The organism is Allobosea sp. 117 (assembly GCF_000702305.1).
Classification (GTDB): domain Bacteria; phylum Pseudomonadota; class Alphaproteobacteria; order Rhizobiales; family Xanthobacteraceae; genus Ancylobacter.
This window is the reverse complement of record NZ_JNLC01000011.1, coordinates 446,765-503,136: the sequence shown is the minus strand read 5'-3', so window position 1 is coordinate 503,136 and position 56,372 is coordinate 446,765. Positions and strand designations below refer to the sequence as shown.

The 56,372-nt window shown below is 68.5% G+C and carries 52 protein-coding genes and 1 pseudogene (1 of these 53 cut by a window edge); 21 read left to right on the top strand and 32 right to left on the bottom strand.

Features of this window, described 5'->3' with window-relative positions:
• Positions 1–209, top strand: partial view of a 2,3-dihydro-2,3-dihydroxybenzoate dehydrogenase gene (locus U742_RS0109080; protein ID WP_029352211.1) — the 3' end only. It extends 565 nt beyond the left edge of the window; 209 of the gene's 774 nt are visible here — the last part of the coding sequence; the start codon falls outside the window, past its left edge; its stop codon occupies positions 207–209.
• 6 nt (positions 210–215) lie between these two features.
• On the opposite strand, the gene U742_RS0109075 is transcribed toward U742_RS0109080, so the two are convergent.
• Complete coding sequence (locus U742_RS0109075) at positions 216–992, bottom strand: ABC transporter ATP-binding protein (RefSeq protein ID WP_029352210.1); 777 nt, start codon at positions 990–992, stop codon at positions 216–218.
• Complete coding sequence (locus U742_RS0109070) at positions 989–2,047, bottom strand: FecCD family ABC transporter permease (protein WP_029352209.1); 1,059 nt, start codon at positions 2,045–2,047, stop codon at positions 989–991. Before U742_RS0109070 ends, U742_RS0109075 begins: the two co-directional genes overlap by 4 nt.
• Before the next feature lie 193 nt (positions 2,048–2,240).
• On the opposite strand from U742_RS0109070, the gene U742_RS0109065 reads away from it, so the two are divergent.
• Positions 2,241–3,104, top strand: coding sequence for an alpha/beta hydrolase (locus tag U742_RS0109065; protein ID WP_029352207.1), 864 nt, complete (start codon positions 2,241–2,243; stop codon positions 3,102–3,104).
• Here U742_RS0109065 and U742_RS0109060 read toward each other — a convergent pair.
• On the bottom strand, positions 3,095–3,580 hold the full coding sequence (locus U742_RS0109060; protein WP_029352206.1) for a cytochrome b: 486 nt from the start codon (positions 3,578–3,580) through the stop codon (positions 3,095–3,097). The genes U742_RS0109065 and U742_RS0109060 overlap by 10 nt on opposite strands.
• Before the next feature lie 193 nt (positions 3,581–3,773).
• Between U742_RS0109060 and U742_RS0109055 the strand changes: the two genes are divergently transcribed.
• Entirely contained in the window at positions 3,774–4,073 is a 300-nt protein-coding gene (locus U742_RS0109055) for an antibiotic biosynthesis monooxygenase family protein (RefSeq protein WP_029352205.1), read from the top strand.
• Between the two features lie 244 nt (positions 4,074–4,317).
• Entirely contained in the window at positions 4,318–5,247 is a 930-nt protein-coding gene (locus U742_RS0109050) for an alpha/beta fold hydrolase (RefSeq protein WP_029352204.1), read from the top strand.
• Positions 5,248–5,444: 197 nt separating this feature from the next.
• Here the strand turns inward: U742_RS0109050 and U742_RS0109045 are convergent, their stop codons facing one another.
• From U742_RS0109045 to U742_RS0109035, 3 genes are all read right to left on the bottom strand, one after another.
• A complete protein-coding gene (locus U742_RS0109045; RefSeq protein ID WP_029352202.1) occupies positions 5,445–7,001 on the bottom strand; it encodes a tripartite tricarboxylate transporter permease in 1,557 nt (518 codons plus the stop codon).
• Between the two features lie 10 nt (positions 7,002–7,011).
• Positions 7,012–7,521, bottom strand: a complete 510-nt coding sequence (locus U742_RS0109040) for a tripartite tricarboxylate transporter TctB family protein (RefSeq protein WP_029352201.1) — start codon at positions 7,519–7,521, stop codon at positions 7,012–7,014.
• Between the two features lie 73 nt (positions 7,522–7,594).
• On the bottom strand, positions 7,595–8,590 hold the full coding sequence (locus U742_RS0109035) for a Bug family tripartite tricarboxylate transporter substrate binding protein (protein ID WP_029352200.1): 996 nt from the start codon (positions 8,588–8,590) through the stop codon (positions 7,595–7,597).
• A 480-nt stretch (positions 8,591–9,070) separates the two neighbouring features.
• Between U742_RS0109035 and U742_RS0109030 the strand changes: the two genes are divergently transcribed.
• From U742_RS0109030 to U742_RS0109010, 5 genes are all read left to right on the top strand, one after another.
• Entirely contained in the window at positions 9,071–10,177 is a 1,107-nt protein-coding gene (locus U742_RS0109030) for an AbrB family transcriptional regulator (RefSeq protein WP_081852911.1), read from the top strand.
• A 10-nt stretch (positions 10,178–10,187) separates the two neighbouring features.
• The gene (locus tag U742_RS0109025) at positions 10,188–10,955 is read left to right on the top strand and encodes an SDR family oxidoreductase (RefSeq protein ID WP_248310311.1); all 768 of its coding nucleotides are present in this window, start codon (positions 10,188–10,190) and stop codon (positions 10,953–10,955) included.
• Between the two features lie 14 nt (positions 10,956–10,969).
• Positions 10,970–12,337 (top strand): MmgE/PrpD family protein, encoded by a 1,368-nt coding sequence (locus U742_RS0109020; protein ID WP_029352197.1) that lies wholly within the window; start codon positions 10,970–10,972, stop codon positions 12,335–12,337.
• An 11-nt stretch (positions 12,338–12,348) separates the two neighbouring features.
• A complete protein-coding gene (locus U742_RS0109015) occupies positions 12,349–13,446 on the top strand; it encodes an isocitrate/isopropylmalate dehydrogenase family protein (protein WP_029352196.1) in 1,098 nt (365 codons plus the stop codon).
• 192 nt (positions 13,447–13,638) lie between these two features.
• Positions 13,639–14,334 carry an FCD domain-containing protein gene (locus tag U742_RS0109010; protein WP_029352195.1) on the top strand — a complete coding sequence of 232 codons (696 nt, stop codon included), beginning with the start codon at positions 13,639–13,641 and terminating at the stop codon, positions 14,332–14,334.
• A 25-nt stretch (positions 14,335–14,359) separates the two neighbouring features.
• Here the strand turns inward: U742_RS0109010 and U742_RS0109005 are convergent, their stop codons facing one another.
• Together U742_RS0109005 and U742_RS0109000 are read right to left on the bottom strand one after the other, a co-directional pair.
• Positions 14,360–15,406 carry a PdxA family dehydrogenase gene (locus U742_RS0109005; protein ID WP_029352194.1) on the bottom strand — a complete coding sequence of 349 codons (1,047 nt, stop codon included), beginning with the start codon at positions 15,404–15,406 and terminating at the stop codon, positions 14,360–14,362.
• Positions 15,403–16,167 carry an FCD domain-containing protein gene (locus U742_RS0109000; protein WP_029352193.1) on the bottom strand — a complete coding sequence of 255 codons (765 nt, stop codon included), beginning with the start codon at positions 16,165–16,167 and terminating at the stop codon, positions 15,403–15,405. The genes U742_RS0109005 and U742_RS0109000 overlap by 4 nt, the downstream gene beginning before the upstream one ends.
• Before the next feature lie 345 nt (positions 16,168–16,512).
• Here U742_RS0109000 and U742_RS0108995 point away from each other — a divergent pair, with 345 nt between their 5' ends.
• Both U742_RS0108995 and U742_RS0108990 read left to right on the top strand, forming a co-directional pair.
• Positions 16,513–17,601, top strand: a complete 1,089-nt coding sequence (locus U742_RS0108995; RefSeq protein WP_029352191.1) for a tartrate dehydrogenase — start codon at positions 16,513–16,515, stop codon at positions 17,599–17,601.
• Positions 17,602–17,642: 41 nt separating this feature from the next.
• Positions 17,643–19,070, top strand: coding sequence for an MmgE/PrpD family protein (locus U742_RS0108990; protein WP_029352190.1), 1,428 nt, complete (start codon positions 17,643–17,645; stop codon positions 19,068–19,070).
• Positions 19,071–19,243: 173 nt separating this feature from the next.
• Here the strand turns inward: U742_RS0108990 and U742_RS0108985 are convergent, their stop codons facing one another.
• The 8 genes from U742_RS0108985 to U742_RS0108950 all read right to left on the bottom strand — a co-directional run bounded on the left by U742_RS0108985 (position 19,244) and on the right by U742_RS0108950 (position 27,690).
• Positions 19,244–20,011: an SDR family NAD(P)-dependent oxidoreductase gene (locus U742_RS0108985; protein WP_051660974.1), complete on the bottom strand. Its 768-nt coding sequence runs from the start codon at positions 20,009–20,011 to the stop codon at positions 19,244–19,246.
• Positions 20,011–21,384, bottom strand: a complete 1,374-nt coding sequence (locus U742_RS0108980) for an MmgE/PrpD family protein (protein ID WP_029352188.1) — start codon at positions 21,382–21,384, stop codon at positions 20,011–20,013. Before U742_RS0108980 ends, U742_RS0108985 begins: the two co-directional genes overlap by 1 nt.
• Positions 21,381–22,877 (bottom strand): tripartite tricarboxylate transporter permease, encoded by a 1,497-nt coding sequence (locus U742_RS0108975; RefSeq protein WP_029352187.1) that lies wholly within the window; start codon positions 22,875–22,877, stop codon positions 21,381–21,383. The genes U742_RS0108980 and U742_RS0108975 overlap by 4 nt, the downstream gene beginning before the upstream one ends.
• A complete protein-coding gene (locus tag U742_RS0108970; protein ID WP_029352186.1) occupies positions 22,877–23,356 on the bottom strand; it encodes a tripartite tricarboxylate transporter TctB family protein in 480 nt (159 codons plus the stop codon). The genes U742_RS0108975 and U742_RS0108970 overlap by 1 nt, the downstream gene beginning before the upstream one ends.
• A gap of 85 nt (positions 23,357–23,441) precedes the next feature.
• Positions 23,442–24,407, bottom strand: coding sequence for a tripartite tricarboxylate transporter substrate binding protein (locus tag U742_RS0108965; RefSeq protein ID WP_051660973.1), 966 nt, complete (start codon positions 24,405–24,407; stop codon positions 23,442–23,444).
• 90 nt (positions 24,408–24,497) lie between these two features.
• Positions 24,498–25,940: an MmgE/PrpD family protein gene (locus U742_RS0108960; protein WP_038360926.1), complete on the bottom strand. Its 1,443-nt coding sequence runs from the start codon at positions 25,938–25,940 to the stop codon at positions 24,498–24,500.
• A 26-nt stretch (positions 25,941–25,966) separates the two neighbouring features.
• Positions 25,967–26,635, bottom strand: a complete 669-nt coding sequence (locus U742_RS0108955; protein WP_029352183.1) for an FCD domain-containing protein — start codon at positions 26,633–26,635, stop codon at positions 25,967–25,969.
• A gap of 209 nt (positions 26,636–26,844) precedes the next feature.
• Entirely contained in the window at positions 26,845–27,690 is an 846-nt protein-coding gene (locus tag U742_RS0108950; protein WP_029352182.1) for an aldo/keto reductase, read from the bottom strand.
• Positions 27,691–27,795: 105 nt separating this feature from the next.
• Here U742_RS0108950 and U742_RS0108945 point away from each other — a divergent pair, with 105 nt between their 5' ends.
• From U742_RS0108945 to U742_RS0108905, 9 genes are read left to right on the top strand one after another with little or no spacing between them, the layout of a single operon-like run.
• Positions 27,796–28,086 carry a hypothetical protein gene (locus U742_RS0108945; RefSeq protein ID WP_029352181.1) on the top strand — a complete coding sequence of 97 codons (291 nt, stop codon included), beginning with the start codon at positions 27,796–27,798 and terminating at the stop codon, positions 28,084–28,086.
• On the top strand, positions 28,067–29,515 hold the full coding sequence (locus U742_RS0108940; protein WP_197028216.1) for an aldehyde dehydrogenase family protein: 1,449 nt from the start codon (positions 28,067–28,069) through the stop codon (positions 29,513–29,515). The genes U742_RS0108945 and U742_RS0108940 overlap by 20 nt, the downstream gene beginning before the upstream one ends.
• Before the next feature lie 56 nt (positions 29,516–29,571).
• The gene (locus tag U742_RS0108935) at positions 29,572–30,576 is read left to right on the top strand and encodes a TRAP transporter substrate-binding protein (protein ID WP_029352179.1); all 1,005 of its coding nucleotides are present in this window, start codon (positions 29,572–29,574) and stop codon (positions 30,574–30,576) included.
• Positions 30,577–30,583: 7 nt separating this feature from the next.
• The gene (locus tag U742_RS0108930) at positions 30,584–31,165 is read left to right on the top strand and encodes a TRAP transporter small permease (RefSeq protein WP_051660972.1); all 582 of its coding nucleotides are present in this window, start codon (positions 30,584–30,586) and stop codon (positions 31,163–31,165) included.
• Positions 31,156–32,439 carry a TRAP transporter large permease gene (locus U742_RS0108925; protein ID WP_029352177.1) on the top strand — a complete coding sequence of 428 codons (1,284 nt, stop codon included), beginning with the start codon at positions 31,156–31,158 and terminating at the stop codon, positions 32,437–32,439. Before U742_RS0108930 ends, U742_RS0108925 begins: the two co-directional genes overlap by 10 nt.
• Positions 32,440–32,459: 20 nt before the next feature.
• The gene (locus tag U742_RS0108920; protein WP_038361072.1) at positions 32,460–33,584 is read left to right on the top strand and encodes a zinc-binding dehydrogenase; all 1,125 of its coding nucleotides are present in this window, start codon (positions 32,460–32,462) and stop codon (positions 33,582–33,584) included.
• 10 nt (positions 33,585–33,594) lie between these two features.
• Positions 33,595–34,794, top strand: coding sequence for a CaiB/BaiF CoA transferase family protein (locus tag U742_RS0108915; protein ID WP_029352175.1), 1,200 nt, complete (start codon positions 33,595–33,597; stop codon positions 34,792–34,794).
• The gene (locus tag U742_RS0108910; RefSeq protein WP_051660971.1) at positions 34,794–35,708 is read left to right on the top strand and encodes an HpcH/HpaI aldolase/citrate lyase family protein; all 915 of its coding nucleotides are present in this window, start codon (positions 34,794–34,796) and stop codon (positions 35,706–35,708) included. The genes U742_RS0108915 and U742_RS0108910 overlap by 1 nt, the downstream gene beginning before the upstream one ends.
• Before the next feature lie 6 nt (positions 35,709–35,714).
• Positions 35,715–36,674, top strand: a complete 960-nt coding sequence (locus U742_RS0108905) for a LysR family transcriptional regulator (RefSeq protein WP_051660970.1) — start codon at positions 35,715–35,717, stop codon at positions 36,672–36,674.
• A gap of 85 nt (positions 36,675–36,759) precedes the next feature.
• Here the strand turns inward: U742_RS0108905 and U742_RS23535 are convergent.
• From U742_RS23535 to U742_RS0108865, 9 genes and pseudogenes are all read right to left on the bottom strand, one after another.
• Positions 36,760–36,896 (bottom strand): annotated as a pseudogene (locus tag U742_RS23535) (DNA-binding response regulator); the annotation flags it as partial.
• 170 nt (positions 36,897–37,066) lie between these two features.
• Positions 37,067–38,566, bottom strand: a complete 1,500-nt coding sequence (locus U742_RS0108900; RefSeq protein WP_029352170.1) for an aldehyde dehydrogenase — start codon at positions 38,564–38,566, stop codon at positions 37,067–37,069.
• A 19-nt stretch (positions 38,567–38,585) separates the two neighbouring features.
• Complete coding sequence (locus tag U742_RS0108895) at positions 38,586–39,644, bottom strand: Ldh family oxidoreductase (protein WP_029352169.1); 1,059 nt, start codon at positions 39,642–39,644, stop codon at positions 38,586–38,588.
• Between the two features lie 23 nt (positions 39,645–39,667).
• Complete coding sequence (locus U742_RS0108890; RefSeq protein WP_051660969.1) at positions 39,668–40,474, bottom strand: ABC transporter permease; 807 nt, start codon at positions 40,472–40,474, stop codon at positions 39,668–39,670.
• A gap of 1 nt (position 40,475) precedes the next feature.
• Positions 40,476–41,243, bottom strand: coding sequence for an ABC transporter ATP-binding protein (locus U742_RS0108885; RefSeq protein ID WP_029352166.1), 768 nt, complete (start codon positions 41,241–41,243; stop codon positions 40,476–40,478).
• Positions 41,244–41,320: 77 nt separating this feature from the next.
• Complete coding sequence (locus tag U742_RS0108880; protein ID WP_029352164.1) at positions 41,321–42,337, bottom strand: ABC transporter substrate-binding protein; 1,017 nt, start codon at positions 42,335–42,337, stop codon at positions 41,321–41,323.
• A 45-nt stretch (positions 42,338–42,382) separates the two neighbouring features.
• Positions 42,383–43,627 (bottom strand): UxaA family hydrolase, encoded by a 1,245-nt coding sequence (locus tag U742_RS0108875; RefSeq protein WP_248310310.1) that lies wholly within the window; start codon positions 43,625–43,627, stop codon positions 42,383–42,385.
• Positions 43,620–43,916: a UxaA family hydrolase gene (locus U742_RS0108870; protein WP_029352161.1), complete on the bottom strand. Its 297-nt coding sequence runs from the start codon at positions 43,914–43,916 to the stop codon at positions 43,620–43,622. The genes U742_RS0108875 and U742_RS0108870 overlap by 8 nt, the downstream gene beginning before the upstream one ends.
• Positions 43,916–44,887, bottom strand: a complete 972-nt coding sequence (locus U742_RS0108865) for a dihydrodipicolinate synthase family protein (protein WP_029352160.1) — start codon at positions 44,885–44,887, stop codon at positions 43,916–43,918. Before U742_RS0108865 ends, U742_RS0108870 begins: the two co-directional genes overlap by 1 nt.
• 256 nt (positions 44,888–45,143) lie before the next feature.
• Here U742_RS0108865 and U742_RS0108860 point away from each other — a divergent pair, with 256 nt between their 5' ends.
• On the top strand, positions 45,144–46,190 hold the full coding sequence (locus U742_RS0108860; RefSeq protein ID WP_029352159.1) for a GlxA family transcriptional regulator: 1,047 nt from the start codon (positions 45,144–45,146) through the stop codon (positions 46,188–46,190).
• Between the two features lie 378 nt (positions 46,191–46,568).
• Here the strand turns inward: U742_RS0108860 and U742_RS0108855 are convergent, their stop codons facing one another.
• From U742_RS0108855 to xylB, 7 genes are all read right to left on the bottom strand, one after another.
• Positions 46,569–48,341: a thiamine pyrophosphate-binding protein gene (locus U742_RS0108855; RefSeq protein ID WP_029352157.1), complete on the bottom strand. Its 1,773-nt coding sequence runs from the start codon at positions 48,339–48,341 to the stop codon at positions 46,569–46,571.
• Positions 48,342–48,431: 90 nt separating this feature from the next.
• A complete protein-coding gene (locus U742_RS0108850; RefSeq protein ID WP_051660968.1) occupies positions 48,432–49,982 on the bottom strand; it encodes an FGGY-family carbohydrate kinase in 1,551 nt (516 codons plus the stop codon).
• Positions 49,979–50,971 (bottom strand): ABC transporter permease, encoded by a 993-nt coding sequence (locus U742_RS0108845; RefSeq protein ID WP_051660996.1) that lies wholly within the window; start codon positions 50,969–50,971, stop codon positions 49,979–49,981. The genes U742_RS0108850 and U742_RS0108845 overlap by 4 nt, the downstream gene beginning before the upstream one ends.
• A gap of 5 nt (positions 50,972–50,976) precedes the next feature.
• Positions 50,977–51,981 (bottom strand): ABC transporter permease, encoded by a 1,005-nt coding sequence (locus U742_RS0108840; protein WP_081852909.1) that lies wholly within the window; start codon positions 51,979–51,981, stop codon positions 50,977–50,979.
• Positions 51,981–53,495: a sugar ABC transporter ATP-binding protein gene (locus U742_RS0108835; RefSeq protein WP_029352148.1), complete on the bottom strand. Its 1,515-nt coding sequence runs from the start codon at positions 53,493–53,495 to the stop codon at positions 51,981–51,983. Before U742_RS0108835 ends, U742_RS0108840 begins: the two co-directional genes overlap by 1 nt.
• Before the next feature lie 78 nt (positions 53,496–53,573).
• On the bottom strand, positions 53,574–54,617 hold the full coding sequence (locus U742_RS0108830; protein ID WP_081852908.1) for a sugar ABC transporter substrate-binding protein: 1,044 nt from the start codon (positions 54,615–54,617) through the stop codon (positions 53,574–53,576).
• Positions 54,618–54,736: 119 nt separating this feature from the next.
• Complete coding sequence (xylB, locus tag U742_RS0108825) at positions 54,737–56,215, bottom strand: xylulokinase (protein WP_029352145.1); 1,479 nt, start codon at positions 56,213–56,215, stop codon at positions 54,737–54,739.
• Between the last annotated feature and the right edge of the window lie 157 nt (positions 56,216–56,372).

Below are 56,372 nucleotides of genomic sequence, written 5' to 3'. Positions count from 1 at the left end.
CGATGCAGACCGGCATGTGGGCGGACAAGCACGGCGCGGCACGCGTGATCGAGGGCTCGCCCGAGACCTTCAAGGCCGGCATCCCGCTGCGCAAGCTGGCGACACCGGAAGACGTTGCGAATGCCGCAGTTTTCCTGCTGTCGGACCAGGCCGGACACATCACCATGGCCGATCTCTATGTCGACGGCGGCGCCACGCTGCGCGCCTGAGCGACGCTACAGGGCGCGGTCGACCATCACCTGGACATGGCCGCGCGTATCGGCTTCGACCCGCGCCTCGACGCCGTAGACGTCGGCGAGCAGCGCGGGCGTCACCGCCTCTTCGGGCGGCCCGTCGGCGGCGACCGCGCCCTCCGCCAGCACGATCAGCCGCCGGCACCAGCGCGCCGCCAGCGTGATGTCGTGCAGAACCACCATCGCGATGATGTCGCGGTCGCGCGCGATCTCGTCGACGAGCTGCATCACCCGGAGCTGGTGGCGCAGGTCGAGCGCTGAGGTCGGCTCGTCGAGCAGCAGCACCTTCGGCTCGCGCACGAGGCATTGCGCGAGGCTCGCGAGCTGGCGCTGGCCGCCGGAGAGCTCGTCGAGCCCGCGCGAGGCGAGAGAGGCGATGCCGAGCCGGTCGAGCGCCTCCATCGCGCGCCGCCGCGCGGCGGCGCCGGCTGGCGCCGTCGGGGCACTCATCAGCGCGGTGAGCACGGCTTCCAGCACGGTGAGCGCGACACGCTGGGGCAGCGCCTGCGGCATGTAGGTGACATGCCCGGCATGGGCGGCGGGGCCGAGGCCGGCCAGCTCGATCTCGCCGAGCCGGACCGAGCCCTCGGCCGGCAGCAGCCCGGCCAGCGCGCGGAGCAGGGTCGTCTTGCCGGCGGCGTTGGGGCCGATGAGACCGGTGACGGTACCGGGCACGACCGGCGGCAGGGTCAGGCGGTCGATGATCCGTCGTGCCCCATAGCCGACCCCAAGATTTCGGACCTCCAGTGCGGCGCTCATCCGATCCGCTCCCGGCGGGAGAGGATCAGCGCGAGGAAGAAAGGCACGCCGATCAGCGCGGTGACGATGCCGACCGGCAGCAGCACGCCGGGCACGATCAGCTTGGCGGCCACCGAGGCGAGCGACATCACCAGCGCGCCGGCCAGCACGCTCGCCGGCAGGAAGAAGCGGTGGTCCTCGCCGACCAGAAGCCGGCCGATATGCGGGCCGACGAGACCGATGAAGCCGATGGTGCCGACAAAGGCCACGGCGGTCGCCGCCAGCAGGCTCACCCGCAGCAGCGAGGCGAAACGCAGCCGGCCGACGGAGATGCCGAAGCTGCGCGCGCGATCCTCACCCAGCCGGAGCGCCGTCAGCCGCCAGGAGGCGGCGAGCGAGAAGGGCATCACCAGAGCGACCACCAGCGCCAGCACGCCGAGCGTGCTCCAGTTCGCGCGCCCGAGGCTGCCCATGGTCCAGAAGACGAGCTGCTGCAGCGCTTCCTGGCTGGCGACGAACTGCACCAGCGCGGTGAGCGCGTTGAAGGTGAACACCATGGCGATGCCGAACAGCACCAGCGTCTCGACCCCGGTGCCGCGCAGCCGCGCCATGGCCTGCAGCAGCAGCACCGAGGCGAAGGCGAACAGGAAGGCATTGCCCGGCACCAGCCAGCTCGCCGGGATGCCGGGCAGGCCGACGCCGAGCACCAGCGCCAGCGCCGCGCCGAAGGCGGCAGCGGAGGAGACGCCGAGCGTGAAGGGACTGGCCAGCGGATTGTTGAGGATGGTCTGCATCTCCGCGCCCGCGAGCGCCAGCCCGGCCCCGACCAGCACCGCCATCAGCGCGGCCGGCAGCCGGACCTCCCAGAGGATCACGCGCGTCGGCACGTCGAGCCCCGATGGATCGAGGAGGCCGTGCACAACCGTGGCGATCGGAAGATTCGACGGCCCGGTGGCGACGTCGGCGAGCACCGCGAGCACCATCAGCCCGCCGAGGCCGAGGAGGATGGCGAGGCGCCGGCGCACCAGCCGGGCATAGGCGGCAAGTTCCACCGCGTGGCTTGGGACGTCGGTCATCGCGGCTCCCCGTCGGGTGCGCGCGACCGGCGGGTCCGCGCGGCCGGTTCATGCCCGAGCCTTGGGGGTCGGTCAAGTTATCGAGCATATTCAATAGTTTAGAATGATTTCAGGTTGATGCGCCGAGGCGGGATCGGACTTGCGCCGGGCCTCCGATGCCGTAGAGGGTGAGCCTCCTCATGCGGAACACCCGATGCCGTCCGAAGTCACCCTGCCCGGCACCCGCGTCTTCGATCTCGCCCCGCCCGGCGGAGGAGAGCCCTGGCGCATCTTCCTGGCGGTGCCGGAAGCCCCGGCCCCGGCCGGCGGCTTTCCCTCCATCTTCATGCTGGACGCCAATGCCGGCTTCGCGACACTGGTCGAGACGCTGCGGCGCGGAGCGATGCGCCCGGCCGCCACCGGCATCGTGCCGGCCGTGCTGGTCGGCATCGGCTATCCGACGGAGACGCTCTACGAGCGAGCGCGCCGCACCTATGACTATTCGCCAGGGCCGAGCTCGGAAGCGCGGGTCCCCGGAGCGGACGACCAGCCGCCGACAGGAGGGCGCGACCGGCTGCTCGCCTTCATCGAGCAGGAGCTGAAGCCGACCATCGCCGGCATCGCCCCGCTCGATCCGGCGCGGCAGACGCTGCTCGGCCATTCGCTCGCCGGCTTCTTCGCGCTCGACGTACTGACGCGCAACACCTCCGCCTTCCGGTCCTATATCGCCGTCAGCCCGTCGATCTGGTGGGACGAGGCGCGGCTCAATGCGGGTCTCGCTGCCATCGCGCCGCCCGCCGCGCCGGTGAGGCTCGTCATAGCAGTCGGCGAGTGGGAGCAGGCGCTGGCGCCATGGCAGCAGGGCCGGCCGGACAGTGCCGAGCTCGCGGCGCGCAGGTCCCGGCGCGCCATGGTCGACCGGGCGCGGCTCTTCGCCGAGCGGGCGGCGATAGTGCTGGGCACGGAAGCGCGGGTGCGCTTCGACATGCTGCCGGAGGAGGACCATGCCTCGGTGCTGCCGGCGGCGATGAGCCGGGCGATACGCTTCGTGCTGCGCGAGGACGAGGATCAGCCCTGACGCGCCGGCAGCATGCGGTGGATCAGCCCGTCGCGCCGCACGAATTGGTGCCACAGCGCTGCCGCGACATGCAGCGCCACCAGGGCGAATATCCCATAGGCGAGCGCGACATGGGTCTGCCCCGGCCAGCGCCCGAGGCTCTTGCCGAAAGCGGTGATGGTGAGGCTGCCGAGCAGCGGCTGCACGAGGATGGCGAGATAGAGCAGGCCGTGCGTCGTATGCGCCAGCACCGCGGTCAGCCGCGACATGCCGTTCGGCAGCGGCGGCGCGCGATGGGTGAGGCGCCAATAGATGCGCAGCAGGGCGAGGCCTAGAATGGCATAGCCGGCATAGATATGGGTGCGGAACAGATAGAACCGCCCGTCCGTTCCGCGCTCGAAATAGCCCCACGCCCAGCCGGTGGCGAACTGGAGGATCACCAGCGCGGCGACCAGCCAATGCAGGGAGCGCGTGACGCGATCGTAGGTCGGGGGCATTCGGGGCTCCGGGCAGCCATGCGACAGGACCCGCCGCGCGGGCGCGGTCGTCGCCATTGGTTCGGGATGGATTGGCTAGCAGCCGAATCGCGGCGCATTGCTGGACGCAGTCCGGCAGGCTATCGAACCGGATGCAACCCAACTTCGCGCGACCGGGCGTGCTCGCCCTTCGACGCCCTGCAACGAGGACGCCATGATCCACGAAATCGCCATTCTCGAGATCAAGCCCGGCACGGAAGACGATTTCGAGCTCGCCTTCGCCAAGGCCGGCCCGATCTTCCAGCGCGCCAAGGGCTGCCGCAGCATGGAGATCCAGCGCTGCATCGAGCATCCGAGCCGCTACACGCTGGTGGTCGGCTGGGACACGGTCGAGGATCACATGGTCGGGTTCCGCGAATCCGCCGACTTCCTCGCCTGGCGCGAGCTCGCGGGCCCCTATTTCGCGAGCCCGCCGCAGGTGACGCATACGCGTCTCGCAGCGCGCAACTTCTGAGGCCTGCCGTCGCCCCGGCCTTCCGGCCTGGCAACGCGATCTAACGACGTCCCCGGAGCTGATCCGGGGGCGGCTCATTAAACCTCAACGAGCGTCCCCTGTGCGCCGTGAGCAAGGCTCGACCTCCGCATAAGAATATATTTGCACACATAGGAGGTAAAATAAAACCTTTAAGAGCAAAATTGTCGACAGTTGCTCCGGAAATGAGCTAAGAAACATCTCTTCTGTCTGAAAGGATGTGCCCATGCTGGCCGAAGCTGACGTTCCGGACCTCGTCCAATCGAAAAGCCTCATGGAAGGCTTCAAATTCCAGCGCATCAAGACCCGCGGCGCCGAGATCAACGTCGCCACCGCCGGCGAAGGCCCGCCGCTGCTGCTGATCCACGGCAATCCGCTTACGCTGGTGAGCTGGCACAAGATCGCCCCCTCGCTGGCGCGCGATTTCTCGGTCGTGGCGATCGACATGCGCGGCTATGGCGACAGCTCCAAGCCGGACGGCGGCGAGGATCATTCCGGCTATTCCTTCCGCGCCATCGGCGAGGACGCGTTCGACGTCATGGACGTCCTTGGCCACAAGACCTTCGGCGTCGCCGGCCATGACCGCGGCGCGCGGGTCGGCTTCCGCATGGCGCTCGACCAGCCGGAGCGCATCACCCGCTACGCCGCGCTCGACATCGTGCCGACCCACCACGTGCTGAACAACATCACGCTCGGCTGGGCCAGCGAGAGCTATCACTGGTTCTTCATGGCGCAGAAGGCGCCGTTCCCGGAGAAGCTGCTCTGCGCCGACCTCGACTATTACATGCGCTACAAGCTCAACAAGAAGGGCGTCGGCCTCGAGATCTTCACGCCCGAGGCGATCGCCGAATATGTGCGCTGCGCGACGCCGGAGCAGATCCACGCCGTGTGCGAGGATTATCGCGCGACCATCACCGTCGATCTCGCCATGGACACCGCCGAGTACGGCAAGCGCAAGATCGCGTGCCCGACGCTGGTGCTGTGGGGCGACAACAGCCATTGCGGCCGGCATTTCAAGGTGCCGCAGGCCTGGTCCGAATGGGCGGACGACCTCACCGCCTTCGCGGTGCCGACCGGCCATTATCCCGCCGAGCACCGGCCGGACCTCGTCTACGCCGCCTTCTGGCGCTTCTTCCGCGGTCAGCCGGCCCGCTGACCTCCTCGCAGCGCGCTCCGGCTTGCGTCTGTCGACAGTTCCGGCCCCGCGCGTCACGCGCGGGGCCTTTTTCGTGAGCAGCGGGCACAAAGAAAAAGGGCGGACCGAGGTCCGCCCCTAGTCGCCGGCTGGAGCCCCGTTCGGGACCGGCGGAGAGTTCCGGCGCTCCGGGCATCAGCCCGGCGCGCGATCAGGGGTCAGGATTTGCGCCCGGCCAGTTCCTGCTGGTGGAGCGCCTCCATGGCGGCCTCCTCCTCGGCTTCCTGCTTGGCCTGCTTGCGCTTGCCCCAGGCGGTCATGAACAGGGAGATCAGCATCACGCCGAAGATCGCCATCGCCGCCGGGCGCTGGAAGATATAGAGCGGGTTGCCGCCGGAAAGCTGGTAGGAGCGCAGGAACTCGGTCTCGAGCATGCGCCCGAGCAAGATGCCGACCACCACTGCAGCGATCGGATACTCGTAGCGCACCAGCGCGAAGCCCAGCAGCGCGAAGACGAACAGCGTGATCGGGCCCGCCGTTTCGCCGGTCACCGCATAGGTACCGAGCGTCGCGATGACCAGGATCGCCGGCAGGATGTAGCGGGTGCGCACCTTCACGACGCTGGAGGCGACGTAGATGAAGCCGATGCCGACCACCAGCAGCACCAGCGCCTGCACGATGTTGTTGAGGATGATCGCGTAGACCATCGGCTTCTGGTTCTCGATGAAGCTCGGGCCCGGCACGATGTTGTGCATCATGAAGGCTGCGATCAGGATCGCGGTGGCACCGCCGCCGGGGATGCCGAGCGCCAGCATGGTCGCCATCGAGCCGCCCTCGGCGCTCGCCACCGCCGATTCGGCAGCGATGACGCCCTTCGGGTTACCCTTGCCAAAGCTCGCGCTGTCCTTCGAGGTGCGCTTGGTCTCGGCATAGGCGATCAGGTTTCCGATCGACGAGCCCACGCCCGGCACGGCACCGATGATGATGCCGATGATCGAGCCGCGGATCAGCACGCCCGGATACTTCATCGTGCCCCAGCAGCCCTTGAGGATCTTGCGCACCGAAACCTCGCGGGCCTCCTCGGCGTCGAGGATGTAGTCCTTGCCGGCGAGGGTGAGCAACTGACCGGCGGCGAGCAGGCCGATCATCGCCGGGATCGGCGGGATGCCGTCCAGCAGCGTCGGGATGCCCATAGTGCCGCGCACGAAGCCGGCGGTATTCATGCCGACCGTGCCGAGCAGGATGCCGAAGGCGGCGGCGAGCAGGCCGCGCGTGAGGTATTTCGACCCCAGCGAGCCGAGCAGCAGCATGCCCCACACGGCGACGGCGAACATCTCCACCGGCCCGATGCGCAGCACGATGTTGGCCATCGGCTCGATGACCAGGAGCAGCAGCACATAGCCGAGGATGCCGCAGATGGTGGAGGCGAACAGGGCGTAGCCGAGCGCCTCGTTGTGCTGGCCCTTCTTCGACATGGCGTAGCCGTCGAAGGTGGTCGCGAAGGAGGATGGCGAGCCCGGTATGTTCATCAGGATCGCCGGTACCGACCCTCCGTAGCCGGCGCCCGTATAGACCGAGGTCAGGAAGACGATGGCCGAGAAGAAGTCCATGTAGAGCGACATCGGCAGCACGATCGCCATCGCCATGGTGATCGAGACGCCGGGAATCGCGCTGAACACCAGTCCGACGATCAGGCCGGGCACGATCCAGCCCCAGGACCCGGCCGAGGTGAACATGAGGCCGAGCGCATCCTGGAAGGCGGAGAAGTCTAGCATCGGCGTAGCCTCAGAGAATGGTCGTTGCCATGGGGAACGGGATCAGGGCGCGGAAGCCGTAGACCGTGCAGATGGTCACCGCGAGGGAGTAGAGGACCAGCCGGGCCGGCCTTCGCTCGCCGCAGATCGCCATGGACGCCGCGGTGAAGAAGAAGATCGCGATGTCGAAGCCGACGATGTCGAGCGCGAAGACGAAGACGCCGAGCGCCGCGCCGAGCCCGCCCATGCGGATCACGTCGGAGCGCTCGGTCGGCAGCTTCGGCATGAGCGGATCGTATTCGTCCTGCTTCGCCTTGGCCGGCGCCGCCATCTCGTCCGCCACGCGGTGGAAGCACTGCGGCAGGATGAGGAGGCACATGAGAAGGGCGAAGATCGCGGTCGGCTGCACCAGCAATATGTTGTTGATGCTGGTGGAGACGGCGCGGGCGTCGAAGAGGTACCAGAGGGTCGCGCCGCCGATCAGGCCGACCAGCGCGAGATGTCCGTAGTCGATGGTGTAGCTGTGTCCGTTGATGCGCATGCCGGTCTCCCGATGAGCTGCGGGGGCATGCGTGCGGGGGCCTGGGCGCCCCGCACGCATGGCGGGGCGACGGCTATTTCAGCAGGTCGACATATTTGGCCATCTTGGCCGCGTTTGCGAGATAGGCCTTGTTCGAGGCTTCCGGCCCGTACCAGGTGGTGGCGAGGTCCTGCAGCTTCAGCGCCTCGATCGCCTTGGCGTCCTTGCTCGCCTTCTCGACGGCGGCCTCGATCGTCTTGGCGATCTCCGGCTGCTCCTTCTTCAGCTTGGCGGTGATCGCCCAGCCGCGCTGCGAGCCCTCGACATAGTCGCTCTTGACGCCGCTGGCGCTGGCCAGCGGGGCCTCGGGATACCATTCCACAGGCTGGTCGGAGAACATGGCGAGCGGCTTGATCTTCGTCTTCAGCGGCAGGAAGCCTTCGGCGCCGACGAAGCCGACATCGACCTGCGCGCCGGCGGTGGCGTTGCGCGCCGGACCGCCACCGTCATAGGTGACGATGCGCAGCTTCTTGGGGTCGATCTCGGCGGCCTGCATGACCAGCACCATGTTGGCGTAGTCGGCCGAGGCCGGCTGCACGCCGATCGAGAGGCTCGACGGATCGGCCTTCAGCTTGTCGAGCACTTCCTTGAAGCTCTTCAGCGGACTGTCCGCCGAGGTCGCCGCCAGCGTGTAGTCGCGCGACGGCAGGTTGATCATGTAGAAATCTTCGATCTTGTAGGGCGCGTTCTGCAGCAGCACGGTCAGCGGGATGTAGGGCGAGGCCGAGGTGCACAGGATGGTGTAGCCGTCGTTCGGCGCCTGCAGCGCATAGGTGTTGCCGAGCTGCGTGCCCGCACCGGGCTTGTTGACGATCACCGTCGGCTGGCCGAAGGCCTTGTCGAGATAGGGCGCGAAGGCGCGCGACAGGCGGTCGTTGTAGCCGCCCGTGGCGAAGGGCACGACCACGTTGATCGGCCGGGTCGGGTAGTTGGCGGCCCGCACTATTGCGGGCATGGCGACGAGGCCGCTTGCCGCCGCGAGGCCGCCGGCCGTCAGTTTGAACGCGTCACGTCGGGTAATGTGTGTCATCGTGTTTCCTCCAGCCGCCCCTTCGGGCTCCACGTGGCTTTGTGTTCTGGGCCGTGAGGGAAACGACGTGCGTTGCCCGGCCCTGTGGATATGGCGGGGTCAGCCTGTGCCCCCAAACGTCAACTGTCAACACATTTGCGTCGACTTTTGTCGCAAGCGGCCGTTAATGGCCTTATAATACCTCTAACCCAACGGAATAACCGTGTTCCGGTGGATAGGACGCTGTCACCAACGTATTGCGGCGCACATGGAAGGCGTCGCGGAAACAGTTCTCCTGCATTTTCGTTGACAGTTGACATGATTGCTGCCTCTATCCGCTCGTAAGCTCCGCAGACGTCGGGGCGCGAAAGCGGGAGGCCGGAACGCCGTGTTCGGCTCAGACACGATGGTACAGCCGGCCGAATCCAATCCGCACGCAGGCCGCGTCGAAAGCCGTGCATCGCGTCTCGCCGCAGGCGAATCCCGCTCCAAGGTCATGTCATGACCAGCCTGCCGAGCCCCTCCGGCAAGGCGTCGGCCGCAACGGTGCGCGATCTCGCCTGGTGGGGGCGCCTCCTCGCCACCTATGCGCTCGCCACCGCCGCCGGCTATGCCGCCAAGGCCGCCCATGTCCCGCTGCCGTGGATGCTCGGCCCGCTCTTCGCCTGCGGGCTCGCCACCGCCTTCGGCCTGCAGCTCCGCTCCGGGCCGCACATGCGCGAGATCGGGCAGGTGGTGGTCGGCCTCGCCATCGGCATGCGCTTCACGCCCCACGTCCTGCTGGTGGCGATGGAGCTGCTCCCGGCGATGCTGGCCTCGACGCTCTACGTCATCACGCTGACCTTCATCGCCGCGCTGATCCTGCGTCCCCTCGCCCGCGTCGATGCCACCACGGCCTTCTTCGCCACGGCCGCCGGCGGCATGGCGGACATGGCGGTAGTGGCGGCCGAGCGCGGCGGCGACACCAACGCGGTGTCGATCGTCCATGCGCTGCGTATGACCTCGGTGGTGAGCATCGTGCCCTTCCTCGTCACCACTTTCGGCGAGCCGGGCACCACCGATTTCGCGCCGCTCGCCGGTGACGGCGGCCCGCTGGCTCTCATCGCCGGCTTCACCATCGCCTATGCCGGCGCGTGGCTGCTGGTGCCGACCGCCATCCCCAATCCGTGGCTGCTCGGCTCGCTGCTGCCGAGCGCGGCGCTCGGCGCCTCGGGCCTCCTCGTGGCCGACGTGCCGGCGGTGCTGCTGATCGTCGCGCAGATCCTGATCGGGGTCTGGCTCGGCCTGCGTTTCCGGCGCGAGCTGTTCGTGCGCCTGCCCCGCGTGGCCGCGACCGGCTTCCTCGTCTCGCTGCTGCTGATCGCCGGCGCGGCGCTCGGCGCCGAGGTGCTCTCAGCGGCGACCGGCCTGCCCTACACCACCAGCTTCCTGTCGCTGGCGCCGGCGGCGGTGACCGAGATGGTGCTCACCGCCCGCGCCATGCACGCCGATGCCGAGCTCGTCACCGCCTTCCATTTCGCCCGCATCGCGGTGATCGCCTCGACCATCCTGGTGGTCTTCCGCTTCTACCGCTTCGTGTTGAGAAAGCATTATGGATCTACGGTTTGAAGGTCGCAGGGTGGCGGTGATAGGCGGCAGCGCCGGCATCGGCGAGGCGAGCGCGCTGCTCTTCCTGAAGGAAGGCGCGCAGGTGCTGATCGCCTCGCGCAGCGCGGACAACCTCGCGGCCGCCAGCGAGCGTCTGTCCGCGGCCACGGGACGCGCGCCGCTCACCGTCGTCGCCGACATGATGGCCGACGCCACCTCCGCCGAGCGCATCGCGGCGGAGGCCGATGCGCGCTGGGGCGGGCTCGACGTGCTGGTCTCGGCGGTCGGCGGCAGCGTCCGGGCCGATTTCGACACGCTGACCGACGAGGATTGGCTCGGCAGCTACCATTTCAACGTGCTCTCCACCGTGCGCGCCATCCGAGCGGCGACACCGCTGCTCGCCACCGGGCGCGACCCCGCCGTGGTGGTGCTTGGGGCCGCGGCGGCGAAGATGCCCTATGCCCACCAGGTGATGACCAATGTCCACAAGGCCGGCCTGCTCGGCCTCGTGAAGACGCTGGCGCTGGAGCTTGGCGAGAAGGGCATCCGCATCAACTCGGTGGCGCCGGGGCGCACCCGCACCCCGCTGTGGATCAACCGTGCCGCGCGGCTGGCGGCGGAGCGCGGCGTCGATGCCGAGACGATCTTCGAGGAGTTCTCGCACGAGATACCGCTCGGCCGCTTCGCGGTCCCTGAGGAAATCGCCGTCATGGTCGCCTGGCTCGCCAGTCCACTCGCCAGCTACGTCACCGGCCAGACGATCAATGTGGATGGCGGGATCGCCCGCGGACTTGTTTAGGAGCAATGAGCCGAATGTCGGAAAAGGACGTCACCCGGAAGCTCGCAGCGTGGATCAGCGCGTGCCGCATCGACGACATACCGCAATCCGTCCGCGACGAGGGCGTGCGAACCTTCTTCAACTGGATGGGCTGCGCCGTCGGCGGCGCGCGCCACGAGACGGTGGACCGTGCGCTGGCCGGCATCACGCCCTTCGCCGGCCGGCCGCAGGCCACCGTGATCGGACGCGGCGAAAAGCTCGACGTGCCGAATACGGCGCTCATCAACGGCATTTCCTCGCATGTCCTCGATTATGACGACACGCATCTGAAGACCATCATCCATCCGGCCGGGCCGGTCGCCTCGGCGCTGCTGGCGGTGGCCGAATATCGGCCCGTCTCGGGTCGCGACTTCCTCGAGGCGCTGATCCTCGGCGTCGAGGTCGAGTGCCGCATCGGCAACGCGGTCTATCCCGACCATTACGATCGCGGCTGGCACATCACCGGCACCGCCGGCGTATTCGGCGCGGCCGCGGCCGTGGGCCGGCTGATCGGGCTCGACGAGCTGAGGATGACCTGGGCGCTCGGTATCGCCGCGACGCAGGCCTCGGGCCTGCGCGAGATGTTCGGCACCATGTGCAAGAGCTTCCATCCCGGCAGCGCGGCGAAGAACGGGGCGCTGGCCGCCTTCCTCGCCGAGGCCGGCTTCGATTCCTCGCTGCAGGGCATCGAGGCCCCGCGCGGCTTTGCCAATGTGCTCTCCACAAAGCAGGACTATGCCGAGATCCTCGACGGGCTCGGCACCCGCTGGGAGGCCGGGCTGAACTCCTACAAGCCCTTCGCCTGCGGCATCGTCATCCACCCGGCCATCGACGGCTGCCAGCAGCTTCGCGAGGAGTTGGGGGACGACGTGAACAGGATCACGGCGGTCAAGCTGCGCACCCATCCGCTGGTGCTGGAACTGACCGGCAAGCGCACGCCGAAGACCGGGCTGGAGACCAAGTTCAGCGTGTTCCACGCCGCCGCCTGCGCGCTGCTGCGCGGTGACGGCTCGCCGACCGCCTTCACCGACGAGGCGGCCACCGCGCCGGAGATCATCGCGCTTCGCGACAGGGTGGACGCCACTTCGGACGCCTCGGTTCACGAGGCGTCGGTGCACATCACCGTGGAACTCTCGGACGGCCGCACGATCGAGAAATGGGTCGAGCACGCCATCGGCAGCCTCGATCGGCCGCTCGGCAATGAGCAGCTCGCGCGCAAATTCGCCCATCAGTCCGAACTGGTTGTCGGGCCGGCGGTCACGGCGGAGCTGATGGAGCTGTGCTGGGCGCTGCCGATCCTGCCCGACGCCGGCGAGATCGCCCGCGCCTCGGTGCCGGCGGCGGCCCGCCGCGCGGCCGAGTGAGGAGGACGACCATGGCCACCCCCACTTCGCTGACCATCGGCGTTCTCAACGGCGACGACATCGGCCACGAGATCGTCCCCGCCTCGGTGCGCATCGCCGAGGCGGCGGCCCGGGCGAGCGGCCTCGCCATCGACTGGCGCCCGATGCCGATCGGCCGCCAGGCGCTGGACGAGCTGGGCACCACCATGCCGGAGGGCATGCTGGAGACGCTCGCCACCTTCGACGGCTTCATCCTGGGGCCGATCGGCCATCAGGCCTATCCGAAGGTGCCAGCGGCGATCAATCCGCACCCGATCCTGCGCAAGAGCTTCGATCTCTTCGCCAATGTCCGCCCGACCCGATCCTATCCGGGCATTGGCTGCCTCTATGACGACATCGACCTCGTCATCGTGCGCGAGAACAATGAGGGCTTCCAGCCGGACCGCAACGTGGTCGCCGGCTCCGGTGAGTTCCGCCCGACCGAGGACGTCACCATATCGGTGCGCGTCATCACCCGCGCCGGCAGCATGAAGGTCGCCACCGCGGCGCTGGAGATCGCCCGTGCGCGTAAGAAGCGCCTGACGCTGGTACACAAGAACACCGTGTTCAAGCTCGGCTGCGGCATGTTCGTCGAGTCCTGCTACGAGGCGGCGAAGGCATTCCCGGACGTGACGATCGACGAGGTGATCGTCGATACCTTCGCCATGAAGCTGCTGCGCGAGCCGCAGCGCTTCGACGTGGTGGTCACCACCAACATGTTCGGCGACATCCTCACCGACGAGGCCGCCGGCATGGTCGGCGGGCTCGGCATGGCGCCGGGCCTGTGCATCGGGCGCGGCGACATCGCCATGGCGCAGGCGACCCACGGCTCGGCCCCGGACATCGCCGGCAAGGGCATCGCCAACCCTTACGCGATGATCGAATCGACCCGCATGCTGATCGAATGGCTCGGACGCCGGCATCACAACGCCGCCGCCGGCCGCACCGCCGCGCTGATGAAGATCGGCATCGAGACGGCGCTCGCGCATCCGGCTACCCGCACGCCGGACATCCGCGGCACCGCCAGCCAGCAGGAGATGGTGGACGGCATCCTGAAGGCCATGGAAAACGCCACCCACGCTGTGGCGTGAAGCCCCGCGCAGGAACGGCGAACAAAGGAACGAGAGCTGACCGGCGAGGCACACACGGCGCCTCACCCGGTCATCGATGCTGTAAAGCATCATTGCACGACAAAACGCCGCGCCGCAGCCATCGACGGCGGGGGCGACACGGGGTACAGCCTACTGATACACTTTACACTGTTTACAATTGACGGTTAGGCTATGGATTCGGACTCGAGCTTCCTGAGCGACCTTTCGGTGGTGAAGAGCGCCTCGCTGACGAGCGTGCTCGAAAAGGAGCTTGAGCGCCTCATCCTGACCGGCGAGTTGGAGCCGGGCGCGCGGATCAACGAGATCCACCTCTCGAACCGCTTCGGCACCAGCCGCGGGCCGATCCGCGAGGCGACCCGCAGCCTGGAGGCCAAGGGCCTCGTCGAGGTCATCCGCAACCGGGGCGTCTTTGTGCGCCGGTTGACGGTGGAAGACGCCATCGAGATCTACGACGTGCGCGCGGCGCTGTTCGGCCAGGCCGGCCGCCTGCTCGCCGAGCGCATGACCGACGAGCTTCTCGCCCAGCTCACCAGGCTCGTCGACGAGATGGACGTCATCGCCGAGCGCGGCAGCTTCGACGACTACTATCCGCTCAACCTCGCCTTCCACAATCTGATCGTGATGTCGGCCGGCAACCGCACGCTGGCGGCGGAATATCACCGCTTCGTCAACAAGCTGCACCTGTTCCGCGCCCGCGCGCTGGTGCAGGGCGGCGGCCTCGCGGTCTCCAACCGCGAGCATCGGGCGATGCTCGATGCCCTCGCCTCGGGCGACGGCGACCGGGCGCAGATGACGCATTGGCGCCATGTTGCGCTCGCCAAGCGGCGCCTGATCGCCGCCTCCGAAGGCAGCGGCCGCGTCGACTGAGCGGCCGCCCTCGTCTTTCCGCAGATCAGGCCGCTGCCGCCTGCCGTGCCGCAACCTGACGCGCGGCGATGCGGGCGGCAAGGCGGATCGCCGATTCGAAGGCGCCCACATCGGCCACCCCCTTGCCGACGATGTCGAAGGCGGTGCCGTGCGCCGGCGTGGTGAAGACGACCTCCAGCCCGGCGGTGATGGTCACGCCCTTGTTGAAGCCGGTGAGCTTGGTCGCGATCTGGCCCTGGTCGTGATACATGGCGAGCACGCTGTCATAGTCGCCCGCGAACGCCTTCAGATAGATGGTATCGGACGGGAACGGACCCTTGCAGTCGATGCCTTCCTTGGCCATCGCCTCGACCGCCGGGCGGATGATGTCGATCTCCTCGGTGCCGAACAGCCCGCCCTCGCCGGCATGCGGGTTCAGCGCCGCCACCGCGATGCGCGGCTTCTCGATGCCGGCCTTGCGCATGGTCGCGTCGGCGAGCCGCAGCGCCCGGCAGACCGCATCGAAGGTCACCTGCTCCACCGCCGTGCGCAGCGAGACATGCGAGGTGACGCGGGTCATCCACTGATTGCCCAGCACGTTCATCTCGCTGAACACGCCGGTATGGCCGAGCAGATGCGCGAACATCTTGTGCTCGTCCGGGAAGCGCCAGCCGCCCTTGAACATGGCCTGCTTGTTCAGCGGGGCGAAGGTCACCCCGTTGACCTCGCCGGCCTTGGCGAAATCGACGGCACGGGCGAGCGTGTCGCCGGTCAGCTTGCCGGCTTCGGGGCTGGCGGCGCCGAGCTCGAAGCCGGCGGGGTCGATATTGCCGAGATCGACCAGCGGCACCTCGGGCGCGCTCCAGTCCACCGCCGCCGGCGAGGCGTAGCGCTTATAGGCGAGCGAGACGCCAGCGTGGCGCGCGCCCATCTCCAGCACCCGCGCGTCGCCCACCACCACGAGCCGGGCGACGTCGCGCATGCGCCCGTCATGAAGGATGCGCGCGGTCTGTTCCGGACCGATCCCGGTCGGATCGCCGGGAACCAGCGCGAGGATGGGAAGCGCGGCGGATGTCGTTGCGGGCGTCGTCATGAGCGTTGCCTGTCCTGGAAACGGGATGTCGTTGGATCGAGCGGGCCGGGTCGCCCTTCGACCGCGCCGGGCTCTCCGAGCGTGCGCAGGAAGCGCGCCTTGCCGGCGAGGATGTGCCGCTCCATGAGCCGCCCGGCAGTGGCGCCGTCGCTCTGGCGCAGGGCCTCGACGATGGCGTGGTGCTCGTCATTGGAGACGCGCATCGAGCCGGGCAGCACGAGGCCGCGGCGGCGGAACAGATGGAGCTCCGCCTCGAGCGTCGGATAGAGCTCGATGAGCTTGGCGTTGTCGGAGCACTCGATCAGCTTCGCGTGCAGCGCGTTGTTGAGGAGATAGAAGGTGGCGATGTCGGCGCCAGCGATCGCCTTGTCCATCTCGCCGACGAGGTCGTCGAGCGCGCGCAACTGCGTGATGTTCACGATGTTGGCGGCGAGCCGCCCGGCGGTGGCGAACAGGCCGGCGCGCACGTCGTAGAGATCGAGCGCCTGCTTGGTGCTGATCTCGCGCACGAAGAAGCCGCGGTTGAGCTCGCTGCGCAGCAGGCCGAGCTGCTCCAGCGCCCGGCAGGCCTCGCGCACCGGGCCGCGGCTCATGCCGAGCCGCATGGCGAGCGCGCTCTCATTGATGCGCGTGCCTCCCACCAGCTCGCCGGTGCCGATCATCCGCTCGATCTCGTGCTGGATCACCGGCACATAGGAAGCGGTGCGCGGCGTGCGCGGCGGCGGCAGGGTTACGGGAGGTGGCGCGACAGGCTTCGGCATGCCGCCATTCTGTGACGGCGCCGCACGCTACTGTCAACACTATTGACGAATTACCGGGTAATTTAGAGCCGGGTGACGACGATACCAGGCAATGACGAAGACCGGAACCGAACCTCGCTGTGGCTCACAAACTCAATATAAAACAATATATTACTCAACATTTGGCATGACGGTTCAGCGCTCTCGACCCAAGCGCCATGCGTCGCGCGCGATGCTTCCTATGAAAATTGTTGACAGTTCATACGGCATCCGACAGGTTCGGGGCCGTTCTCCATGGGCCGCCCGCCGAACGGCCCGTCTTGCGCGATACGACGGCACGCAGCTTATCCACCTACGGAGCGGAACATGACGAAATATTCCATCGCGGTCATCCCCGGTGACGGCATCGGCAACGAGGTGGTGCCGGAGGGCCAGCGGGTGCTGGAAGCGGTGGCGCGTGCTGGCGGCTTCTCGCTCGACTGGGCGCATTTCGACTGGAGCTGCGAGCGCTTCGCCAAGACCGGGGCGATGATGCCGGCCGACGGCCTCGACCAGATCCGCCATTTCGACTCCATTTATCTCGGCGCCGTCGGCTTCCCGGGCGTGCCGGACCACGTCTCGCTCTGGGGCCTGCTGATCCCGATCCGCCGCAGCTTCCACCAATACGTCAATCTGCGCCCGGTGAAGCTGCTCGAAGGCGTCGACAGCCCGCTCAAGGGCCGCAAGGCCGGCGACATCGACTTCTATGTCGTGCGCGAGAACAACGAGGGCGAATATTCCTCGATCGGCGGCCGCCTCTATGAGGGCGGCGCGGACGAGCTCGTCATGCAGCAGTCGATCTTCACCCGCCGCGGCTGCGACCGGGTGATGCGCTACGCCTTCGAGCTCGCCAAGGGCCGCAAGAAGCACGTGACCTCGGCCACCAAGTCGAACGGTATCAGCCACACCATGCCCTATTGGGACGAGCGCTTCGCCGCCATCTCGGCCGAATATCCCGGCTTCACCACCGACCAGTTCCACATCGACATCCTGACCGCGCATTTCGTGCGCAACCCGGACTGGTTCGACGTGGTGGTCGCCTCCAACCTGTTCGGCGACATCCTCTCCGATCTCGGCCCGGCGGTGGTCGGCTCGATCGGCATCGCGCCCGGCGGCAACATCAACCCGGAGAAGGAATACCCCTCCATGTTCGAGCCGGTGCACGGCTCGGCGCCGGACATCGCCGGCAAGGGCATCGCCAATCCGATCGGCCAGATCTGGTCCGGCGCGATGATGCTCCGTCATCTCGGCGAGGAGGCAGCCGCACTCGCGGTGGAGAAGGCGATCGAGGACGTGCTGGCACGCCGCGATTCGCTGACCCGCGACCTCGGCGGCACCGCCAACACCCGCGAACTCACCGACGCCATCATCGGCGCGCTGCCCGCCAAGCTCGACGGCATCCGGCTCGCCTCCTGAGCCGACAGCCCGCGCCGCACGAATCCCAAGGAAGGAACGCCATGACGCTTCACCAGACCAATCCCGCCGTCGCCCAGCCGGTCGTCGAGGGCCTCACCCGTCAGGTCGCCGAATTCATCGTCGACACCGGCAAGGCCGATCTGCCGGACGACGTCGTCGAGCTTGGCAAGAAGTCGATCCTCGACGGCATCGGCCTTGCGCTGTCCGGCTCGGTGGCCAAGAGCGGCGAGTATGTGCGCGCCTACCTCACCTCGCTCGGCATTCAGGAAGGCCCGGCGAGCGTGATCGGCATGGGGCTGAAGGTGCCGGTGCGCTTCGCCGCCTTCGCCAACGGCGTCGGCATCCATGCGGACGATTATGACGACACCCAGCTCGCCGTCGCCAAGGACCGCGTCTACGGCCTGCTCACCCACCCGACCGCGCCGGCGCTGCCGGCCGCGCTCGCCACCGCCGAGGCCGGCGGACGCTCGGGCGCCGACATGATGCTGGCCTACCATCTTGGCGTCGAGGTGGAGTGCAAGATCGCCGAGGCGATCAACCCCCGCCACTACCAGCACGGCTTCCACGCCACCGCCACCTGCGGCACCTATGCCGCCGCCGCCGCCGCCGCCAAGTTGAAGGGCCTCAGCGTCGAGCAGACGGTACGCGCGCTCGGCTGCGCCGGCTCGCAGTCGGCCGGCCTGCGCGAGAATTTCGGGACCATGATGAAGCCGTTCCATGCCGGCCGCTCCTCGGAGAGCGGCGTGGTGGCGGCGGACTTCGCCGAGCTGGGCTGGACCACCACCGACAAGATCCTGGAGGCGCCGCGCGGCTTCTTCCAGGCGGCGGGCGGCGGCTTCGACGCCGACGCCATCGTCGGCAAGCTCGGCAGCCCCTGGACCTTCGCCTCGCCGGGCGTGTCGATCAAGCCGCATCCGTCGGGCTCGCTCACCCATCCCGGCATGACCGAGCTGCTGCGACTCATCCGCGAGCACGGCATCAAGGCGTCGGACGTGGTGAAGGTCGATGTCGGCACCAACCAGAACATGCCGAACGCGCTGATCCATCACCGCCCGAAGAACGAGCTTCAGGCCAAGTTCTCCATGGAGTTCTGCATGGCCATCCTGCTGCTCGACGGCAAGGGCGGCCTGCCGCAGTTCACCGACGAGACGGTCGAGCGGCCGGACGTCAAGGCGATGATCGAGAAGGTGAACTTCCACGTCCATCCGGAGGCCGAGGCGGCCGGCTACGACAAGATGACCACCATCATCGACATCCACCTGAAGGACGGGCGGACCATCTCCGGCCGCGCCGACTTCGGCAAGGGCAGCCCGGCCAATCCGATGACCTATGACGAGGCCGCTGACAAGTTCCGCGGCTGCGCCGAGTTCGCCCGCTGGCCGTCGGACAAGACCGAGACCATCATCGCCCTGGTGCGCGACCTCGGGAACCTCAAGGACGTGCGCGAGCTGACGCGCCACTGCATCTGATCGTCGGCCACATCACGACGAAAGAGCCCGGCCCGCAGCGATGCGGACCGGGTTTTGGTTTGTGGCGACGACGATCGGGAGGCTACGCGGCGATGACGGCGGATACGGGAGCATCCTTCGAGGCTGGGCCGATGGCCCCACCTCAGGATGACGGCGCTCTATGCGTCAAAACGTCAGGGCAGATAGCCGCCACCGTTCACGTGCACGGTCTGGCCGGTGAGATAGCGCGCATCCGGCCCGCACAGAAAACGCACCATGGCGGCGACCTCCTCCGGCGCGCCGCGCCGGCCGACGAGGTTCTTGGTCTTGCCGTAGTGATGCGGGCTGCCATGCGCGCGCACCGTGTCGATCATCCCCGGCGAGACGAGGTTCACGGTAATGCCGCGCGGCGCGAGGTCCTGCGCCAGCGCCTTGGTGAAGCCATCGAGCCCGGCCTTCGCAGTCACCACATGGGCGCGCTGGGTGGCCCCGGTATAGGCGGTCATGCCACCAATGTTCACGATGGTCGCGCGGTCCGAGGCGGACAGCGCCTCCAGCGCCGCCTTCAGCAGCAGGAAGGGCGCGTCGAGGGTGAGCGTCATCACCTCGCGCCAGGCCTCGAAGCTGAGCTCCTCGATCGGCGCCTCGTTCCGCGTCGACGCATTGTTGACGATGATGTCGAGCCGGCCGAATGCGGCAAGGCCGCCACCGACGATCGCCTTCACCTCCGAAGGGTCGGCAAGGTCGCCGAGCAGCGCGACCGCCCGGCCGCCTTTCGCCTCGACCTCGGCGATGGTCTCGTCGAGCGAGGAGCGGTCGCGTCGCGCCGTCAGCACGAGCGAGGCCCCGCCCTCGGCAAGGGCGACGGCGATGGCGCGGCCGATATTGCGCGAGGCGCCGGTGACCAGCGCCACGCGGCCTTCGAGCTCGCGCGCGCCGGCGAAGGAAGAAGCGTCGGCCATCACAGGCGCGCCGCCGCGAGATCGACCGCGCCGCCGCCGGCGATGCGCTCCAGCGCTGCGCGCAGCGCGGCGATCGACGCCGCGTCGACGCCGCCGAAGGCGAGATTCGCCTCGAACTTGGCGGCGAGCTCGCGTGCCTCCAGCGGCTCTCTCGCGCCGCCGCGCATGTGCGGCTGGCGCAGCTCGCGCACGCTGCCGTCCTTCAGCTCGGCCTTCAGGTGACCGGTGAAGTTGCGCGGATACTCGTCCTGCGGATCGACCTCATAGGAGATCTTGGCGGCCAGTGCCCGCACGGCCGGGTCCTGCGAGCGCTCGTCGGTGAACTGGCCGAGGCCGGCGGCGCCGTCGATGAAGGCGACCGCCATGCAATAGGGCGTCGAGAACTTTCCGGCATAGCCGTTCGGCGGCCGGTGTTTCTCCTCGAGCGGCGCCCACAGCCGGTGCACCGTGCCCTCACCGACCTTGCAACGGATGGAGACGATGTCGTCCGCCGTCACGCCCTGCGCGGCGAGGCGCAGCGCGCAGTCGACGAAGGGCTGGGTCATGGTCCCGCACGCATAGGGCTTGAAGGCGAGACCCTCGATCACCCAGCGCTCGCCGAGCCCGTCGAGCAGGGGGGCGTAGTCCGGCGTCTTCGACGGCGCGAACGCCTTGTAGAGCCCGTGCGAGCCCTCGAACACCGTGCGCGGGCCGACGAAGCCGGCGCGTGCGAGATGCGCGGCGCGCAGGCCCGCCTGTGCGGCGGCGCCGGCGTGAAGCCGCTTGGTGGAGCTGCCGTCGGCCAGATATTCGATGATGCCGGAGGCGAGGCTGCCGGCGATGCCGAAGGCGCGCGTGGTGGCCTCGCGGTCGAGCCCCAGCGCCGCCGCGATGGTGGCGGTCGCCGCGGGCGCACCGAAGATCGCGGTCGGGTGGAAGCCGGCCTTATGGGTCGCCTGCGGGGCGACGAGCGCGAGGCGGCACATCAGCTCGGCGCCGATGGCGATGCCGCGCATGACCGTGGTGCCATCGAGGCCATGGCGCTCGGCGGCAGCGAGCGCCGCCGACACCACCACCGCGCCGGCATGGACCGGCCCGCCCTCGAAGGTGTCGTCATAATCCTCGCCATGCGCCGCCGTGCCGTTAACCAGCGCCGCGTCATACATGCCGAGCCGGCGCTCATGGCCGAACGCGGTACAGGGCCCCTCGTCGACTGCGCTGGCGAGCGCCGCCGTGACGTAGTCGTTTCCGCGCGCCGCCACCGCCAGCCCGACAATGTCGAACAGAAGGTCGCGGCAGACCGCCTGCGCCGCCGCGCTCGGCTGCGCAGTGGTGACGAAGGCCGCGAGCTGCTCGGCGATCGGCGCGGCGGTGACCGGGGTGTGCTGGTTCATGGATGGGCTTCCTCGAGTTTGGCCTTGCGCGCGTCGCGGAGTTCGCGAGTGAGCGAGAAGATGACGAAGCCGGCCGCGGTCAGCAGCAGGCCGACGCAGATCGGGTCCTGCAGGAAGATCATCATGTCGTCGCCCGAGAGCACGAGCGAACGCCGGTAGCTCGACTCCACCATGTGCCCGAGCACGACGCCGAGGATCATCGGCAGGAACGGGAACCCCGCCCGCCGCATCAGATAGCCGACCAGGCCGAGGAACAGCGCGATGCCGAGATCGATCTGGCTGTTGTTCAGCGTGTAGATGCCCGACAGGATCAGCGCGAAGATGAAGCCGGCGCGATAGGGGCGCGGCCGGTTCACCAGCCAGATGGCGGCGGGCAGGATGACCACGCCGACGGCGATCTGCGCGATGATGGCGATGAAGGAGCCGACATAGAGGCTGTCGATCACCTGCGGATTCTGCTCGAACAGGCGCGGGCCGGGCAGCAGGCCGTGCATCAGCAGGCCGCCGAGCAGCACGGCGGTGGAGTTCGAGCTCGGAATGCCGAAGGAGAGCATCGGGATCAGCGCGGTGCTCGCCACCGTGTTATTGGCCGCCTCCGGCGCCGCGACGCCCTCCTCCGAGCCCTTGCCGAACTTCTCCGGCGTGCTCGACCAGCGCCTGGCCTCGTTATAGGACATGAAGGCCGCGATCGAGCCGCCGCCGCCCGGCGTCAGTCCCTCGAACAGGCCGAGGACGCAGCCGATGAACTGCGAGCGCTTGAGCTTGTTCATCATCGCCAAGCTCGGCAGGCGGATGCGCACCGCCTCCTTAAGCTGCGTGACGTTCGACGAGCCGGACTGGCTCATTAGCTCGGTCAGCGCGAACAGGCCGACCATCACCAGCACCGGCTCGACGCCGTTCAGCAGGTCCGGGATGTCGAAGGTGTAGCGGTTGACGCCGGAGATCGGGTCGGTGCCGACGGTGGCGATCATCAGGCCGATCACCGCCGAGGACAGGCCCTTCACCAGCGAGCCGCCGGTCATCGAGGCGATGACCGACAGGCCGAGGATGCCGAGGCCGAAATAGGAGGGCGGGGTGAAGGCCAGCGCCAGCCAGGACAGCGGCTCGGTGAGCAGCACCAGCATGGCGAGGCCGAACAGGCTGCCAATGACCCCCGACATCAGCGAGATGCCAAGCGCCTCGCCGGCGCGGCCCTGCCGGTTCAGCTCGTAGCCGTCGATCACGGTGGCAGCCGAGGAATTGGTGCCGGGGGTGCGGATCAGGATCGCCGGGATCGAGCCGCCATATTCGGCGCCGATATAGACGCAGGCGAGCAGCGCGATCGCCATCGCCGGGTCCATCGTATAGGTGAAGGGCAGCACCAGGGCCATGGTGATGGAGGCCGAGATGCCCGGCAGCGCGCCACCGAGGATGCCCCAGGTCAGCCCGATGATGGCAACGAAGAGAAGCGGCGTACCGGTCAGAAGATGGATGATGTCCCAGAAGGTCGCCATCAGATCAGCCCCTCCAGAAGGCCGGCCGGCTGGTTGACGCCGAGCAGCTTGACGAAGATCGCCCAGTAGAGGACCGCCCCGCCGACCGCTGCCACCGGCACAGTCCAGCGCCGCGGCGCGCCCTCGTAGAGCGCCACGGCGGCGATCAGCAGGCCGACCGAGATGAGGTAGCCGGCATAGGGCAGGATCAGCACATAGGCGAGGCCGAACAGCAGGAAGCCGATGGCGCGCGGCAGCGTGGCGTCCTGTTCCTCGTCATCGGCCGCGCGGGCCGCCTTCGGCGCAGCCTGGCGGCCGGCGAGCACGCCGCGCACCAGGAGGATCACGCCGAGCCCGGCCAGCGCGAAGGTGAGCGCGCGCGGCAGGCCGGTGGCGCCGACCTCGTCTTCGAGCGTGCTGTCGGGGATCAGGCCGGTGGCCCAGTAATAGATGGCAGCCAGCGCCAGCAGCACGAGGCCGCTCAAGCCGTCCTTGTTCATGACCCTTGGTCCTATCGGGTTCCGGCACAGGCCCGCCGGCCTGTGCCGTCATTTCGCTCGGGCGCGAAGGTGCGATGCCGGGCCATCACTTGATGGCGCCGGTCTCCTTCAGGAAGCTCTCGGTCTTGGTCGCGAAGTCGTCGATGAAGGTCGGATAGTCCTTGTGCGCGATGAACTGCGGCACCAGCACTTCCTCGGTATAGGCCTTCTTGTACTCGGGATCGGCCAGCACCTTCTGCACCGCCTCGTCCCAGATCTTGGTGACGTTCTCCGGAATGCCCTTCGGCCCGGCGAGGCCGCGGAACTTCACGAGCTGCACGTTGAAGCCCGATTCCTTAACCGTCGGCACGTCCGGCTTCTCGGGAATGCGCTCGGGGTTGAAGGTGGCGAGCAGGCGCACCTTGCCGGCCTCGAGCTGGGAGCGCAGCTCCTGAATCTCGCCGATGCCGATATCGAGCGTGCCGTTCAGCACGTTCAGCATCATGTCGCCGCCGCCCTCATGGGTGACGATGGCGGCGTTGACGCCGGCGGCGCGCTTGAGCTGCTCGGCGGCCTGGCGCTCCAGCGAAGCGGGGTTGGCGGCTCCCCATTTGCCGCGCTCCTTCTTGGCGTGGTCGATCACGTCCTGAAGCGTCTTGAAGGGGCCGTCGGTGCGGGTGAACACCACCTCGGTGTCGGTGAACACGTTCACCAGCGGCTCCAGGTCCTTATAGGTCTTGGAGGGCTTCGACAGCAGCGAGGTGTAGATGTAGGTCGGCGTCGTCGCATAGAAGACGGTGCCGTCGGCCGGCGCCGCCGCGGTGCGCGCCATCGCCTTGGCGCCGCTGCCACCCTGCACGTTCTCGACGACGAAGGTCGCGCCGATGTAGCGGCCGAGATATTTCGACAGCTCGCGCAGGAAGACGTCCGAGCCGCCGCCCGGGCTCGAATGGGTGACCAGCGTCACCACCTTGTGCGGATACGGCGCCGGATCGGCCATGACGGCCGCCGACAGCCCGACGGCGCCGGCAACCGCGCCGGCGAGATATAGGAGACCTGCTCTCAGTTGCATTGCTTCCTCCCGTGAATGGCGGCGCCTCTTCTGGGAACGCTCGCCGGGTTTTCAGATCGTCGCGTCAGTTTCCTTGGCGCCCGCACCCCCTCATGCGGAGCGTGCGCGCACCTCCTTGGCGATGGCCGGCGCGCCGGCCATCAGGCTCATGAAGCGGGCGAGATCGGCGCCCGTGTCGAGGGAGCGCGCGAGACCGAGCAGCTCCTCCTGGGCAGCGCCGTCGACCACGCCTTCCGCGCACATACGGAACTTGGCATCGAGGTCGGCATCGCTGATCGGGTTGAGCGGGCCGCCGCGATAGCGCTCGTCTGCCCACTGGGTGAGCGTCCGGCCGTCCGTCGTGTCGACCTCGATGCGCGAGCGGATGAGGTCGTAGCCGCGCGCGTCGATCGCCTCGTCGTTGATCACCTCGGTGCGCGCCTGCAGGTCCTGCATCGCAGCGCCCGCCACAAAGGCGTCCTCGAACTCGTGGTGGCTGGCGCGCCGGCGCAGCACGATCATCGCCAGCAGCGCCGGCATGGAGAACTTCGCCTGCAGGTGGTTCTTCGCGATCGGGTAGCGGATCGGCTCGATGATGTTGCGCCCGGCATAGAAGCGGATGCGGGCGACCTCCTCCGGCTTCAAATCGTGGTCGAGCACCAGCTTCAGCATGGCGTCCATCGACTGATGGGTGAGGATGCCGGAGGGATAGGGCTTGATCGACACGCCGGGGCTTTCGATGGTGAAGGGCTTGCCGAAGCCCTGCGCGGCCTTCGCCGCGTCGAAGCCCTCGCCCATCACCGAGAAGAAGCCCCACGGACCGTCGAGCGCGGCGGGATCGGCCTCGAAGCCGCGGGCAGCGAGGGCGGCGGCGGTCACGCCGTTCTCGCAGGCCCGCCCGACATGCAGCGGCTTCGTCATGGTGCCGAAATTCACGCGGATGCCGGCCGCGAAGCTTGCCGCCATGCCGAACGCGTGGGCGAGCCTGTCGCCGGTGAGGCCGTGGAGCTTCGCCGCGGCGACGCAGGCGCCGAAGGTGCCGACCGTTCCGCTCGAATGATGGCCGCGGCGGTAATGACGCGGCAGCATCCATTCGGAAATCTTGCACTCGACCTCGAAGCCGAGCTGGAAGGCAAGCATCACCTCGCGCCCGTCGCGCGTGCCGAGCCGCTCGGCAGTGATCAGCGCAGCGGTGAGCGGCGGCACCGTGGGGTGTGTTAGCAGCCCGTAGACATGGGCGGGATCGTGCGAGACCTGGGTGTCGTCCCAGTCATGGGCATGGCCCGCGGTGCCCCAGACGCGCGCGGCGAGCGCCGCCGGCACGCGGGTCGCGCCGGTCGCCGGCAGCGGCGCGTCGGGCCGGCCACCCTGGTCGAGCGCATCCGCGATGAGGATTTCGACCGAGTGCTCCCGGCTGCCCGCGAGATAGAGGCCCGCCGCATCGACGATGCAGCGACGGCCGATCCGCAGCGCCTCGGCGGGAAGATCCCGATAGCTCGTCTGCTCGACGAAGCCGAGGGCCTGGCGGGTGATGTCGGACGCGGATGCGCTCACGCGGGAACTCCGGATTCGGGCGGCGGTCAGGCGATGTTCGGCGTCGCCATCAGGCGCTGCTTCGCCGTCGCCACATGGTTGAGGTGGGTGCTCGCGGCACGTTCGGGATCGTGCGCAGCGATGGCGTCGATCATCTCGTGATGCTCGTCGTTCGAGGCGCGCATCGATTCCGGCAGCATGAGGTTGCGCGTGCGGTAGAGGCGCAGTTGCTTGATGAGCGACAGGTACTGGCTCGCCAGCACCGGATTGCCGGCATGGGTGACGATGAATTCGTGCAGGGCGAAGTTGCCGCGCAGATAGGCCTCGACGTCGCCCCGGGCGATCGCCTCGTCCATCGCCTGCGCGAAGCCGCGCAGCCGCGCGATCTCCTCGGGCGTGGCGCGCATCGCCATCAGCCGCCCGGCGAGGGCGAACAGCACGGCGCGCACGTCGTACATGTTGGCCGCCTCGGCGGCGCTGAGCTTGCGCACGAACACGCCGCGATTGGGGATCTGCTCGATCAGCCCGCTCGATTCGAGCGAGCGCAGCGCCTCGCGGATCGGGCCGCGGCTGGTGCCGAAGCGCAGCACCAGCTCCTTCTCGTTGATGCGATCGCCGGGCGCGTATTCGCCCTTAAGGATGACCCGCTGGATCTCCTCCTCGATGAGCATCGGCAGAGAATGCGACTTCAACAGCTCGATGGCGTTGGTCGGCACGGGGCGCCCCTCCTGACGAGGGCGGACGCTAGGAACTCGCCTCACCCATGTCAACGGAAGATTGCACTACTGTCGACAATTTTTGCCGGAATCACCCCTCCGCTCCTGACTTTCGTTCCGGACGGTCGCGGGTCGGGACGGATTGCCGAACAAGGGCCATGACTCACGCAGAGACGCGCAGCCGTTCGATATGTCCCGGCGCCCCGCGATCAGAACTCCTCGTACCGCGCCGGATCCTGATCGAAGTTGCGTCCGTCGGGGCGCGCCAGCGCCGTGATCGCCGACATATCCTCGGGCGGGAGCTCGAAGTCGAAGATCGAGAGGTTCTCGATCTGGCGCGCGCTGCTGGCCGCCTTGGGCAGCGGGACGGCGCCGAGCTGCACGTGCCAGCGCAGGATCACCTGGCCGATGGTCCGGCCGAGCCGGGCGGCGATCGCCTCGATCACCGGCTCCTGCAGCAGCCGGTTGGCGCGCCCGAGCGGGCTCCAGGATTCGGTGACGATCCCATGCGCCCTGTCGAAGGCGCGCTGCTCGGCCTGCGGAAAATAGGGATGCAGCTCCACCTGGTTGATCGCCGGCGTCACTCCCGTCTCGCCGATGATCCTCTCCAGATGCGCCGGCAGGAAATTGCAGACGCCGATCGAACGGACCAGACCACGCTTGCGCGCCTCGATCAGAGCGCTCCAGGCCTCGACATAGAGGCCCCGGCCCGGATTGGGCCAGTGGATCAGGTAGAGGTCGTAATAGTCGAGCTGCGCGCGATAGAGCGATTCCTCGATGGTGGCGATGGCCTCGTCGTGATGGTGGTGGCGCCCCGGCAGCTTGGAGGTGACGCGCAGCTCCGCGCGCGGCACACCCGCCTGCCGGATCGCTACGCCGAGCGCGCCCTCATTCTCGTAGTTGAAGGCCGAATCCAGCAGCCGGTAGCCGTTCCGGATGGCGCTCGCCATTCCCGCGACGCCCTCGGCGCCGTTCAGCTTGTAGGTGCCGAACCCGATGGCCGGCAATGTCGTGTCGTCGTTCAGCGTGACGTCGGGAACGGCGGTCGTCGACATGGCATGCTCCTCTGCCTGCATTCCTGTGCCGCGACCGGACTGACGCCGTCGGCGGCGCGCCAATCCTGAAGGCAGGACGAGCGATCAGGAAGCCATGCGATCCGCATGGCAGGGACGAGCGCGGCGCAGCCGACGTCATCGGCCCCGCCGTCGCACGCCGTGGCCAACGACCGGATCATCGCTGACTTCGTGGTCAACGGGACGCTGCTGCGTATCGGCCTCGCATCGGCCAGCCACCGGTCGAACCGGGCCGGTCAAGCGCCCTCAGGCGGACAAGCATTCGGGTTTTCCGAACGCACCTTCCTATTTTTCGACGTTGTCGAATTCCTCCCCAGCATGGAAGCATCCGCGCAAATCCAAAAAAGGAGTGCGGAGGATGCCCATGGGGCGAGCTGAGCTGTTCATCGACGGGCGCTGGGTCAAGCCGGCGTCGGGTCAGACCCTTGACGTCGTAAACCCCAGCACCGGCGAGGTCATCGGACAGATTGCCCGGGGCGGCGCGGCCGACATCGATCTGGCGGTGAAGGCAGCACGCGACGCTTTCGAGGGCACCTGGGGCTCGATGGCGGCGCTCGAGCGCGGGCGGCTGCTCAGCCGGCTCGGCTTGCTGATCCTCGATCGCCTCGAGGAGCTGGCGGAGATCGAGGCGGCCGACACCGGCAAGCCGATGAAGCTGGCGCGCAACGACATCCGCGTGACCGCCCGCTACTTCGAATATTACGGCGGTGCCGCCGACAAGATCCATGGCGACACCATCCCGTTCCTGCCGGGCTATCAGGTGATCGTGCTGCGCGAGCCGCGCGGCGTGACCGGTCACATCATTCCGTGGAACTACCCCGCCTCGATGTTCGGGCGCACGCTGGGCGCCTCGCTTGCGGCGGGCAACGCCGCCATCCTCAAGCCGGCGGAGGAGGCCTCGCTCTCCTGCCTGCGTTTCACCGAGCTCGCCGAGGAGGTCGGCTTTCCCGCGGGCGTCATCAATGTGGTGACGGGCCTCGGCGAGGAGGCCGGCGCGGCGCTTTCGGGCCATGGCGGCATCGATTTCCTCTCCTTCACCGGCTCGCCGGAGGTCGGCACGCTGGTGCAGGTCGCGGCGGCCAAGAACCATGTGCCCTGCGTGCTGGAACTCGGCGGCAAGTCGCCCCAGATCGTCTTCGCGGACGCCGACCAGGACAAAGCGTGCGACGTCATCATCGGCGCCATCGTGCAGAATGCCGGACAGACCTGCTCGGCGGGATCGCGCGTGCTCATCGAGCGCGCCATCTACGAGCCCTTCATGCGCAAGCTCGCCGACCGCATGGCCTCGGCGAAGGTCGGCTATCCCGCGCAGGACCTCGATTGCGGCCCGGTGATCAACCAAGTCCAGCGCGATCGCGTCATGAGCTTCCTGGAGCGGGCCGCGAAGGACAAGGTAGAGATCGTCGCCCAGGGCAAGATACATCCCGAAGCGAGCAAGGCCGGCTATTTCGTGCCGCCGACCTTGTTCGGGCTGGTGCCGCGCGAGCACGAGCTCGCCCGCGAGGAGGTATTCGGACCGGTCCTCGCCGCGCTGCCGTTCGACGACGAGGACGACGTGCTGCGCCTCGCCAACGGGACCGATTACGGGCTGATCGCCGGTGTCTGGACCCGCGACGGCGGCCGGCAGATGCGCATGGCCAAGGGCATCCGCGCCGGGCAGATCTACATCAACGGATACGGAGCCGGCGGCGGCATCGAACTGCCCTTCGGCGGCTTCCGCAAGAGCGGCCACGGCCGCGAGAAGGGCTTCGAGGCCCTGCACGAATACACCGTCGCCAAGACGGTGGTCATCGATCACAGCAAGTAAATCTCCGTCACAACGCCAACAAGAACACAGACCGTGACGGGTCTTGGGAGGAAACCATGAAAAGACTTCTTGTCGCCGCCCTCGCGGCCGTATCCATCCTCGCTCTTCAGCAGCCCGCCTCGGCGGCCAAGGCGCGGCTCGGCCACGTCTTCGCGCAGGGCACCGCGGCCGACGAGGCGAGCCAGACCTTCGCGCGCCTCGTCAAGGAGCGCACGAATAGCGAGATCGACATCACCGTCTTCCCCAACAGCCAGCTCGGCGGCGACGAGGCACTCGGCCGCGACCTCAGCCGTGGCGCCGTCGACTTCGCCTTCCTCAATCCGGGTTCGCTGACCGGCCTCGATCCGCTGCTGGACATCCACTACCTGCCCTACATCGCGACCAGCACGCAGGAGGTCGACAAGATCTTCTACAACCCGGACGGCATCCTGCAGCGCACGCTGACGGAGACGCTGGACAAGCACAAGATGGTCGCGCTCGCCTATTTCGAGCTCGATTTCCGCGCGGTGACCAACTCCAAGCATCCGGTCCGCAGCGTGGAGGATATCAAGGGGCTCAAGGTGCGCGTGCCGGGTTCGGCGTCGATCCGCAGCTTCTTTGAGGCCGCCGGCGCCCAGGCGGTGACGATGCCGATGCCGAACCTCTTCGTCGCGCTCCAGCAGGGCACGGTGGACGGCCAGGACAACGGCGCGAGCATCACCTACAACTCGCGCCTGTTCGAGGCGCAGAAATACATGACGCTGACGAACCACGTCTATGCGATGGGCGCGATCACCGTCAGCCAGCGCTTCTGGAGCGGCCTCACCCCGGAGCAGCAGGCGATCGTGCGCAAGGCCGCGCAGGAAGCCGCCAGCGAGGGCATCGCCCGCAACCGCGCCGACAACGCCGCCTTCCTCGACAAGATCAAGGCCGGCGGGGTCGAGGTCATCGTGCCGACGCCCGAAGCCATGGTGGAGTTCGCCCGCATCGGCCAGGTCGGCTGGCAGAAGCTCGAACAGACCTACGGCGCCGACCGCATCGGCGCGCTCAAGAAGGAAATCGCCGCGGCCCGGGGCGAGTGAGGCGCCGATGGCTTACGACGAGACCACGCCGATGACCGGCGGTCCGATGGATGCCCCGGCCGAGACGCGCGGCACCGGTTCGCTGCTCGACGCGCTGATGCGCGTCGAGCTGAAACTGGCCCGTGTTGAGAACGTGGTGGTGATCGCGGCTATGGCCGTCGCGATCGCTTCGGTCGGAGCATCGGTGGCGATACGCAGCTTCGACCTGCCGATCGCCGATACCGGCGAATGGGCGATGGTCGCCATGTCGCCGCTCACCTTCGTCGGCGGCGCGCTGTGCAGCCATCTCCACCGCCACCTGACCGCGGATATCGTGGAGATGCTGCCGGAAGGCCTTCTGCGCCGCTGCCTCGACGCGGTCGCCGCGGCCCTGTGCCTGGTGTTCGGACTGTTCTTCATCGCGCTGGCCTGGGACCTGTTCGACTATGCGCGCACCTCCGGCGAACGGCTGATCGACCGCGGGACCCCGGTGGCCATTCCGGCCGGCTTCGTGGTCGCCGGCGCAGTGCTGATGACCTTCCATTCGGCACTCGACATCTGGCGGGCGCTCGCTGGGCGCGAGCCCGGAGGGTATGATCCATGGCGCTGACCTTTGGCCTGATGGCCCTGTTCCTTGTCCTCGGCGCGCCGCTCGCCGTCACCTTCGGCCTCGTCATCTTCCTCCAGATGGGCGCCTACGGGCTGTCCATCGCCGGGCTGAGCAACATTCCCTACGAGGAGATTTCGAGCTACCCGCTGGTCGCCATCCCGCTGTTCATGCTCACCGGCGAGCTGATGAACCGCAGCGGCATGGCCGCCGAGCTGATCGCGCTCGCCGATCTGGTGCTGCGCCGCATCCGCGCCGCCTTCGGCTACATCACCATCGCGGCGTCGGCGATGATGGGGGCGATCACCGGCTCGTCGGTCGCGACCGTCGCGGCAGTGGGCGGCATCGTCAGCCCCGAGATGGCGCGGCGCGGCTATCCGAGGGGGTACATCGCCTCGCTGACCTCCTCCGCCGGCCTGCTTGGCGTGCTGGTGCCGCCCTCGATCCCGCTCATCCTCTATGGCGCGACCGTCGGCGTCTCGATCTCGCAGCTCTTCCTCGCCACCCTGCTGCCGGCAGCGCTGATGAGTGTGCTGTTCCTCATCGTCCACAACGTGATGTCGCGCCGCGTACTGAGGGATGGCGTCGAGGGCCGGCCGGAGAGCGGCGACAGGCTGATCGGCGGCAAGGCCCCGGCGCGCGTCCTGTTCGACGCCTCCTCGGCGCTCCTGCTTCCGGTACTGATCCTCGGCGGCATCTATGGGGGCATCATGACCCCGACCGAGGCGGCGGCGGTCGGCTGCATCTATGCGGTCGTCGTGGGCGTCGCGCGCCGGCTGATCGACGGGCAGGGGCTTGCCCGCGCCTTCCGCGCGGCAGCCATCACCGGCTCGGGCATCCTGATCATCATCGCCATGACCGGCGTCTTCAACCGCGCCATGGTGCTGAACCAGGTGCCGCAGGACATCGCCCTGTGGGTCGCGACCTACATCGAAAGCCCGATGGCCTTCCTGATCACCGTGAACGTCGTCCTGCTGCTGGTCGGCACCTTCATGGAGACGAACGCCTCGATCCTGCTGATGGGGCCGTTACTGGCGCCGGCCGCCGAGCGCTTCGGCATCGATCCCGTGCACTTCGGCATCGTGCTCGCCACCAATCTGGAGATCGGGCTGCTGACCCCGCCGATGGCGGCCAATCTCTACGTCGCCGCGCGCGCCGCCAATGCCCGGCTCGCGGACATGCTGCCCTATCTCGGCTGGTTCTTCGCCGCCGCCCTGCTCGGGCAGGCCATCATCACCTTCGTGCCGTTCGCAACCCTGTGGTTCCGGTACCTCTAGACCCTGTGTGATCCATGCTCATGACTGCCCAACATCCCAAGCTCCCGGAGGTCTCCCGCGCCGCCGTGGTCCGGCAGTTCGGCCAGCCGGTGAAGATCGAATGCGTGCCCGTGCCCTCGGCTCCCGAGCCCGGCGCGCTGATCGTGAAGACCACCGCCTGCTCGATCTGCGGGACCGATGTGCATCTCTCGCGCGGCAACCTCTCGCTCGCCGTCGATCTGCCGGTCATCCTCGGCCATGAGATGGTCGGGCGGGTGGTCGCCATCGGCGAGGGCGCGGAGCGCGACAGCGTCGGTCAGACGCTGTCCATCGGCGACCGGATCCTGTGGACCCATACGGCCTGCGGCCACTGCTTCTTCTGCACCGTCGCGCGGCAGCCGACCCTGTGCGAGAACCGCCGCGCCTACATGTACGAGAACATCGAGAAGCCGCCCTATCTCCTCGGCGGCTTCTCCGAATACGGCTACGTCCTGCCGGAGTCCGGCCGTGTCCGGGTTCCCGACAATCTCGACGACGGCGTCGCGAGCCTGTGCAGTTGCGCCTTCCGCTCGGTGATGAACGCCTTCGACAATCTCGGCGGCATCGATCCCTCCGAGCATGTCGCCATACAGGGCGCCGGTCCGCTGGGCGTGCTGGCGGCGGGCGTCGCCCGCATCGTCGGCGCGCGCACGGTGAGCGTGATCGGGGCGCCGGAGGCCCGGCTGGCGCTGGCGCGCGACTTCGGCGCGACCCACACCTTCACCATCGAGGGCACCACGCACGAGGAGCGTGCCGCTGCGCTGCGCGCGCTCACCGACGGGCGCGGCCCGGACATCGTGATGGAGTTCACCGGCCATCCCAATGCCTTCGGCGAGGGCCTCGACCTCGTCCGCAAGGGAGGGCGCTACCTCACGGTTGGCCAGCTCGGCAGCGGCACCACCACCTTCAGCCCCTCGACCATCGTGAAGAAGAACATCCGTGTCATCGGCTCGTTCTCAGGCGACGTGAAGTCGTACTGGAAAGCGCTGCAATTCGCCTCCGCGCATATCGACCGCATTCCCTTCGGCAAGATGATCACCGGCCGCTACACGCTCGACGAGGTGAACACCGCCCTCGAACGCATGCACCGGCTGGAGGAAATCAAGCCGCTCATCGTGATGGATTGAGGAGGTACCGATGCCCGATACCGTCCCGCTCTCCCCCGACCGTCGCGGCCCGCTCGACGGCGTTCGCGTCGTCGATCTCTCCCGGCTCGTCGCCGGCAACATGACCACGCATGTGCTCGCCGACTACGGGGCGGACGTCATCAAGATCGAGCGACCCGGCAAGGGCGACGATCTGCGGAGCTGGCGCGTCGAGGGCGTCGAGATCTTCTGGAAGGTCTATGCGCGCAACAAGCGCAGCGTCGCGCTCGATATCCACGACCCGGAAGGCCGCGAGCTGCTGCTGCGCCTCGTCGACACCGCGCAGGTGCTGGTCGAGAACTTCGTGCCGGGCACGCTGGAGCGCTGGGGCCTGGGGCCGGAAGCGCTGCTCGAGCGCAATCCCGCTCTCATCATCCTGCGCATCTCCGGCTGGGGGCAGAGCGGCCCGTGGCGGCTGCGCCCCGGCTTCGGCACCCTCGTCGAGGCCATGTCCGGCTGGGCGTTCATGAACGGGCACGCCGACAAGCCGCCGACGCTTCCCCCGCTCGCCATGGCCGACATGGTCGCGGGCCTCTACGGCACCGCGGCGGTACTGGCCGCGCTGCGGGCGGTCGAGCAGGGCGGCGCGCGCGGGCAGGTACTCGATCTGTCGCTGTTCGAGCCCATTCATTCGCTCATCGGCGCCGAGGCGGCGCAGGTCCGCCTCACCGGGGCTCCGACGCCGCGCGCGGGCAACCAGTCCTCCCATACGGCGCCGCGCAACGTCTATGAATGTTCCGATGGCGCCTATGTGGCGATGTCTGGCTCCATGCAGTCGATGGCCGAGCGCATCTTCGACACGATCGGCCAGCCGGAGCTGAAGACCGACCCCCGCTTCGTCGACAACGCCGCGCGCGTCGCCAATCGCGATGCGCTCGACGCGATCATCGGCGCGTTCATCGCCGGCCGCAGCCAGGAGGAGAACCTTGCGCTCTTCGAGGCCGCCGGCGTGACGGTCGGGCCGGTGTGCTCGGTCGCCGACCTGCTGGAACATCCCTTCGTGGTCGGCCGGCAGGCCATCGTCGAGATACCCGACGACGATCTTGGCACCATGCCGATGCACAACATCATCCCCCGCTTCTCCGGCACGCCGGCCGGTTTCCGCCGGGTGGCCCCCGAGCTGGGCGAGCACACGGAAGAGGTCCGGAACGAGCTCGGCATGCCCTCCCGCAAGACGGAGGAGGTTTCGTGATGGCTGCGACGACGCCCGCCTGGCGCTCGATGCTCTTCGTCCCGGTTCTCAACGAGCGCTTTCTCAGCCGCGCCGCCGAGCGCGACGCGGACTGCATCCAGCTCGATCTGGAGGATGCCATCCCGCCGGGCCAGAAGGAGGAGGCCCGCCATGCCGTCGGGCCGGCAGCCGCCCGCCTCGCGGCACAGGGCCTCGACGTGGTGGTGCGGATCAACAGGCCGTGGCGGCAGGCCCTGGCCGACATCGAGGCCTCGGTGGGCCCGGATGTGTGCTGCCTGACCCTGCCCAAGGTGCCCGACGCCTCGCATGTGCGCACCATCGCGGAGATCGTCGACGAGCTCGAACGCGAGCGCGGCATGACCGTCGGGCATACGCGGCTGGTCGTCATGATCGAGACCGCCGAGGGGCTGCTCAACATGGCCGCGATCGCGGCCGCGCATCCGCGTGTCGCCGGGCTGATCGTCGGCGCGGAGGACCTCGCCGTCTCGCTCGGCGCGTCCCCGACCTATGACACGCTCTACATCCACAATGCCCAGGCGGTGGTGGCGGCGCGCAATGCCGGCATCCAGCCCATCGGCTTCGTCGGCAGCGTCGCCGACTATGCGGACGAGGAGAAGTTCCGGCGCACCATCCGGCAGGCCCGGGAGATGGGCTTCACGGGCGGATTCTGCATCCATCCCAAGCAGGTCCCGATCATGAACGAGGTGTTCGCCCCCTCGCCGGCGGAGATCGAATGGGCGAGGGGCGCGCTGGAGGTGTTCGAGGCGGCGCTGGCGGACGGGCTGGGAGCGGTGACCTTCCGCGGCGCCATGGTTGACCTGCCGGTTGCCGACCGCGCGCGGGCCCTGCTTGCCCGCGCCGCCAATTTGGACAGAATGCGGGCCTCCCGAACACGACAAGCCGTTCCAGCCTGACACGATATGGATCTGCGTGACCTGCGCGCCTTTGTGGCCATCGCCGAGACCGGCTCGCTCACATCGGCGGCGAAGGTTCTGCACAGCAGTCCACCATCGCTGAGCGCCCGTCTGAAGGACCTGGAGGACGAGCTGGGCACCGCCCTGTTCGAGCGCTGGGCGCGCGGGCTGACGCTGACCGAGCAGGGACGCGAGCTCCTCTCGCACGCCTATGCGATCCTCAAGCAGGCCGAGGATGCCAAGGCAAGCATGCTCAGCCGCGACAGGCCGCCGGTCGGCACGGTGCGCTTCGGCGTGCCGGGCTCGCTGGTCGGCCTGCTCACCGTGCAGCTCATCGAGACGTGCCTCGTCCGCTTCCCCCAGGTCCGCCTGCGCGTCGTCGAGAGCATGTCAGGCTACATCGCGAGCTGGCTCCGCGAGGGCACGCTCGACGCCGCGGTGGTGTTCGGCGGCGGCGCGGCGAACGATCGCAGCGCCTCCCTCCAGCCGGTGGTGGAGGAAGAGCTTTACGTCGCGACCTATGATCCGGCCGACGTCGCGCCCTATCTCACGGACAAGGGCGAGATACGGATGCGCGACGTCCAGCATCTCAAGCTGGTGATGCCGGGCCCCGAGCACGGGCTGCGGCTTCTGGTCGAGGCGACGGCGCGCCGCCACGCGATCCCGCTGAACATCGCGATGGAGATCGACGCCTCGCCGCAGATCTTCGAGCTGGTGCGACGCGGCCATGGCGCCACCATCTGCTCGCTGGCCGCCCGGCATCCAGGCTCGATCTCGAGCCTCGCCGGCACCACCCCGATCCACACCTTCCGCGTCGTCGACCCCGGCTTTCGCCGCACCGTCTATCTGGCGACGCCGCTCAACCGCCCCTCCTCCCGCGCGACCATTGCCGTCGCGAAGGTCGCGGTCGAGACACTGCATGCGCTCGCCGCCACGGACGAGTGGAAGGCGCGCCGGCTCCGCTGAGGGCGCGCCGCAAAGACGGATCGACGACAAAGTCCTCGAATCGATAGAGGCCCGTCGGGCGGGGTTCGGGAAAGGCGTTTGCTCCCCGCCGCAGGACGGCCCTGACCCGGGCTGCGAGCTCGCGGGGATTGAGGGCTTGCCGAGATAGTCGTCGGCACCGATTTCAAGCCTGATGATGCGATCGACATCCTCCTGCAGGGCAGTGAGCAATATGATTGGTATGTTCGTTCACGCGGCCCGCAGAGCCCCCGAACGGACGGATAGCGGCGCCCGACAGACGGCACGGTAGAACGCTCTCCCCACCGCTTCGGGATGGGAAAAGTCGTCAGGCTCGTGGATCACGTCCACGAGCGGGGAGGCAGGTGTTGGGGCGCGGTTCTTATCCGCCCGCTTCAGCGAAGCGAGATCCAGATCGTCTTGGTCTGCAGATACTGGTCGACCGCCTCGGTGCCGTTGTCGCGGGTCAGCGAGCCGGAGCGCTTGTAGCCGCCGAACGGCGTCGTGACATTGCCCTCGGTGAAGCCGTTCACCGCCACCGTGCCGCAGGGCAGTCGCTTGGCGAGGTGGAAGGCCTTGTCGATGTCGCGGGTGAAGATGGTCGCGTGCAAGCCGTAATCGGTGTCGCACGCGATCCTCAGGGCCTCGTCAACGCCGTCGACCGGGATGACGCCGAGCACCGGGCCGAAGATCTCCTCCCGCGCCACCCGCATCGAGGGATCGACGGCGTCGAACACGGTGGGATCGACGAAGGAGCCGGGCAGGCCTGCGCTGGCGCCACCGCCGGCCAGCACCTTAGCGCCTTCGGACTTGCCGATCTCGATATAGGAGAGCACGCGCTCCTTGTGCTCGGCGCTGACCATGGAGCCGAGATCGGTCGCCGGGTCGAGCGGGTTGCCGACCTGGAGCGCGCGGGTCTTCTCCAGCACGCGGTCGAGGAAGGAGTCCTTCACCTTGCGGTCGACGATCTGGCGCATGTTGGCCGAGCAATTCTGCCCGCCGTTCCAGAAGGCGGCGCTGATGGCGGATGAAATCAGCGTGTCGTCGATGTCGGCATCGTCGAGCACGATCATCGGGCTCTTGCCGCCCATCTCCAGCCCGACCGGCTTGAGATTGCTCTCGCTGGCATACTTCAAGAAATAGGCGCCCACTTCGGTCGAGCCGGTGAAGGACACAGCGTCGATGCCGTTGTGCCGGCCGATCGCCTGGCCGGCCGTCTCGCCGAAGCCGGGCACCACGTTCAGCACGCCCGGCGGCAGGCCGGCCTCGATCGCGAGCTCGGCGAGGCGCAGCGCCGAGAGCGGGGTCTGCTCGGCCGGCTTGAGCACCGCCGAGCAGCCGGCGGCAAGCGCGGGGGCAAGCTTCCATGCCGCCATCAGCAGCGGGAAGTTCCACGGCAGCACCAGCCCGACGACCCCGATCGGTTCCTTGACGATCATGGCGACCGTCTTCTCGGCGGTCGGCGCCACCTTGCCGAAGCTCTTGTCGGCCAGCTCGCCATACCATTGGAAGAAGGTCGGCACCTCATGGCCGATCTCGTTGAGGCAGTCCTTGATGGTCTTGCCGGAATCGAGGCTCTCCAGCACCGCCAGCTCCTCGGCATTGGCACGGACGAGATCGGCAAGGCGCAGCAGCACCGCCTTGCGCTCCTCCGGCGCCGCACGGGACCAGCCGCCATCCTCGAAGGAACGCCGCGCCGCCCTCACCGCGCGATCGACATCCCCACCGTCGCACGAGGCGACGAGGCCGAGCATGGTGCCGGTGGCGGGATCGATGTTCTCGAAGACATTGCCCGATGCAGCCGCCTGCCATTCGCCGTCGATGAAGGCTTTCGACGGGATCGCCAAGCGGGAGGCAATGTCGCGATACTGCTCGGCGGATTTATAGGCGCTCATGGGCGGCGGTCTCCTTCGATCAGGCGGGAATGGCGAGGGGCGTTGGAGCGGGTAGCTCGAACCGGGCGGCGAGCCTGCCGAGGTCGTCGGCGATACCGGCATGCAGCGCGATGCCCTCCGTGAGCGCGCGGCGCTTGCGGCCGAGCGCGGCCTCGCCCGGCAGGCGCACCCGCGGCGCGCCCTCCGGCACACGGGCGGCGCGGCAGGCCTCGGCCAGCCATCCGGTCTGGCGGACGAAGCCGTCGAGCCCGCCGAACGCGGCGGGCGACAGCGCCAGCACCAGCACGCCGGCGCCCCAGTCGCGGGGCGCATCCGCCCGTCCATAGCCGCCGAGGCCCTGGGTCAGCGCCTCCACCATCAGCGAGAGGCCGTAGCCCTTGTGGCCGTGGTCGAGCCCGCCGATCGGGAGGATCGAGCCGCCCTCCTTGAATGCAGCCGGGTCGTCGGTCGCCCTGCCGTCGCAGTCCTTGACCCAAGCGCCCCCGAGCCGGCCGCCGGCGGCGCGGGTGCGGGCGCACATCGCCGCGGTGGTGATCGAGGTGGAGACGTCGATCAGGATCGGATCGGGCGCTGCCGGGATGCCGGCGGCGATCGGGTTCGGCGTCATCACCGCAGTCAGGCCGCCGAACGGCGCGACATGGGAATCGCTCGGGTCGGATGAGAAGACGAGGATGAAGGTGCCGGCCCGCGCCGGGGCCTCGAGAAAGGCGGCGAGGCAGGCGATGTGGTGACTGCGCCGGATCGCCACCGCACCGACGCCGTAGCTTTCCGCGCGCCGCGACGCCTCCTCCACCGCGAGCGCGGTGGTCCACACCCCCGGCAGGCGCCGCGCGTCCCAGGTCGCCACTGCAGCATGGTCGCTCATTACGGCCGGCTGCCCCTCGCGCTCCATGGTGCCGTTGTCGAGCTCCTCGACATAGTCGGCGAGCAGGGCGAGACCGTGGGTGCTATGGCCGAGCAGATCGGCCTCGGTGAGCCCGCGGGCGACCGCCTGCGCCGGCTCGGCCGGCAGGCCGGCGCGCTCCAGCACGCGGGCGGCGAGCGCGATCAGGTCGCCATAGGCGTAACGCGGCTCCATCGGGATCCTCGAAAGCATCGCGCTCAATGGCGGCGCTGCGTGATGTGCCAGGGAATGAGCAGCTTCTCGGCCAGCGTGATGCAGCCGAACAACGCGAGGCCGAGCAGCGTCAGGAAGAAGATGCCGGCGAAGGCGAGGTCGGGCCGCATATTGCCGGTGGCGATGTTGATGTAGAAGCCGAGGCCCTGGTCGGAGCCCATGAACTCGGCGATGGTGGCGCCGACCGTGGCGTTGAGCGCGGCGTATTTGAAGCCGACGAAGCATTGCGGCAGTGCTGCCGGCAGCCTCACCTTCCAGAAGGTGCGCAGCCGCCCGGCGCCGGTGGAGCGGCAGAAGCGGGTGAGCTCGTCGGAGAGCGAGCCGAAGGCGTGGATCGAATTCAGCGCCACCGGGAAGAAGCACACCAGCACGACGATGATCACCTTCGGCAGCAGGCCGAAGCCGAGCCAGGCGATGAAGAGCGGCGCAAAGGCGATCTTCGGCACCATCTCGAGGCTGACGAAGAACGGATAGACGGTGCGTCGCAGCGGCTCCCAGAAGGCGATGGCGACGCCGACCGGCACGCCGACGGCGATCGCCAGCAGATAGCCGAGCACGCTCTCCATACCGGTGACGAGCGTGTAGTCGATCAGGCGGGGGATGTCGGCCCAGCCCCGGCGCACGATCTCCGAGGGCGTCGGCAATATGTAGCCCGGCACCTTGAACAGAATGACGGCATATTCCCACGCCAGGAAGAAGCCGATGAAGAAGGCGAGGAACGGCCAGGAGCGCCACACCGCGAGCGCGGCGGCGGTGACGGCGCGGATGATCGGGCCGGGTTCCGGCGGCATGCTAGAGGACACCATAGTCATGGAAGATCCCCTGGATTTCGCGGACATAGTGGGTGAAGGCCGGGCTCGCCTTGACTTCGAGGTCGCGCGGCCAGGGCAGGTCGATATCGATGGTGCGCCCGATGCGGCCGGGGCGCGGCGTCACCACGCACACCGTCGATGAGAGCTGCACCGCCTCCTCGATCGAATGGGTGACGAACACCACGGTGGGGCGCTGCTTCATCCACAGCGTCTGCAGGTCGGTGCGGATGCTCTCGCGGGTCATGGCGTCGAGCTTGCCGAGCGGCTCGTCGAACAGCAGCGTATCCGGCTCGTGCACCAACGCCTGGCAGAAGGCGGCGCGCTGCTGCATGCCGCCGGAAAGCTCGTAAGGGTGCCGCCCGCCGAAGCCTTCCAGCCTCACCGAACGCAGCAGGTCGCGGATTCGCGCGGCATAGGCTCTCGGATCGAGCCCGCGCAGCTCCAACTGGAGCGCGACATTGCCCTCCACGGTGCGCCACGGCACCAGCGTATTGTCCTGGAACATGATGCCAATATCGGTACGCGGCGCGGCGACCTTCTCCTCGTCGAAGAAGACCTCGCCCTCGCTGGCCTCCAGCAGGCCGGCGATCATCAGCATGAGGGTGGACTTGCCGCAGCCCGAGGGGCCGAGCAACGAGACGAAGCTGCCGGAATGGATGGTCAGGTCCACCGGCCCGAAGGCGTGCACCGCCCCGGTGCCCACGCCGAACGTCTTCGCCAGCGACCTGATTTCGATCGTCGCGCCCATGAGGTGCCTTCAATCCTTCAACGCGGAACGGTCCGGCCGGCGGGTGAAATGGCCCGCCGGCCGAGGCTAGGCTCGCTTCACTTCGGCAGGAAGTCGTTGGTGTAGAAGAAGGTCGGCGGCTCCTTGGTCTCGAGGCCGTTGTACTTCTTCATCAGCTCGACCATGTCGACCCAGTCCTGCGGCTGGTTGAGCCCCAGCACCTTGCCGGTATTGGCCTTGGAGTAGAGCACGTCGAGCGTGACCTTCTGCACCTCGGCGGCCTGCTTCTTGCCGGCCTCCTCGTTGGCGGTGCCGCCGACGATATCGCCCATGGCGTTGATCGCCGCCTGCGGATCGGCTTCCGCCGCCTTGTAGGACTTGATGGTGGCGGCGACGAAGCGCTTCACCAGGTCCGGATTCTTGGCGAGCGTGTCCCTCGATGTGACGATGCAATAGCCGACCTGGTTCACGCCATAGTCGGAATAGGGGAAGGTGACGGGCGCGGCGCCGCCGGCCGCCTTTATCTCCGCCGGCTTGTCGTCGAGACCGCCGAGAATGCCGACGGCACCACCGGCGCCCTGCAGATAGCTCGATACCAGCGCGCCGTCCGGCACGTTGATGATGCCGACATCGCTCTCGGCAAGGCCCGCATTCTTCAGCACCAGCGGGAAGAAGGTGTTGACGCCGGCATTCGCCGTGGTGAGCAGCTTCTTGCCCTTGAGGTCGGCGATCTTGGCGATGCCGGCGTCGGGCCGCACGATGATGGCCTCGGTGCCCATGGCGTCGATCACCGCGACCGAGACCAGCGGCGCGCCCTTGGCCGCCAGATTCACCAGGCCGGCGCAGGAGCCGTAGGAGAAGGTGCTGTCGCCGTTCGCCACCAGGCGATGCGCGGAGCCGGAACCGTTGCCGGAGCGGATGTCGAGATTGATGCCGGCATCCTTGAAGTAGCCCCGGTCCTTGCCCAGCGCGAAGGCGGCATGCGAGCCGTACCACATCCAGTTGAGACGCAGGCGCACATCGTCGAGCGCCCTGGCCTCGCCGGCGCCGAGGAGGCCGGCGGCGAGCAGCGCGACCGCCGCCGCCCGCTTCGCGAACATGCGTGAGAATGTCATGACGATCCCCTTTGGTTTTTGCTTGATGCGTTGGTCCGGTTCCGCTCAGACCGGCAGGCAGCCGGGGCCGAGTGGGTCATAGGTCTTGTAGGCGAGCACGAATTCCTGATGGCCCAGCGCTTCCGACTTGGTCGGCTCGCCGGAAGCCACGGCGACGATGGCGTCGAGGAGGTGGCGCCCGACCTCCTCCACCGTCTCGACACCGTCGGCGATGGTGCCGGCATTGACGTCCATGTCGCCTTCCATGCGGCGATAGGTGCGCGAATTGGAAACGCCCTTGATCACCGGCGCCACCGCCTGCCCGACCACCGAGCCGGCGCCGGTGGTGAACAGGATCAGATGGCAGCCGCTCGCCACCATCTCGGTGATGGTCTGGCTGTCGTTGATGTTGGGAATGCCGAAGCGCACCGGTCCGTCATTGACGGTGTCCATCAGATAGAGGCCGCCCGCCGGTGGGCGCACGCCGGGCTTGAGCAAGCCGCTGATCGGGCGCGAGCCGCTCTTGGCATAGGCGCCGAGCGACTTCTCCTCCAGCGTCGACAGGCCGTATTTGATGTTGCCGCCGCCGAAGCTGCCATGGCCGAGCGCGGCGTAATATTCGTCGGCCTTGCGCACCGCCCCGCGCAGCACCTCGGCGAGCTCGGGCGTCACGGCGCGCGCCGCCATGTGCTCCTCGCAGCCGATCAGCTCGCAGGTCTCCTCGAACATCACGGCGGCGCCGGCATCGACCAGGAGGTCGCAGGCATGGCCGACCGCCGGATTGATGGTGACGCCGGACAGCCCATCCGAGCCGCCGCATTTGGTGCCGATGACGAGATCGGAAAGTCCCACCGGCACGGTGGGCGCGCCCTTGAGCAGGGCGAGCTGCCGCTCGACCCACTCCCGTCCGCGTGTCACCGTGCCGGCGGTGCCCCCGCAGGCCTGGATGGTGAGGAGCTCCACAGGCCGCCCGCTCGCCGCGATGGCGGCTTTTAGCTTCGCGCGCTGGAATTCCTCGCAGCCGAGCGACACCAGCAGCACCCCGCCGACATTCGGATGGGTGGCGATGTCGGTCATGACGCGGTCGGCATAATCGCTCGGATAGCAGCCGGGGAAGCCGACCAGTTGCACGCCGCCCTGCTGGTACGGCGCCGCGATCACGCGCGCGACATGGTGCGCGCATTCCACCAGATAGGCGACGAGCAGATAGTTGCGGATGCCCTTGCGCCCGTCCTGGCGCGCATAGCCGCGCATCCGGTTCGCGACCGCCGGGGCCGTGGGCTCTCGCGTCGCTGCGGCGAGGCTACTCATAATGGTCCTCGTCATTGTTGAGATAGCGGCTCGCGACATTGTGGACATGCACCAGATGGCCCCTGGCGATCGCCTCACGGGTGATGGCGACCGGCATGCCGAGCCGCACCACGTCCTGCTGGGCGGCGATGTCGTTGAGCGCGATCTTATGGCCTTGCGGGATCGCCTCCTCGGCGCGCAGCGACAGGCCGGACAGCGTCGCCGCGACGTCCCCCGCGGGGATGTCGCGAAGCGCGATGCCGACATTGTCGCCCGCCGCCAGCACGATGAGGTTCGCCGCGCCCGCCATCACGCCTCCTCGAACTGAACGAGGTTGGGCGTGCCGATGCGGCGCATCATCTCGAGCGTCGCCGCCCGGTAGCGTTCGCGCACGTCCCGCGTCGGCGGCCGGCAGCGGCTCGACGGCAGGCCCACCAGCTCCATGCACAGCTTGTCGAGATAGCCGTCGCCGCTGGTGAAATCGCGCTCGATCTCGACCCAGAGCTTGTAGAAGGGCATCGCCTCATCGACCAGCATGCGCGCCACTTCGGGGTAGTTGGCGGCGCCGATCTCGCGTACCAGCTTCAGACCCCATTCGGGCCAGAAATTGCACAGGTGCACCTCGAACGCCTTGGCGCCGAGCGCCGGCATGGCGCTGAAGGCGAAGAACAGGTTGTTGTCGATGATGGTGAAGCGCTTGGAGAAGCGCGCCGCGACGCTCTCGAACTCCATGGCGTCGCTGCGCGGCGTCGCCCATTTCAGCCCGACCACGTTGGGGATCTCGGCGAGGCGCTCGACCATCTGGAACGAGATGTTCGTGGTGGTCCAGAAGGTGTTGTAGACGATCAGCCCGACATCCGGCGCCGCGCTCGCCGCAGCACGCACGAACTCCTCGAAGTCGCCCTCGGTATGGGTGAAGTAGAAGGGGCAGGAGACCTGGATGAAATCGGCGCCGAGGCGGCTGGCGGCTTTCGCCAATTGCACCAGCTCCAGCGTCGAGGTGGTCTGCGCGCCCATCGCCACCGGCACCCGGCCGTCGACCTCGTCGACCACGATCTCGGCGACGCGCACCCGCTCCTCGAAGCTCATGGTCGAGAAGTCGCCGGCGGCGCCACCCGCGAGGAAGGTCGCGGTCTCGGCGGTCAGCCCGCCTTCGACGAGGAAGCGCACATAGCTGCGCAGCGCCGCCTCGTTGACGGGGAAGCCGGGCTCGTCCCGGAACGGCGTCGGCACCGTCACGTAGCAGCCTTCGAGTTTCTTCTTGAGCGCTTCCGTCCGCACGTCGCCAAACCTCGTTCCTGCCGGCAAAAGCGGGCTGTGGCCGGCGCGAGCGGGAGCGCTCACGGACGGCGGCGTCGCGTGCCGGATGCCAGTGATGTCAACAGATCAGGGGTGCCGGCCGCCTTCGTCCACAGGCTGCGGCCCGGTGCCCCGAACATCTTTCGTGAACTGATACTTCCCGGCATTTGGCCGGACCAATTGACGAAAATGGACTTGTTATTAACATTATAGGACAGCCCGGCAGGGAGGCACGATCATGGAGGCGCATGTCGATCAGGCTCCGGCGGGGCATGCCCCGACCTTCAATCTCATTCTCCAGCCGGAATTCCCGCTGAACGCGCTGGTGCTCGCCAGCGAGGCGCTGCGCATCGCCAACCAGAACAGCGGGCGGGAGCTCTTCCGCTGGCGCTTCGTCTCCGAGGACGGAGCGCCTGTGCGCGCCAGCAACGGCCTGTGGATGTCGGCGGACGACAGCCTGCAAACCATGGCGCAGGCGGATTTCTACCTAGTGTTCGAGGGCAATCTGCCGATGCAGCGCAATTCGCCCAAGCTGCTGAATCAACTGCGCACAGCGGCGCGCTTCGGCGCCTCCATCGGCGCGGTGGACACCGGCGCCTTCGCGCTGGCGCAGGCCGGGCTGATCAGTGGGCGTCAGGTGGTGCTGCACTGGGAGGCGGTGCCGACCTTCCGCGAGCGCTTCCCGGAGCTCGCCGTGAACGGACAGCTCTACCTCATCGACGGACAGCGCATCAGTTGCGCCGGCGGCATCGCCACGCTCGACATGATGCTCGATCTGATCGGCCGGCTGGAAGGTTCGACGCTGGCGAGCGAAGTGGCCAATGCGCTCGTCTATGTGCCGCGCATGGCGAGCGCCGCCCAGCGCCCCGACGCGCCGGCGACCCCGGTGGCCGGGCCGGCGCTGTCGGACCGCATCGTCCGCCTGATGGAGCAGAATCTCGATTTCCCGCTGGCGCTCGAGGACATCGCCGAGCGCCTCGCCGTCTCTGGAAAGACCGTGCTGCGCGAATGCCGCCGCCGCTTCGACGAGTCCCCCGCGCGGCTCTATCTGCGCATCCGGCTCCAGGCCGCGCGCAACATGCTGTTCTATGAGGAGTTCGGCATCAAGGACATCGCCACCGCCTGCGGCTTCTCCTACCCCGGCGTGCTGTCGCGCACCTTCCGCGCCCAGTTCGGCATGACCCCGCGCGACTTCCGGGCCTCGCTGCGCCGCCAGCAGAACCAGGCCTATCGCCCGGAAGTGCGCCGGCTATCGAGCGTGGCATCGCTTCTGGAGAAGCGGTGAGACCAGCCAAGGTTCGACGGCCTGGTCCGACCAGGCCCGGCGCACCCTTGGCCGTGCCGCGTCCAACCCCGCATCCTCCTGCCCGTCCGGTGCATCCGAACCCGATACCGCAGAGTCTCGCCATTGGAAAACGAGCTCGACGCCCGCCGACAACCGAGCCTCGGGGGCGGCGAGGTCGCGGTGCGCGGCTCGAATTCTGGCGCGAGATCAGAGATCGAGATCGGGCACCTACCGAACGGACTCGCCATGCCCGATGGGCGCAGGAGCCGGCGAGCCACAGCTTCACTGAAGCACAGGCGCCGCAGTGAAGCTGTCTGCTGTCCGCCCGGCGCGAAGCACCCCGCTATACGGAACGGGAATGCGCCCGGCCGGCTGGCCCTACGCCAATGTCGGCGAGGTTTTCCACTCACGCAGCTTGTAGACGGTGCCGGGACGCGGGCGAGGCGTATCGCCGCCCTCGCGCATGCGCCGCTTGAAGGAGTGGATGGGCGTGGCGAGGTCGTCGATGCGGAACTCCACCACCGAGGGGCCGTCACAGGCGAAGGCGGCATCCAGCGCCGGACCGATCTCGTCGGGCTTCTCGACATAGAACCCTTTCAGCCCGAGCCCGGCCGCCGCCGCCGCGAAGCTCGGATGGCAGCTCTGGCTCTCCAGCAGCGCGGATTGCACGTTCTTGAAGAAGATCTCCTGCCAGAGCTGGATCCAGCCCAGCCGGCCGTTGTTGAGCACGATGTTGACCACGCGCTGGTTCTGCTGGACCTGCGTCGCCAGCTCGCCGATCGTGTAGGAGAACGCGCCGTCGCCGGCCACCGTCACGATGCGGGCCTCGGGGCGCGTCGCCGCCGCGCCGATGGCCGCCGGGGTGGAATAGCCGAGGCCGCCCTGCCCGCGCGCATAGAGGAACTGACGGCCGGCCTTGCGCGCCGGCAGGAAGTTGGCGATCCAGCCGGCCGAGAAGCTCGCGTCGGAGATCACGATGTCGTCCTCCGACAGCCGCTCGGCGAGCGCCGCCATGACCCGCGGCGGGTTGAGCGGCAATTGCTCGCTGGCGATCTCCTCGCGCTTCTGCGCCTCGCCGGCCTCCTTGATCTCGGCGATCCGCGCCATCCATTCGGGGTGGCTCTGCGGTTCGAGGGCGCGGTCGATCAGGCGCAGGGCCTCGCGCACGTCGCCGAACAGCGAGACGGTCGGCCGGAAGGTGCGGCCATGCTCGTTCGGGTCGGCATCGATGGTGATGGTCGCCTGCTCGGGCAACGGCAGCGTCCAGTTCATCGCCGTGTTCTGGCTGGCCTTCGAACCGCACCAGATCACGAGGTCGGCCTCCTTGATCAGCTCGATCGCCGCCCAGGAGCCGAGCGGATTGAGCGCGCCGGCCGCATAGGGCAGCGTCTCCGGCACCGAGCCGCGGCCGGTGAGGCTGGTCACCACCAGCCCCTGCAGCTTCTCGGCGACCCGCCCGACTTCCGCGGTGGCGTCGGCCCCGTGGACGCCGCCGCCGCAGACCAGCGCCGGACGCTTGGAGCGTGCGATCAGCGCGAGGGCGTCCGCCACCGCCTCGCCGGTCGGCGCCGCGCGTATGAACGGCGCCTGGATCGCCCGGTCGTCGACCGCGATCTTGATGAGGTTCTCGTCCCATTCCGCATCGAAGATGTCGTGCGGGATGATCAGCGCCACCGGCCCCGGCCGCGGCGAGGTCGCCACCCGGAAGGCGGTGCGGATCATCTCCGGCAGCGCCGTCACCGACGGCACCAACCAGGAATCCTTGGTGATGGTCTTGAAGAAGGAGAGCTGGTCGAAGCCCTGGCTGGCGATGCCCTTTTCCTTCAGCGTCAGCCAGTCGAGCGGCAGCTCGCCGACGATGCCGATCATCGGCACCGAGGCGTTGAGCGCCTCGATGAAGCCGGCCGGAAGGAGATTGGCGCCGGGACCGACGGTCACGTCGCACACGCCCGGCTTGCCGGTGAGCCGCGCATAGGCGTCGGCGGCGTAGGCGGCGTTGCGCTCGTCGCGCATCAGCACGTGGCGGATGCGGTTGGTCCGGCGCGAAATGCCGTCATGCAGCGCGGTGGTCTGTCCGCCCGGCATGCCGAAGACCAGCTCGACGCCGTATTGCGCCAGCATCTCGGCGACCAGATCTCCAATGTGGGCCATGTGTCCTGTACTCCAGATATGTACGTTGCCGTCGGATCGGACGGGATGTGACGGGGTGTGGCGATGGCGGCCGGCGCGCGCCGGAAGGGATCAGGCGGGCACGGCCCGCTCACGCACCTTGGCGTGCATGAGCGGGGCGAGCGCGACATGGGTCGCGCGGTAGTCCTCAAAGATGGACGCGTAGTGCGCCCCGGCCTCGCGGTCGGGCTCGATCACGAAATCCTCGCGGACCATCGCCGCGGCGCCTTCCGGCAGGTCGCGGAACGCGCCCGCGCCCACCGCGGCCACGATGGCCGAGCCGAAGGCGGAGGCCTCGCTGACCTGCGGGACGCTGATCGGCACACCGCTGACATCGGCGTGCATCTGCAGGAGGAAACGGCTGCGCACCGTGCCGCCGCAGGCGGTAAGGGAGCTCACCGCGATGCCGTTGGCGGAGAGCGTGCGCAGGATGTTCTCCGTGCCGTAGGCGACGGATTCGATCAGCGCCCGCAGGATGTGGTCGGGCGAGTGCTTGAGCGTGAGCCCCCAGATCGCGCCGCGCAGGTCGTAATCGGTATAGGGATTCCGGTTGCCCTGCCAGAAATCCAGCGCTACCAGCCCTTCGGCGCCGATCGGTATGTCGGCCGCCCGCGCCATCATGGCCGCATAGGGGTCGCCGTCATGGCACAGCGCCTTGCCGAAATGATCGTGCCACCATTTTATGATGGAGCCCGAGGAGACCTGACCGCCCTCCAGCACGTAGAGGCCGGGCACCACGCAGTCGGGATGCGCGCCGAACAGGCCCGGCACCTCGCCGGGCTGGTCGGTCATGCTCAGCACGAGGTGCGACGAGCCGGTGATGAAGGCGGAGCGGCCGGCCCGGCAGACATCGAGCCCGACCATCGCGACATAGGCGTCGGTGCCGCCGCAGACCACCAGCGTGCCGCGCCCGAGCCCCATGATCCCGGCCACGTCGGGCGCCACCGGCCCGATCGGCGCGCCGAGCGCCAGCACATCGGCGGGAAAGCGCTCGGTGATGCCGGAAAGACCGATTCGCGCGAAGAAGCCTGCCGGCCAGCCGCCGGCAAGGCCGCCATGGAACCACCGGTTGCTCGCCTGGTTGAGGCCGAGTGTCAGCCGCCCGGAGAGGCGGTAGGCGATGTAGTCCGCCATCTCGACGAACCAGCGGGCGCGCTCAAACACATCCGGCCGGTTCTCCTTGATCCAGAGGATGCGCGGAATCATCCACTCGGCGCTCACCCCGGCACGGCAGCGGGCCAGCGCGGGATCGCCGCACTCGGACATGCGGCGGGCCTGGGCCGAGGCGCGCGTGTCCATCCACAGAATGGCCGGCCCGATGGGCGCGCCCGCCTCGTCGAGCGCCACCAGGGTGCTCGACGTGCCGTCGGCCGAGATGGCGAGGATGTCGTCGGGCGCCGCGCCGGCGCGCGCCACCGCTTCGCGCACCGCGGCGCAGGCGGCCTCCCACCAGTCGGCGGGGTTCTGCTCGGCCCAGCCGGGCTTCGGATGGGTGGTGGGATAGTTGCGGGTGGCCGTGCCGCGCACATGGCCGGTGAGATCGGACACGATGGCGCGCGCGCCGCCGGTGCCGCAGTCCAGCCCGACCACGAGGGGCCCGGTCGCTCCGGGATGCATGTTCATGGCCGTCCCCCCTTGGCGAAGCCGTCCAGCGCCCGCCCCATGCGCACCGCCATGGCGACGCCGGCGAGCAGCAGCACGCCCTTGATGATCTCGCGCTGGTAGTCCGGCCATCCGAGCAGGGCACCGCCGCTCACCAGCACCGCCAGCAGCAGCACGGCGGTCGCGGTGCCGATCACGTTGGGCCGGCCGATGCGGATCATCATGCCGCCCAGGAAGACGGCGGTGAGGCCGTCGATGAAGTAGGAACTGCCGATCATCGGCTGGCCGGAGGACAGGCTCGCCGCCAGCAGCACCCCGGCGACCGAGGCGCAGACGCCGCTGATCAGATAGACCAGCACCATGAGGCGGTGGACGGACACGCCGACATCGACCAGCGCCTCCTCGTTCTGCTCGGCGGCGTAGATGTAATGGCCGAAGGTCAGCCGCTCCTGCATCCACCACGCCGCCGCGTAGAGCGCGGCGACGAAGAGCGCGATGAGCGGCACCGGACCGATATGGGCGGCGAGGAAGTCGCCGAGGCCGCCGGCGTCGTCGATACGGATCGAGGTGCCAGCGCCGATGGCGGCCGCGGCAGAGGCGCACACGCCCCCGGTCGCGATGGTGGTGATCAGCGGCGAGAGCCGCATCCGGCCGACCAGCAGGCCGTTGACCAGCCCGACCACCCCGCCGACGGCAATGCCGCACAGCGCCGCGAGCGTCCAGCCGCTGCCCTGCGCGAGCAGCCCGGCGGTCGTCATGTTGGCCAGGGCGGCGATCTGCATGAAGCTGACGTCGATTTTGCCGGCGGCGATCACCCAGGTCAGCCCGAGCACCATGATCGCCATGATGCTGGCGCTGCGCAGGATGGTGACGATGTTGCCGGCATCCAGCATCTGCGGCCGTCCCGCCGCGAAGGCGAGAAGGGCGGCGACCAGCGCCAGCGCCAGCCACCAGCGGCCAATGTTCCTGAAGCCGGCAAAGGAGATCTGCGGGCGCATGGTCGAAGACATCTCGGTCACGGGTGGATCTCCCGGGTCTTTCGGCCGATGCCGAGGAGGGCCATCAGCAATGCCGCTTCCCGCCGCAGCCGCTCGTCGAACAGGACGACCCCGGCCAGCAGGATCAGGCTCACGACGCCGTCGCTGTAGTAATAGGGCACGCCGAGCAACGAGAAGCCGTCGAGCAAGATGGTGATCAGCGCGGTGCCGGCCAGCGTGGCGGGGATGGAGGCGCCCCCGAGCAGCGCCGCGCCGAGGAACACGGCGGCATAAGCCGGCATCAGGAAATTGGCGCCTTCGTTTGTATCGGCCGTTCCCGATTCCGCGAGGATGAGCACGACGGCCAGCACCGCGGTCGCCGCGCAGACGGCGAAGGCGCCCATGGTGTAGAGCCGCACCGGAATGCCCGAGAGATAGGCCGAGACCGGGTTCTCGCCGGCGGCGCGGAAGGCGGTGCCGAACCGCGAATGGTGCAGCACGATGTAGGCGACGCCATAGATGGCGATGAGAAAGTAGAACGAGGCGTTCAGGCCGAAGAAGCGGATATCGTTGAGGTCGATCAGGCCCGAGGTCATGAAGTTCTGGAAGATCGTCCGCCCGCCCGTGTAGAGGAAGGCCATGCCGCCGACGATCGAGCCCGTCGCGATGGTGGTGACGATGTCCGGCAGCCGGCCATAGGCGACGGCAAAGCCGTTCACGAGGCCGATCGCCGTCCCGACGGCGAGGCCGGCGGCGAGCGCGACACCGAGCGAATATCCCCCGGCGATCAGGAAGCCGATGGTCATTGCCGCGAAGGAGGCGATGCCGGGGAACGACAGGTCGTATTTGCGCACCACCACCACGAAGGTGAGGCCGAGCGCGGCGAGCCCGTTGGCCGCCATGTGGCGGGTTACGGCGGTGAGGTTGCGCATGGAGAGGTAGCGCGGCTCGATCAGCGCGAAGATGGCGACCACCGCCGCCACGAGAGCGAGGAAGGCCAGCATGCGGTAGAAGCCGGAGGACAGGCGTGAGGTCTGCGTCATCAGTGCAGGCTCCCCATGATTCCGGCAGCGAGCAGCCGGCCGCGGGTGATGTCACCTGAGGGCTGGCCGATCTGCCGGCCCTTGTAGAGCGCGAAGCTGCGGTCGGAGAGGCCGTGCACCTCGTCGCAGTCGCTGGACATGACGATCACCGCGGCGGTCTCGGCGAGATCGCGCATCAAGCCGTAGAGGCGTGAGCGCGCGCCGATGTCGACGCCCACCGTCGGCTCGACGAAGATGTAGAGGCCCGCCCCTGCGAACAGCCCCTTGGCGACCACGATCTTCTGCTGGTTGCCGCCGCTGAAGTCGCTCACCGCGCGGTCGAGCAGCGGCGGCTGCAGCGTCACCTTCCGCGCCAGCTCGGCGCTCGCGCGGCGGTTGCGTCCGCCGCGCAGCAGGCCGCCGAGGCCGGAGGCCTTGTCCAGATTGGCGAGCGTCATGTTGAAGACCGAGGCCTGACTCAGCGTCAGCCCCTCGGTACGCCGGTCGCCCGGCACCAGGAAGATGCCGTTCGCCAGCGCCTCGCGCGGCGTGCGCGGGGCGATATCCCGCCCGCCCAGCCGCATCTTCCCTTCCGCCGGCCCCATGGCGCCGAACAGCACCTTGGACAGTTCGTCGAGGCCGGAGCCGACCAGCCCGAACACGCCGACGATCTCGCCGCGCCGCACGTCGAAGCGGATGTTGTCGAGCACGCCCGGTAGCCGCAGTCCGTCGACGGAGAACACAACGTCGCCCGCCCCGGCGTCGTTGCGCCGGGGTGGATAGACGTGGTCAAGCGTCTCGCCGAGCATTAGCTCGGCCAGGGTGACGCCCTCGGCACGTGCCGCCTCGACGCTCATGGTGGTGATGCGGCGGCCGCCGCGGAACACGGTGAGGCGGTCGACGATCTCCATCACCTCCTCGAGGCGATGGGTGATGTAGATGATCGAGATGCCGGAGGCGCGCAGATGCGCCATCAGCCGGAACAGCACGCCCTTCTCGACCTCGGTCAGCGTCGAGGTCGGCTCGTCGAGGATGAGGACGCGGATGTTCTCGCGCGACAACGCCTGCAGGATGGCGACGATCTCGCGCTCCACCACCGACAGGCTGGAGACGCGGCGGGAGAGGTCGATCTCCACCGGGAAGCGGGCGAGCAGCGCGTCGGCCCGCCGGCGCATGGAGGCGCGGTCGATGCGGCTCCAGAAGCCCCGCCGCGCGCCTTCCATGCCGAGGAAGATGTTCTCGTAGCCGGTGAGGTCGCCCACCAGTTCCGGGTGCTGCTGGACGGCGGCCACGCCATGGGCGATGGCATCGCGGGGCGAGCGGAACTCTACGCTGCGGCCGTCGATCTCGATCGTGCCCTCGTCCTTGGTGTAGACGCCGGACAGGATCTTGATGAAGGTCGACTTGCCGGCGCCGTTGACGCCGAGCAGCGCGTGGATTTCCCCGCGCTCCAGGGTGAAGTCCACATCGCCGAGCGCCAGCACGGGCCCGAAGCGCTTGGCGAGCCGCGATATGGTCAGGACGGGCTGGGCCATGACAGGCTTCCTCACGGATGTCGGCAGCGGCGCCGACGGGAGCCGGAGGCGGCATGCCGCCCCCGGCCGGCGGGTGGCTCAGACGGCGCGCGCCCAGCCCATCTGCTCGGCGCGGCCCGGCACGTCGTAATCGTCCGGCAGCCCTTCCTTGAGCATGTCCTGGGTGACGGCATAGGCGGGGGTGATGACCGTGCGCGGCGTCTTGCGGCCGGCGAGGTGCTCATGGGCGTAGAGCACGTCGAGATAGGCCATCTCGTAGAAGGACTGCGCCATGGTGAGCTTCAGTTGCGAGCCGGCGGCGATGTAGTTGAACGCCTGCGAACCACCGTCGATGCCGGTGATGATCAGGTGCGGGCGGTCGGCCGCGCGGGCGGCGAGCGTGCCCTCCACCGCCGCGCCATCCCAGGCGCACCACACGGCGGCGAGATCATCATGCGCGGTGAGGATGTTGTCGACCGCCTGCCGGGGCGTGACGTTGCCGGCGAGCGCGAAGGCCCAGCTCGTCACCACCTTGATGTCGGGATAGCGCCTCAGCGCCCATTCCATGCCGAGGGTGCGCTGGTCCCAGCTCTCGTTCTGCGGCAGCAGCACACGGGCGATCGGGCCCTTGCCGTTCAGCTTCCGGGCGATGAAGTCGCCGGTGTAGACGCCCATGCCGAAATTGTTCGACATCGCCGTGGTGTTGACGGCGACGCCGGGGATCATGCTGTCGGCGGCGAAGACCGGGATGCCGGCACTGATCGCGCGCTGCACCGCCGGTGCGATGGCCACCGCATCGGCCGGGGTGACGAACAGTGCGTGCGGCTTGCTGGCGACGAGCGAGTCGATCTGGTCGGACTGCTTCTTGGCGTCGAAGCCGGCATCGGTGGTGGTAAGCGTGCCGCCGAGCTCCTTCACGGCGGCCTTGAAGCCGTCCTGGAGATGGCGGCCGGAATCGTAGGTCGTCCAGCCGAGCGCCGCGGCGAACTTGTAGTCGGCGGCGATGGTCGGGCGGATGTTGAGATACTGCGCCGCCATCAGGGCGGTGCCGGCCGTCAGCAGCATGCGGCGGGACATCCGGAAGCCGCCGGAGCCTTCGCTCGCTTCCACACGCGGCGCGCCGTTCTGTACGTAGTCCTTCATGGGTCGTTCTCCCTGGTCGAAGACGTCCTGTTCCGCGGCGTGCCGACGGAGCGGACCTTTCGTTTTCAAGTGCCTTCCGGGCGTTGCACCGGCAGGCTGGCGTTGGTTCAGGCGTATCCTCAGGCGTGGCCGTGCAATGCCATCGAGGCGTTGCGGACGGGGGCGTAGAGCCCACGCCACTGCGTGAAGGCGTCGCGATAGCTGTCGGCAAGAACCGGGTCCGGCTCGATCGTCCGTACGATCCGCGGCCGGCGCAGCACGTCGCGCGGCGGTGCGTTGGTCGCCGCGATCATGCCGAGGCGGGCCGCACCGAAGGCCGCGCCAAGCTCGCTCGCCTCCGGAATGTCGATGACGCGGTCGAGGGCGTTGGCCACCATCGACATCCAGAGCGGCGAACGCGACCCGCCGCCGATCCCGAGCAGGCGCTCGAAGCGCGCGCCATTGTCGTGGAAGCCGTGGGCGGCGTCGGTGAGCGCGAAGGCGACACCCTGCAGCACTGCATGGGTGAGCGCCCTCGCGTCCGTGCCGTGATCGAGGCCGACGAAGGCGCCGCGTATCTCGGCATCGTCCTGCGGGCTCCAGCAGCCGTCGAGGAAGGGCAGGAACAGGAGAGGACCGGCGGGCCGCGGCGCGTCCCCGAGATCGCGGACGAGCTCGGCCGCCGGACGTCCGAGCAGACCGGCAAGCCAGTTGAGGCATGAGGTCGCCGAAAGGATCACCGACATCTGGTGCCAGATGCCCGGCACCGCGTGGCAGAGCGTCTCGATCGCGTGGTCACGGCTCGGCCGCGCCTCGTTGGTGGCGACGAACAGGACGCCCGAGGTGCCGAGCGACACCGTGCCGGCGCCCGGCTCGATGATGCCGCTGCCGCAGGCGCCGCAGGCATTGTCGCCGCCACCGCCCGCCACCGGCGGCCGGTTCACCATGCCCCAGCGGTCTGCGAGGCCAGGGGTGAGCAGGCCGCTCGGCTCGGTGCCCTCGACCAGACGCGGCATCTGCGAGCGGTCGAGATCGGTCGCCGCCAGCAGCCGGTCGGACCAGGCCCGGCGGGTGACGTCCATCCAGAGCGTGCCGGAGGAATCCGCCATGTCGGACACCTTGTCGCCGGTCAGCTTCAGGCGGATGTAGTCCTTGGGCAGCAGCACGGTGCGGATGCGGGCGAAGTTCTCCGGCTCGTGCCGCTGCACCCAGATCAGCTTGGGCGCCGTCACGCCCGGCGTCGCGCGGCGGCCGGCAATGGCCCGCAGTTCCGGCTCGCGCTCCTCGAGCTGGCGGCATTCGGCGGTGGAGCGCGTGTCGTTCCACAGGATGGCGGGCCGGATGGGCCGGTCGGCGGCGTCGAGCAGCGTCGCCCCGTACATCTGCCCGGACAGGCCGATGCCGCGGACGGCGGCCATCTCCTTCGGGTGATGCCGGGCGAGGTGGTCGAGCGCCTCGCAGACGGCATCCCACCAGATCTCGGGGTGCTGCTCCGACCAGCCGCGATGCGGCCGGTCGACCGACAGCGGCCGCGACGAGCCCTCCGCGAGGATGCGCTGTTCCTCATCCATCAGGATGGCCTTCACCCCGGACGTGCCGAGGTCGATTCCCAGATACATGTCGTCACCCGCTCTTACGGTGTGAGGTGACCTGGGGTTCTCCCCAGGGGCGTTTTCTCCCGTGGCGTCGGCCTTTTGACCGTCCGCCGCCCGGCGGCTTGTGCCGCCTGTTCTGTGGTCGTCAGGCGGCTTGTGCCGCCCTTCTTTGTCTCGGTGC

Coding starts and splice junctions, on each gene's coding strand:
- xylB (WP_029352145.1), bottom strand. CDS start 56,215: ATGTATCTGGGAATCGACCTCGGCACGTCCGGGGTGAAGGCCATCCTG.
- U742_RS0108885 (WP_029352166.1), bottom strand. CDS start 41,243: ATGGGCGCGACGATCGAAATCAGGTCGCTGGCGAAGACGTTCGGCGTG.
- U742_RS0108925 (WP_029352177.1), top strand. CDS start 31,156: ATGGCGCTGACCTTTGGCCTGATGGCCCTGTTCCTTGTCCTCGGCGCG.
- U742_RS0109015 (WP_029352196.1), top strand. CDS start 12,349: ATGGCCACCCCCACTTCGCTGACCATCGGCGTTCTCAACGGCGACGAC.
- U742_RS0108830 (WP_081852908.1), bottom strand. CDS start 54,617: ATGAAGGACTACGTACAGAACGGCGCGCCGCGTGTGGAAGCGAGCGAA.
- U742_RS0108850 (WP_051660968.1), bottom strand. CDS start 49,982: ATGAACATGCATCCCGGAGCGACCGGGCCCCTCGTGGTCGGGCTGGAC.
- U742_RS0109035 (WP_029352200.1), bottom strand. CDS start 8,590: ATGACACACATTACCCGACGTGACGCGTTCAAACTGACGGCCGGCGGC.
- U742_RS0109055 (WP_029352205.1), top strand. CDS start 3,774: ATGATCCACGAAATCGCCATTCTCGAGATCAAGCCCGGCACGGAAGAC.
- U742_RS0108980 (WP_029352188.1), bottom strand. CDS start 21,384: ATGAACCAGCACACCCCGGTCACCGCCGCGCCGATCGCCGAGCAGCTC.
- U742_RS0108870 (WP_029352161.1), bottom strand. CDS start 43,916: ATGGCGGGCGCGGCGAACCTCATCGTGCTGGCGGCGGGCGACAATGTC.
- U742_RS0108895 (WP_029352169.1), bottom strand. CDS start 39,644: ATGGAGCCGCGTTACGCCTATGGCGACCTGATCGCGCTCGCCGCCCGC.
- U742_RS0108950 (WP_029352182.1), bottom strand. CDS start 27,690: ATGTCGACGACCGCCGTTCCCGACGTCACGCTGAACGACGACACGACA.
- U742_RS0108990 (WP_029352190.1), top strand. CDS start 17,643: ATGACGCTTCACCAGACCAATCCCGCCGTCGCCCAGCCGGTCGTCGAG.
- U742_RS0109020 (WP_029352197.1), top strand. CDS start 10,970: ATGTCGGAAAAGGACGTCACCCGGAAGCTCGCAGCGTGGATCAGCGCG.
- U742_RS0108855 (WP_029352157.1), bottom strand. CDS start 48,341: ATGGCCCACATTGGAGATCTGGTCGCCGAGATGCTGGCGCAATACGGC.
- U742_RS0108940 (WP_197028216.1), top strand. CDS start 28,067: ATGCCCATGGGGCGAGCTGAGCTGTTCATCGACGGGCGCTGGGTCAAG.
- U742_RS0108910 (WP_051660971.1), top strand. CDS start 34,794: ATGGCTGCGACGACGCCCGCCTGGCGCTCGATGCTCTTCGTCCCGGTT.
- U742_RS0108930 (WP_051660972.1), top strand. CDS start 30,584: ATGGCTTACGACGAGACCACGCCGATGACCGGCGGTCCGATGGATGCC.
- U742_RS0108920 (WP_038361072.1), top strand. CDS start 32,460: ATGACTGCCCAACATCCCAAGCTCCCGGAGGTCTCCCGCGCCGCCGTG.
- U742_RS0109030 (WP_081852911.1), top strand. CDS start 9,071: ATGACCAGCCTGCCGAGCCCCTCCGGCAAGGCGTCGGCCGCAACGGTG.
- U742_RS0109000 (WP_029352193.1), bottom strand. CDS start 16,167: ATGCCGAAGCCTGTCGCGCCACCTCCCGTAACCCTGCCGCCGCCGCGC.
- U742_RS0108840 (WP_081852909.1), bottom strand. CDS start 51,981: ATGACGCAGACCTCACGCCTGTCCTCCGGCTTCTACCGCATGCTGGCC.
- U742_RS0108905 (WP_051660970.1), top strand. CDS start 35,715: ATGGATCTGCGTGACCTGCGCGCCTTTGTGGCCATCGCCGAGACCGGC.
- U742_RS0109070 (WP_029352209.1), bottom strand. CDS start 2,047: ATGACCGACGTCCCAAGCCACGCGGTGGAACTTGCCGCCTATGCCCGG.
- U742_RS0109005 (WP_029352194.1), bottom strand. CDS start 15,406: ATGACGACGCCCGCAACGACATCCGCCGCGCTTCCCATCCTCGCGCTG.
- U742_RS0108880 (WP_029352164.1), bottom strand. CDS start 42,337: ATGACATTCTCACGCATGTTCGCGAAGCGGGCGGCGGCGGTCGCGCTG.
- U742_RS0108860 (WP_029352159.1), top strand. CDS start 45,144: ATGGAGGCGCATGTCGATCAGGCTCCGGCGGGGCATGCCCCGACCTTC.
- U742_RS0108915 (WP_029352175.1), top strand. CDS start 33,595: ATGCCCGATACCGTCCCGCTCTCCCCCGACCGTCGCGGCCCGCTCGAC.
- U742_RS0108975 (WP_029352187.1), bottom strand. CDS start 22,877: ATGGCGACCTTCTGGGACATCATCCATCTTCTGACCGGTACGCCGCTT.
- U742_RS0109040 (WP_029352201.1), bottom strand. CDS start 7,521: ATGCGCATCAACGGACACAGCTACACCATCGACTACGGACATCTCGCG.
- U742_RS0108945 (WP_029352181.1), top strand. CDS start 27,796: ATGGCAGGGACGAGCGCGGCGCAGCCGACGTCATCGGCCCCGCCGTCG.
- U742_RS0109045 (WP_029352202.1), bottom strand. CDS start 7,001: ATGCTAGACTTCTCCGCCTTCCAGGATGCGCTCGGCCTCATGTTCACC.
- U742_RS0108965 (WP_051660973.1), bottom strand. CDS start 24,407: ATGCAACTGAGAGCAGGTCTCCTATATCTCGCCGGCGCGGTTGCCGGC.
- U742_RS0108995 (WP_029352191.1), top strand. CDS start 16,513: ATGACGAAATATTCCATCGCGGTCATCCCCGGTGACGGCATCGGCAAC.
- U742_RS0108890 (WP_051660969.1), bottom strand. CDS start 40,474: ATGCCGCCGGAACCCGGCCCGATCATCCGCGCCGTCACCGCCGCCGCG.
- U742_RS0108900 (WP_029352170.1), bottom strand. CDS start 38,566: ATGAGCGCCTATAAATCCGCCGAGCAGTATCGCGACATTGCCTCCCGC.
- U742_RS0108985 (WP_051660974.1), bottom strand. CDS start 20,011: ATGGCCGACGCTTCTTCCTTCGCCGGCGCGCGCGAGCTCGAAGGCCGC.
- U742_RS0108970 (WP_029352186.1), bottom strand. CDS start 23,356: ATGAACAAGGACGGCTTGAGCGGCCTCGTGCTGCTGGCGCTGGCTGCC.
- U742_RS0109050 (WP_029352204.1), top strand. CDS start 4,318: ATGCTGGCCGAAGCTGACGTTCCGGACCTCGTCCAATCGAAAAGCCTC.
- U742_RS0108935 (WP_029352179.1), top strand. CDS start 29,572: ATGAAAAGACTTCTTGTCGCCGCCCTCGCGGCCGTATCCATCCTCGCT.
- U742_RS0108845 (WP_051660996.1), bottom strand. CDS start 50,971: ATGTCTTCGACCATGCGCCCGCAGATCTCCTTTGCCGGCTTCAGGAAC.
- U742_RS0108835 (WP_029352148.1), bottom strand. CDS start 53,495: ATGGCCCAGCCCGTCCTGACCATATCGCGGCTCGCCAAGCGCTTCGGG.
- U742_RS0109075 (WP_029352210.1), bottom strand. CDS start 992: ATGAGCGCCGCACTGGAGGTCCGAAATCTTGGGGTCGGCTATGGGGCA.
- U742_RS0108875 (WP_248310310.1), bottom strand. CDS start 43,627: ATGAGTAGCCTCGCCGCAGCGACGCGAGAGCCCACGGCCCCGGCGGTC.
- U742_RS0109065 (WP_029352207.1), top strand. CDS start 2,241: ATGCCGTCCGAAGTCACCCTGCCCGGCACCCGCGTCTTCGATCTCGCC.
- U742_RS0109010 (WP_029352195.1), top strand. CDS start 13,639: ATGGATTCGGACTCGAGCTTCCTGAGCGACCTTTCGGTGGTGAAGAGC.
- U742_RS0109060 (WP_029352206.1), bottom strand. CDS start 3,580: ATGCCCCCGACCTACGATCGCGTCACGCGCTCCCTGCATTGGCTGGTC.